The sequence below is a fragment of the Streptomyces zaehneri genome (assembly GCF_032248645.1).
GTDB classification, from domain to species: domain Bacteria; phylum Actinomycetota; class Actinomycetes; order Streptomycetales; family Streptomycetaceae; genus Streptomyces; species Streptomyces coriariae.
Window position 1 is genome coordinate 57,672 of the sequence record NZ_JASTTJ010000017.1, and the last position, 57,671, is coordinate 115,342.

General features: G+C 71.7%; 48 protein-coding genes and 1 tRNA gene. 36 read left to right on the top strand and 13 right to left on the bottom strand.

Translation table 11 applies throughout. From position 1 onward, the window contains the following. The first annotated feature begins 265 nt into the window (after positions 1–265). The 13 genes from QQM72_RS25795 (at position 266) to QQM72_RS25855 (ending at position 17,750) form a co-directional block, all read left to right on the top strand. Positions 266–1,090 (top strand): hypothetical protein, encoded by an 825-nt coding sequence (locus QQM72_RS25795; RefSeq protein WP_314223232.1) that lies wholly within the window; start codon positions 266–268, stop codon positions 1,088–1,090. A 1,138-nt stretch (positions 1,091–2,228) separates the two neighbouring features. Then, positions 2,229–4,307 (top strand): bifunctional polysaccharide deacetylase/glycosyltransferase family 2 protein, encoded by a 2,079-nt coding sequence (locus QQM72_RS25800; RefSeq protein WP_314223346.1) that lies wholly within the window; start codon positions 2,229–2,231, stop codon positions 4,305–4,307. After that, complete coding sequence (locus QQM72_RS25805; RefSeq protein ID WP_314223233.1) at positions 4,307–5,641, top strand: acyltransferase family protein; 1,335 nt, start codon at positions 4,307–4,309, stop codon at positions 5,639–5,641. The genes QQM72_RS25800 and QQM72_RS25805 overlap by 1 nt, the downstream gene beginning before the upstream one ends. Beyond that, positions 5,599–5,763 (top strand): hypothetical protein, encoded by a 165-nt coding sequence (locus tag QQM72_RS25810; RefSeq protein WP_314223234.1) that lies wholly within the window; start codon positions 5,599–5,601, stop codon positions 5,761–5,763. The genes QQM72_RS25805 and QQM72_RS25810 overlap by 43 nt, the downstream gene beginning before the upstream one ends. A gap of 433 nt (positions 5,764–6,196) precedes the next feature. Next, entirely contained in the window at positions 6,197–7,471 is a 1,275-nt protein-coding gene (locus QQM72_RS25815) for a metallophosphoesterase (RefSeq protein WP_314223235.1), read from the top strand. A gap of 303 nt (positions 7,472–7,774) precedes the next feature. Further along, a complete protein-coding gene (locus tag QQM72_RS25820) occupies positions 7,775–9,169 on the top strand; it encodes a nitrate/nitrite transporter (RefSeq protein WP_314223236.1) in 1,395 nt (464 codons plus the stop codon). Positions 9,170–9,267: 98 nt separating this feature from the next. Then, positions 9,268–10,443: a uroporphyrinogen-III synthase gene (locus QQM72_RS25825; RefSeq protein ID WP_314223237.1), complete on the top strand. Its 1,176-nt coding sequence runs from the start codon at positions 9,268–9,270 to the stop codon at positions 10,441–10,443. Positions 10,444–10,636: 193 nt separating this feature from the next. Continuing rightward, on the top strand, positions 10,637–11,212 hold the full coding sequence (locus tag QQM72_RS25830) for a CGNR zinc finger domain-containing protein (protein WP_314223238.1): 576 nt from the start codon (positions 10,637–10,639) through the stop codon (positions 11,210–11,212). A gap of 335 nt (positions 11,213–11,547) precedes the next feature. Then, a complete protein-coding gene (locus QQM72_RS25835) occupies positions 11,548–12,069 on the top strand; it encodes a sigma-70 family RNA polymerase sigma factor (RefSeq protein WP_010039908.1) in 522 nt (173 codons plus the stop codon). Between the two features lie 50 nt (positions 12,070–12,119). Continuing rightward, positions 12,120–12,902 carry an anti-sigma factor family protein gene (locus QQM72_RS25840; RefSeq protein WP_314223239.1) on the top strand — a complete coding sequence of 261 codons (783 nt, stop codon included), beginning with the start codon at positions 12,120–12,122 and terminating at the stop codon, positions 12,900–12,902. A gap of 64 nt (positions 12,903–12,966) precedes the next feature. Further along, complete coding sequence (locus QQM72_RS25845) at positions 12,967–15,345, top strand: HelD family protein (RefSeq protein WP_314223240.1); 2,379 nt, start codon at positions 12,967–12,969, stop codon at positions 15,343–15,345. 386 nt (positions 15,346–15,731) lie between these two features. Then, positions 15,732–17,150 (top strand): NAD-dependent malic enzyme, encoded by a 1,419-nt coding sequence (locus QQM72_RS25850; protein ID WP_314223241.1) that lies wholly within the window; start codon positions 15,732–15,734, stop codon positions 17,148–17,150. Positions 17,151–17,468: 318 nt separating this feature from the next. After that, entirely contained in the window at positions 17,469–17,750 is a 282-nt protein-coding gene (locus tag QQM72_RS25855) for an HU family DNA-binding protein (protein WP_004000874.1), read from the top strand. Positions 17,751–18,096: 346 nt separating this feature from the next. Here QQM72_RS25855 and murA read toward each other — a convergent pair whose 3' ends face one another. Continuing rightward, positions 18,097–19,443: a UDP-N-acetylglucosamine 1-carboxyvinyltransferase gene (gene murA / locus QQM72_RS25860; protein ID WP_020132410.1), complete on the bottom strand. Its 1,347-nt coding sequence runs from the start codon at positions 19,441–19,443 to the stop codon at positions 18,097–18,099. 278 nt (positions 19,444–19,721) lie between these two features. On the opposite strand from murA, the gene QQM72_RS25865 reads away from it, so the two are divergent. The 11 genes from QQM72_RS25865 to QQM72_RS25915 all read left to right on the top strand — a co-directional run bounded on the left by QQM72_RS25865 (position 19,722) and on the right by QQM72_RS25915 (position 32,663). Next, positions 19,722–20,294: a YqgE/AlgH family protein gene (locus tag QQM72_RS25865; RefSeq protein ID WP_314223347.1), complete on the top strand. Its 573-nt coding sequence runs from the start codon at positions 19,722–19,724 to the stop codon at positions 20,292–20,294. Positions 20,295–20,335: 41 nt separating this feature from the next. Continuing rightward, positions 20,336–20,635 (top strand): DUF3039 domain-containing protein, encoded by a 300-nt coding sequence (locus QQM72_RS25870; protein ID WP_078616040.1) that lies wholly within the window; start codon positions 20,336–20,338, stop codon positions 20,633–20,635. A 497-nt stretch (positions 20,636–21,132) separates the two neighbouring features. Continuing rightward, positions 21,133–22,428 carry an extracellular solute-binding protein gene (locus QQM72_RS25875; RefSeq protein ID WP_314223242.1) on the top strand — a complete coding sequence of 432 codons (1,296 nt, stop codon included), beginning with the start codon at positions 21,133–21,135 and terminating at the stop codon, positions 22,426–22,428. Between the two features lie 4 nt (positions 22,429–22,432). After that, complete coding sequence (locus tag QQM72_RS25880) at positions 22,433–23,380, top strand: carbohydrate ABC transporter permease (RefSeq protein WP_314223243.1); 948 nt, start codon at positions 22,433–22,435, stop codon at positions 23,378–23,380. Positions 23,381–23,403: 23 nt separating this feature from the next. Then, positions 23,404–24,249, top strand: coding sequence for a carbohydrate ABC transporter permease (locus tag QQM72_RS25885; RefSeq protein WP_314223244.1), 846 nt, complete (start codon positions 23,404–23,406; stop codon positions 24,247–24,249). Position 24,250: 1 nt separating this feature from the next. Beyond that, on the top strand, positions 24,251–25,891 hold the full coding sequence (locus QQM72_RS25890; RefSeq protein ID WP_314223245.1) for a beta-N-acetylhexosaminidase: 1,641 nt from the start codon (positions 24,251–24,253) through the stop codon (positions 25,889–25,891). Between the two features lie 237 nt (positions 25,892–26,128). Further along, positions 26,129–27,022, top strand: coding sequence for an FAD binding domain-containing protein (locus tag QQM72_RS25895; protein ID WP_020132417.1), 894 nt, complete (start codon positions 26,129–26,131; stop codon positions 27,020–27,022). Then, entirely contained in the window at positions 27,019–28,824 is a 1,806-nt protein-coding gene (locus QQM72_RS25900) for a 2Fe-2S iron-sulfur cluster-binding protein (RefSeq protein WP_314223246.1), read from the top strand. The genes QQM72_RS25895 and QQM72_RS25900 overlap by 4 nt, the downstream gene beginning before the upstream one ends. After that, positions 28,821–31,130: a xanthine dehydrogenase family protein molybdopterin-binding subunit gene (locus tag QQM72_RS25905; protein ID WP_314223247.1), complete on the top strand. Its 2,310-nt coding sequence runs from the start codon at positions 28,821–28,823 to the stop codon at positions 31,128–31,130. The genes QQM72_RS25900 and QQM72_RS25905 overlap by 4 nt, the downstream gene beginning before the upstream one ends. Next, positions 31,127–31,255: a hypothetical protein gene (locus tag QQM72_RS25910; RefSeq protein ID WP_314223248.1), complete on the top strand. Its 129-nt coding sequence runs from the start codon at positions 31,127–31,129 to the stop codon at positions 31,253–31,255. The genes QQM72_RS25905 and QQM72_RS25910 overlap by 4 nt, the downstream gene beginning before the upstream one ends. A 187-nt stretch (positions 31,256–31,442) precedes the next feature. Beyond that, the gene (locus QQM72_RS25915) at positions 31,443–32,663 is read left to right on the top strand and encodes an SUKH-4 family immunity protein (protein WP_314223249.1); all 1,221 of its coding nucleotides are present in this window, start codon (positions 31,443–31,445) and stop codon (positions 32,661–32,663) included. Positions 32,664–32,698: 35 nt separating this feature from the next. Here QQM72_RS25915 and QQM72_RS25920 read toward each other — a convergent pair whose 3' ends face one another. Beyond that, positions 32,699–35,089: a lamin tail domain-containing protein gene (locus QQM72_RS25920; RefSeq protein ID WP_399078693.1), complete on the bottom strand. Its 2,391-nt coding sequence runs from the start codon at positions 35,087–35,089 to the stop codon at positions 32,699–32,701. Positions 35,090–35,588: 499 nt separating this feature from the next. On the opposite strand from QQM72_RS25920, the gene QQM72_RS25925 reads away from it, so the two are divergent. Continuing rightward, a complete protein-coding gene (locus QQM72_RS25925) occupies positions 35,589–35,969 on the top strand; it encodes a hypothetical protein (RefSeq protein WP_314223251.1) in 381 nt (126 codons plus the stop codon). Between the two features lie 130 nt (positions 35,970–36,099). Here QQM72_RS25925 and QQM72_RS25930 read toward each other — a convergent pair. Continuing rightward, a tRNA-Cys gene (locus QQM72_RS25930) sits at positions 36,100–36,171 on the bottom strand. 279 nt (positions 36,172–36,450) lie between these two features. On the opposite strand from QQM72_RS25930, the gene QQM72_RS25935 reads away from it, so the two are divergent. The 7 genes from QQM72_RS25935 (at position 36,451) to QQM72_RS25965 (ending at position 43,978) form a co-directional block, all read left to right on the top strand. Further along, positions 36,451–38,115: an MFS transporter gene (locus tag QQM72_RS25935; protein ID WP_314223252.1), complete on the top strand. Its 1,665-nt coding sequence runs from the start codon at positions 36,451–36,453 to the stop codon at positions 38,113–38,115. 42 nt (positions 38,116–38,157) lie between these two features. After that, a complete protein-coding gene (locus tag QQM72_RS25940) occupies positions 38,158–38,355 on the top strand; it encodes a hypothetical protein (RefSeq protein WP_314223253.1) in 198 nt (65 codons plus the stop codon). After that, positions 38,352–38,723 carry a type II toxin-antitoxin system death-on-curing family toxin gene (locus QQM72_RS25945; protein WP_314223254.1) on the top strand — a complete coding sequence of 124 codons (372 nt, stop codon included), beginning with the start codon at positions 38,352–38,354 and terminating at the stop codon, positions 38,721–38,723. The genes QQM72_RS25940 and QQM72_RS25945 overlap by 4 nt, the downstream gene beginning before the upstream one ends. 225 nt (positions 38,724–38,948) lie before the next feature. After that, a complete protein-coding gene (locus QQM72_RS25950; protein ID WP_314223255.1) occupies positions 38,949–40,751 on the top strand; it encodes a DEAD/DEAH box helicase in 1,803 nt (600 codons plus the stop codon). 390 nt (positions 40,752–41,141) lie between these two features. After that, positions 41,142–41,792, top strand: a complete 651-nt coding sequence (locus QQM72_RS25955; protein ID WP_314223256.1) for an IclR family transcriptional regulator — start codon at positions 41,142–41,144, stop codon at positions 41,790–41,792. A 112-nt stretch (positions 41,793–41,904) separates the two neighbouring features. After that, positions 41,905–43,110: an RNA-guided endonuclease InsQ/TnpB family protein gene (locus QQM72_RS25960; RefSeq protein WP_314223257.1), complete on the top strand. Its 1,206-nt coding sequence runs from the start codon at positions 41,905–41,907 to the stop codon at positions 43,108–43,110. Positions 43,111–43,186: 76 nt separating this feature from the next. Beyond that, a complete protein-coding gene (locus QQM72_RS25965) occupies positions 43,187–43,978 on the top strand; it encodes a S16 family serine protease (RefSeq protein ID WP_314223258.1) in 792 nt (263 codons plus the stop codon). Here QQM72_RS25965 and QQM72_RS25970 read toward each other — a convergent pair. The 7 genes from QQM72_RS25970 to QQM72_RS26000 form a co-directional block, all read right to left on the bottom strand. Next, the gene (locus QQM72_RS25970) at positions 43,975–44,163 is read right to left on the bottom strand and encodes a hypothetical protein (protein WP_314223348.1); all 189 of its coding nucleotides are present in this window, start codon (positions 44,161–44,163) and stop codon (positions 43,975–43,977) included. The genes QQM72_RS25965 and QQM72_RS25970 overlap by 4 nt on opposite strands. After that, on the bottom strand, positions 44,163–44,759 hold the full coding sequence (locus QQM72_RS25975) for an ArsR/SmtB family transcription factor (RefSeq protein ID WP_314223259.1): 597 nt from the start codon (positions 44,757–44,759) through the stop codon (positions 44,163–44,165). Before QQM72_RS25975 ends, QQM72_RS25970 begins: the two co-directional genes overlap by 1 nt. A 129-nt stretch (positions 44,760–44,888) precedes the next feature. Beyond that, entirely contained in the window at positions 44,889–45,770 is an 882-nt protein-coding gene (locus QQM72_RS25980; RefSeq protein WP_399078696.1) for a glycine betaine ABC transporter substrate-binding protein, read from the bottom strand. Between the two features lie 83 nt (positions 45,771–45,853). Next, positions 45,854–46,639, bottom strand: a complete 786-nt coding sequence (locus tag QQM72_RS25985) for an ABC transporter permease (protein WP_314223349.1) — start codon at positions 46,637–46,639, stop codon at positions 45,854–45,856. 62 nt (positions 46,640–46,701) lie between these two features. After that, positions 46,702–47,910 (bottom strand): betaine/proline/choline family ABC transporter ATP-binding protein, encoded by a 1,209-nt coding sequence (locus tag QQM72_RS25990; RefSeq protein WP_314223350.1) that lies wholly within the window; start codon positions 47,908–47,910, stop codon positions 46,702–46,704. A gap of 70 nt (positions 47,911–47,980) precedes the next feature. Then, the gene (locus QQM72_RS25995) at positions 47,981–48,628 is read right to left on the bottom strand and encodes an ABC transporter permease (RefSeq protein ID WP_314223261.1); all 648 of its coding nucleotides are present in this window, start codon (positions 48,626–48,628) and stop codon (positions 47,981–47,983) included. Between the two features lie 59 nt (positions 48,629–48,687). Continuing rightward, on the bottom strand, positions 48,688–49,170 hold the full coding sequence (locus QQM72_RS26000) for an Lrp/AsnC family transcriptional regulator (RefSeq protein ID WP_314223262.1): 483 nt from the start codon (positions 49,168–49,170) through the stop codon (positions 48,688–48,690). A gap of 126 nt (positions 49,171–49,296) precedes the next feature. Between QQM72_RS26000 and hppD the strand changes: the two genes are divergently transcribed. Then, positions 49,297–50,442 carry a 4-hydroxyphenylpyruvate dioxygenase gene (hppD, locus tag QQM72_RS26005; protein ID WP_314223263.1) on the top strand — a complete coding sequence of 382 codons (1,146 nt, stop codon included), beginning with the start codon at positions 49,297–49,299 and terminating at the stop codon, positions 50,440–50,442. A 176-nt stretch (positions 50,443–50,618) separates the two neighbouring features. Here hppD and QQM72_RS26010 read toward each other — a convergent pair whose 3' ends face one another. Next, entirely contained in the window at positions 50,619–52,106 is a 1,488-nt protein-coding gene (locus tag QQM72_RS26010; protein ID WP_314223264.1) for a tetratricopeptide repeat protein, read from the bottom strand. A 98-nt stretch (positions 52,107–52,204) separates the two neighbouring features. On the opposite strand from QQM72_RS26010, the gene QQM72_RS26015 reads away from it, so the two are divergent. Then, the gene (locus tag QQM72_RS26015; protein WP_314223265.1) at positions 52,205–53,575 is read left to right on the top strand and encodes an FAD-binding oxidoreductase; all 1,371 of its coding nucleotides are present in this window, start codon (positions 52,205–52,207) and stop codon (positions 53,573–53,575) included. Between the two features lie 105 nt (positions 53,576–53,680). Here the strand turns inward: QQM72_RS26015 and QQM72_RS26020 are convergent, their stop codons facing one another. Further along, positions 53,681–54,157: an SsgA family sporulation/cell division regulator gene (locus QQM72_RS26020; RefSeq protein WP_314223266.1), complete on the bottom strand. Its 477-nt coding sequence runs from the start codon at positions 54,155–54,157 to the stop codon at positions 53,681–53,683. Between the two features lie 273 nt (positions 54,158–54,430). Between QQM72_RS26020 and QQM72_RS26025 the strand changes: the two genes are divergently transcribed. Both QQM72_RS26025 and QQM72_RS26030 read left to right on the top strand, forming a co-directional pair. Further along, a complete protein-coding gene (locus tag QQM72_RS26025; RefSeq protein ID WP_314223267.1) occupies positions 54,431–56,191 on the top strand; it encodes an RDD family protein in 1,761 nt (586 codons plus the stop codon). Positions 56,192–56,419: 228 nt separating this feature from the next. Then, a complete protein-coding gene (locus tag QQM72_RS26030; protein ID WP_314223268.1) occupies positions 56,420–57,139 on the top strand; it encodes an RDD family protein in 720 nt (239 codons plus the stop codon). Between the two features lie 19 nt (positions 57,140–57,158). On the opposite strand, the gene QQM72_RS26035 is transcribed toward QQM72_RS26030, so the two are convergent. Next, positions 57,159–57,512 (bottom strand): hypothetical protein, encoded by a 354-nt coding sequence (locus tag QQM72_RS26035; RefSeq protein ID WP_314223269.1) that lies wholly within the window; start codon positions 57,510–57,512, stop codon positions 57,159–57,161. Positions 57,513–57,671 lie beyond the last annotated feature (159 nt).

The following is a 57,671-nucleotide window of genomic DNA, read 5'->3' on the forward strand; positions in this document are numbered from 1 at the left end:
CAATGGGGTAAATGGGGCGCTGGAGCTGGGTGGGGGCCCGGTTTCGTCGACATGTGCTCAGGGTCGTCGGCGCACCCGGAACGGTTCCGTGGGGGGAAGTACACACATGAAGAATTGGCGAGAAGACGCCCAACCGGAGTGGCCGGCGGCGACATCCCCGCCCCGGGACGCGCCGGTCGTGCGGCCGGGATCCCAGAGCCTGGCCGGGATCGGGGGGCAGCCCCTGACGTCCATGACGGGAGAAAGCACCAGATACCGGTCACTGATGGATGTACCGCGTGAAAACGCTCTCCTGTCGGCCTCGAGCACCTCGAACACCTCGAACGGGATTTCCGAAAACGAACGGTCGAGCGACCTCCGGGACCCCTGGGGAGAGGCGCCCGGCGGCGCGGACGGCGAGACGAGCGACCCGGCCGAGGTGACCGTCCAGCTCGACCCCCTGAAGAAGGGGCGGCCGGACGGTTCCGACGCCGCCTCCGACGTCCCCGTGTTCGTCGACGAGTCGGGCCGGCGCAGCCGTACGTTCCGCCGTATCGGCATCGTCGTGGGTACCGCCTGCGCGGCGTACGCCGTCGTCATCGTGGCCGCGCTGCTCTCGGGCAACGCGGGCGCGCCCTGGCTGCCGGTCCCCGTGCCGGGCCAGGCCGACGAGAAGCCGGCGGCCGGCAAGGTGGACGGCACGTCGGCGCCCGACAAGTCCGCGAGCCCGCGCCACGGGGTGCCCGGCGGCACGGTTCCGGGGGGCTCGGGCGCCACCGCGACCGCGTCCGGCGCGATGCCGGGCAAGCCGGGCGCGAGTGCCGCGCCGGGTGCGTCGGGAAGCGTGGCCCCGTCGGGCAGGGCGTCCACGGCGGCTCGGCCCTCGGCGAGCGGGACCACCCGCCCCAGCGCCACGGCCACCGCCTCCTCGGCGCCCGGCCCGAGCAGTCCGGTGGTCGCGCCGACGCAGCCGTCCGCGCAGCCGCCGGCGTCCTCACCCGCAGCCTCTCCTTCCGCGTCCTCCGAGCCGTCCCCGGCCGGCGGGGCCTCCACCACGGTCGCCGACGGCCCGCCGGAACCGGCCCCGGCGGCATCGACCCCGGCAGCCTGAACGGAACCCGTGCGAGTCGCCGGCCGACCGGCCTCACGGACACCACCGGCCTCACGGACGCCACCGGCCTCGGTGCGCGGTGAACCCGGCCGCCGGGCCCCGGCTTGGGAGCGGCGGCCGACGAACACCACATCGCCGCCGCCCGCCGTGGCGCTGCGCTCGGGGCACGTGGGCGGGGGACCGCGCTCGGGGCACGTGGGCGGGGGACCGCGCTCGGGGCACTTGCGCCGGGGTTGGAGCTTTGGCTATCCGGGCCGGGGCCGGGGTTTCGGCTACCTGGGCCGTGGGCCGGGGCTTCAGCCATCCGGGCTCGGGACCGGGGCTTCGGCCTTCAGGGGGCGGGGACTTGACTTCGGCCCCTGAAGGCCAGAGCCGGGCTTCGGTATTGGGGGGGGCGGCAGTTCTCGACCGTCGGGCCGGTGCTCCGGTCACGCGGGCGGAGGGTGGCCACCGCCGTTCCACCACGGCTCCGCCACCGCGCCGGGGGCGCGGCCTCCCGCCCCCGGGGACCGGCCTCCGGGACCGGCCCCCGGACCCCCGGTCCGCCCCGGGCCCGTATCGCCGGGACCGGCACAACTGGCATGGAAACAAACCGACTTGAAGGCCCCGGCGCAACGGCTCCGGGGCGACGGCTCCGGGGCGACGGCCCCGACGTGACAGTCCCGAACCTGACGGCCCCGACCCGGCAACCCCGAACCTGACGGCCCCGACGCGACGGGGCCCGGCACATGAAGTCCGCACTTGTCAGCGATGCCTTGACGCTCGCTCCTCGCCGCTTCAGTTCGCGGCGCGTACCTCGCCCGACCTCGTCTTCGGAGAACCACCTCTCATGGCACCACGTACCAGCCGCCGCTCGACCCGACGGTCAGCTGTCGGGCAGCCCGCGCACTCGTCCGGCGGCCACGCCGCGTCCGCTTCACCGCCGACGGGGGACGCGCCAGGAGGTGAGTCGGCCGGCGGGTCGCGCGGAGGTGTGCGGCGGTCCGCCGGCCGGCGGTCCGGCCCCAGGCAGGGCCGGGGCCGCGCCCCGGGCCGCGCGGCCGGCGGCTCCGCGCATGCCGCGCCGCCGTCACCCGAGCGCCGGCGGCTGGTGTCGCTCCGGCTGCGTCATCTGCTGCCGCTCGTCGTGCTCGTCGCGATGATGGCGATGCTGATGCTGCGTGGCTATGTGCACAGCGAGATCCTCGCCGACTACCGCATCCGCCCCGAGGCCGCCGCCGACAAGGTGCCGCAGCGGGTGCTCGACGGCGGCCCGGTCGTCGACACCCGCAACGGGCAGCAGAACAGCCTGGGCGTGCCGGACCACCGGATCGTGCTCACCTTCGACGACGGGCCCGACCCGAAGTGGACCCCCGAGGTCCTCGACGTCCTGAAGAAGCACCACGCGCACGCCGTCTTCTTCATCACCGGCACCATGGCCTCCCGCTACCCGGACCTGGTCCGGCGGATGGTGGACGAGGGCCACGAGATCGGGCTGCACACCTTCAACCACCCCGACCTCTCCTACCAGTCGAAGAAGCGCATCGACTGGGAGCTCACCCAGAACCAGCTGGCCCTGGCAGGCGCCGCGGGGATCCGGACCTCGCTCTTCCGGCCGCCCTACTCCTCCAGCACGGACGCCCTCGACAACGCCTCCTGGCCCGTCACGCAGTTCGTCGGCACCCGTGGCTACCTCACCGTCTTCACCACCGCCGACAGCGAGGACTGGCGCAGGCCCGGGGTCCGGGAGATCATCCGCAACTCCACGCCGCAGGGCGGCAAGGGCGCGATCGTCCTGATGCACGACTCCGGCGGCGACCGCCACCAGACGGTCCGGGCCCTCGACACCTACCTCCCCGAACTCCAGGGCAAGGGCTACACCTTCGAGAACCTCACCGAGGCCCTGGCGGCCCCGAGCGCGCACACCCCGGTCACCGGGCTCGACCTGTGGAAGGGCAAGGCCTGGGTCTTCCTGGTCGAGGCCTCGGACGACATCACCGCCGTCCTGGTCGTCGGCCTCGCCGTCATCGGCGTCCTGGTCTTCGCCCGCTTCGGGCTGATGCTCCTGCTCTCCGCGATCCACACCCGCCGTACCCGCCGCGAGGGCTTCGTCTGGGGACCCGACGCGCCCGTCACCGAGCCGGCGTCGGTGCTCGTCCCGGCCTACAACGAGGCCAAGTGCATCGAGAGCACGGTCCGTTCGCTGATGAGGAGCGAGCACCCGATCGAGATCGTCGTCATCGACGACGGTTCCAGCGACGGCACCGCCCGGATCGTCGAGGACCTGCACCTGCCCGGTGTCCGCGTCGTCCGCCAGCTCAACGCGGGCAAGCCCGCCGCCCTCAACCGGGGCATCGCCAACGCCCGGCACGACCTCATCGTGATGATGGACGGCGACACGGTCTTCGAGCCCTCCACGGTCCGTGAACTCGTCCAGCCCTTCGCCGATCCGAAGGTCGGCGCGGTCGCCGGCAACGCCAAGGTCGGCAACAAGGACACCCTGATCGGCGCCTGGCAGCACATCGAGTACGTGATGGGCTTCAACCTCGACCGCCGCATGTACGACGTCCTGCGCTGCATGCCCACCATTCCGGGGGCCGTCGGGGCGTTCCGGCGCAGCGCGCTCGACCGGGTCGGCGGCATGAGCGACGACACGCTCGCCGAGGACACCGACATCACCATGGCCATCCACCGGGACGGCTGGCACGTCGTCTACGCGGAGAAGGCGCGCGCCTGGACCGAGGCGCCCGAGTCCGTCCAGCAGCTGTGGTCGCAGCGGTACCGCTGGTGCTACGGCACCATGCAGGCGATCTGGAAGCACCGCCGCGCCCTCGTCGAGAGCGGCCCGTCGGGCCGCTTCGGCCGCGTCGGCCTCCCGCTCGTCTCCCTCTTCATGGTCGTCGCCCCGCTCCTCGCCCCGCTCATCGACCTCTTCCTCGTCTACGGCCTGCTCTTCGGCCCGACCGGCAAGACGATCGCGGCCTGGTTCGGCGTCCTCGCCGTCCAGGCGGGCTGCGCGGCGTACGCCTTCGTCCTGGACCGTGAGCGCCTCACCCCCCTCATCTCCCTCCCGCTCCAGCAACTCCTCTACCGCCAGCTGATGTACATCGTCCTGCTCCAGTCCTGGATCACCGCCCTCACCGGCGGCCGGCTGCGCTGGCAGAAACTCCGCCGCAAGGGCCAGGTGGCGGCGCCGCCCGGCGCGGCGGCGGCGACCGCGGACGGAGGAGCGGCCTGATGAGCACCCACCCGACGGACACCACGGCCGAGTTGCCCGAACTGCCCCACGCGTCGGCCCGGACCAGCGTGCCGGAGCAGCAGGGTTGCGAGCCGCAAGGTTCCGAGCAGCAGGGTTCAGGGCAGCAGGGTTCAGGGCAGCAGGACGCCGAGAACAAGGGCGTCGAGAAGACGGACGCCGGGAAGAAGGGTGCCGCTAAGAAGGGCGGTGGCCGGGACCGCTACTTCGACCTGCTCCGGGCCATCGCCCTGTTCCGGGTCGTCTTCTACCACCTGATGGGCTGGGCCTGGCTGCCCGTCGTCTTCCCCTCCATGGGCGTGATGTTCGCGCTCGCCGGCAATCTCATGGCCCGCTCGCTGGCCCGCCGCCCCGCGCTGGGAGTCGTACGAGGCCGGCTGCGCAGGCTGCTGCCCCCGCTGTGGCTGCTGGGCGCGGTCGGTGTGACGGGCATGCTGGTGGCGGGCTGGGGGCCGGACGAGGAAGGGCACCCCGGCTGGTGGTGGCTCCACCTCGCCTACTGGATCCTGCCGCTCAGCGACCCGCCGTACGGCGAGGGCCTGCCCGGTGTGCACGGGCTGATCAGCAGCGGCTGGGCCGGCGACCTGGGCGTACCCCTCTGGTACATCCGTGCGTACCTCTGGTTCGTGCTGCTCTCCCCGTTCCTGCTGCGTGCCCTGCGCCGGCTGCCCTGGCCGACGATCCTCGCGCCCCTCGCGCTGTCCGCCACCCTGGAGTTCGGCGCGCTGTCGGTGCCGGGCTGGCGGCTGGAGGCACAGCTCAGCGACTTCGGCGCGTTCGGCGCGTGCTGGCTGCTGGGCATGGCGCACCAGGAGGGCGTGCTGCGTCGCCTGCCGCGTTACGTGGTGCCGTCCCTGGCGCCCGCGGTGGCGGGAATCGGCCTCTGGTACGCCCTGACCCACGACCTCAGGGAAGGCCACGACCTGGACGACATGCCCTTCGCCCAGTCCCTGTGGTCCTTCGCCGCGGTGCTGCTGCTCCTGCACCTGAGCCCCTCCTGGTCCGAGTGGCCGGCCGGGCTGCGCCGCTGGGACCGGCTGATCACCCTGCTCAACTCCCGTGCCGTGACGATCTACCTGTGGCACAACGTCTGCATCGGGGTCGTGGAGGCCCTGTGGGACCGGCTGTGGGGCATCTCCTGGCTGGAGACGGACGCCCCCTGGGTCCTGGAGAGCCCGTGGCCGCAACTGCCGGCCATCTGGCTGCTCACCGCGGCCTGTGTGATCTGCTTCGGCTGGGTGGAGGATCTGGCGGCCCGCCGCAGGCCACGCCTGTGGCCGGACGGCCGGGCCGGCACCGGAACGCACCGGTCCTGACCGGCGCCTTCGACCTCGAACCGGGACCGGTCCTGGACGCACTGGTCCTGACCGGCGCCTTCGACCCCGAACCGGGACCGGTCCTGGACGCACCGGTCCTGACCGGCGCCCTCGACCCCTAACCGGCCCTGGTGTGCGCATCCGTCCGCCGCTGGACGTCGCCTTACGCCGTTCGCCCGGTTCGGGGTGCGTTCCTCGGACGCCCTGGTGAGTATGGCCCGGTATGCCCGTCTGTCGGACGGGCCGGAGCCCAGGGTTTCGGGATGGAGGAACGTGAGCAGGATGCGCCGGACCATCGTTGTGGCCGTGACGGGAGTGCTGACCGCGGCGCTCTCGGTCGGGACGGCCCTCGCGGGGACCGTGTCCGACGGCGGAGGGCCGAGGCCGCCGGGGGCGAGTCCTCCGCCAGGGCCCCCGCCCTACGGCGAAAGCCCGAAGCCGCCGGGGCAGACGCCTCCGCCGGGGCCGACCCCTCCTCCGCCGGGGAGCGGCAACCCCAACGGTGAGGCATGGGCGTGGACCCAGCTGACCAGTCGGGGTGCCCAGATCCGCTATGTGACCACCGACACCTCCGGTACGTGCCCCTCCGTGCAGTACACCACGGGCACCGTGCGTGCCGCCTACCGGATGCGGCTGCTGAGCCGTCCCTCGCCGCCGCAGTTCCCCACCACGGTGTGCGAGTTGGTCGTGCCCCTCGGGGCCTACAACGCGGTGCTCGTGCGGACGACGATCGCCGCGGCCGTGCTGCACCCCGCGAACCGTGAGCTTCCGCTGCCGAACTGGACCGCGAGCACCCGTCCCGGCACCATCGGCGTCATCGGCGACTCGGGGTGCCGCGTCACGGCGGCGGGTCCCAACCAGGACTGCGCCGACCACCAGACGGGCTGGCCGTTCCAGGAGATCGCGAACAGGGTGGCCACGGTGACGCAGCCGGACCTCGTGATCCACGTCGGCGACTACCTCTACCGTGACGACCCGGCCCAGGCCAACGACACGGCGGCGAATCCGGGCTGCACGACCTCGGCGGACCGATTCACCTGGGCCTGTGTGGTCGCCGACTTCTTCAGACCGGCGGAGAGGCTGCTGACCGTGGCGCCGGTCGTGTTGGCGCGGGGCAACCACGAGGACTGCCGCACCCCACCCGCGACGGGCGGCGCGGGGGCCGCGTGGTTCCGCTACCTCGCCGACGAACTCAGAGCCGACGGATCGTGCGACCAGTACCCCGATCCGGTGGAGATCAGGGCAGGCGTCCTGCACCTTCTCAACGTGGACTCCTCGTTCGCCGACCCGGCCGACAGCGGAAGCCTCACGCAGCAGGCGACCTACACCCGGCATTTCGAAGCCGTGAACCAGGCCGCGGCGCAGCAGACCGGCCACGACTACTTCGTCGTCACCCACAAGCCCGTGTGGATGGTGAGATCGGTCGGCCCACCGCTGGAAACGTTCACCCCGGTCCTCCAAGCGGCCGTCGCCGGTACGACCCTGGGGCGGCTGGCGGACAACATCCGCATGGTCGTCTCGGGCCATGCGCACCTCTACCAGATGATCGATTTCAACACCACGCGGCCACCACAGGTGACGGTGGGCTTGTCCGGGGGAGCCCCCCTGGAGCAGGGGCCGAACGACGCCGGCGTCATCGGGAAGACGGTCGGGACGCCGCCGCAGTCCGTGAACCACTCCCTCACCCAAGGAGGGGTCTTCGGGTACGGGGTCCTGAGCCGCAACGCCGGGACCTGGGACCTCACCGCGCACGACCCGACCGGTGCGGTCCGCGGTCAGACCTGCACGCTGAGCGCGAGCACCGCCAACAAGGAGTTCGTCTGCCACTGAAGGGTGGCGTCGGCCTCGGCGGATGTGCCCCCGCCCCCGGTTCGAGGACCGGGGGCGGGGGCACTTCGCGTACGCGGACCTGCCTCAGCGCCCCTCCTGGCCTCCCGGCGCCACGGGCAGGGCCGGCGTCTCCGGCGCCGAGCCCTCCCCGAAACCTCTCACCGGCCCTCCACGCAACGTGAGAGCAACGTTCCTTTCCGGTCACCCACAGCCACAGCGCGGAAACGCGCCCTCCCTACCTTCGGGACTCATCACCGCTCATCCCCCCGAACCACCCCAGCCCCGGAGCACCGTGGAGGCGTCATGACAGCCCCGAGCACAGCCCCCGCATCCCCGCCCCCCACGAAGAAGGGGAGCCGCTGGATCGAGGAGTGGGACCCGGAGAACGAGGCCTTCTGGAACGCGAAGGGTGAGAAGATCGCCCGCCGCAACCTCGTCTTCTCCGTCCTCTCCGAGCACATCGGGTTCTCGATCTGGACGATGTGGTCCGTGCTGGTGCTCTTCATGGGCCCGGAGTACGGCCTCACCCCGGCCGACAAGTTCCTGCTGACGTCGATGGTGACGCTGGTCGGGGCGGTCGTGCGGGTGCCCTACACCTTCGCCGTCGCGGTCTTCGGCGGCCGGAACTGGACGATCATCTCGGCCGGGCTGCTGCTGATCCCCACGATCGCCGCGTTCACGGTGATGGACCCCGGGACCTCGTTCAACACGTTCCTGCTGGTCGGCCTGCTCGCGGGCATCGGCGGCGGCAACTTCGCCTCCTCCATGACCAACATCAACGCCTTCTTCCCGCTCCGTAAGAAGGGGTGGGCGCTCGGGCTCAACGCGGGCGGCGGCAACATCGGCGTGCCGGTGATCCAGCTGATCGCCCTGGCCGTCATCGGCGCCGGCGGCGGGCCGCGCGTGCTGCTGGGGATCTACATCCCGCTCATCGTCATCGCCGCCACCCTCGCCGCGCTGTTCATGGACAACCTGGCCTCGGTGAAGAACGACACGGGCGCGGCGATCGACTCCGCGAAGGACGTGCACACCTGGATCATGTCCTTCCTCTACGTCGGCACCTTCGGGTCGTTCATCGGCTACAGCTTCGCCTTCGGGCAGGTCCTGACGAACCAGTTCGGCCGGACGCCTCTCCAGGCGGCCTACCTCACCTTCATCGGCCCGCTGCTCGGCTCCCTCATCCGTCCTGTCGGCGGCTGGCTCGCCGACCGCTACGGCGGTGCCCGCATCACCCTGTACAACTACGTCGGCATGGCCGCCGCCACCGGCGTCCTGGTCTTCGCCAGCATGCAGAAGTCGCTGCCGCTCTTCGTCTCCGTCTTCGTGGTGCTGTTCGTGCTCAGCGGCCTCGGCAACGGGTCGACGTACAAGATGATCCCCGGGATCTTCCAGGCGAAGGCCGTGGCCGAGGGGCTTCAGGGCGAGGAGGCTGCCGCCTACGGCCGGCGTCTGTCCGGTGCGTCCATGGGACTGATCGGCGCGGTCGGCGCGCTCGGCGGTGTCGCGATCAACCTGGCCTTCCGGCAGTCCTTCCTGTCCTACGGTTCCGGGACCGGCGCTTTCGTCGCCTTCCTCGCCTTCTACGCGGCGTGCTTCGGGGTCACCTGGGCCGTATACCTTCGCCGCCCGTCCGGCAGGATCACGGCAGGAAGCACCGCCTCCGAGGCGAAGCAGCAGCTCAGCTACGCCGAGGTGTGACGTAACACCGGCGACATGTGGCCGAACCGAGCCTGTCACGCACCGTTGACAGGCTCGTCGGCATGTAGGTCAAACGGGACTCGAGCGGGACGAGAGTTATGTACGAGCAACAGCAGCGATCCGATGCCGGCCCTCAGGGCGCCGTCGAACACGGGCCCCTCGCGGGCTTCACCGTGGGCGTGACGGCCGCGCGCCGGGCCGAGGAGCTCAGCGCGCTGCTCCAGCGGCGTGGGGCGGCGGTGCTGCACGCGCCCGCCCTGCGGATCGTGCCGCTCGCCGACGACGGTGAGCTGCTCGCCGCCACGAAGGAGCTCATCGACCAGGTGCCGGACGTCGTGGTCGCCACCACGGCCATCGGCTTCCGCGGCTGGATCGAGGCCGCCGACGGCTGGGGGCTCGGCGAGCAGTTGCTCGAAAAGCTGGGCGGCGTCGAGCTGCTGGCCCGCGGCCCCAAGGTCAAGGGCGCCGTGCGGGCCGCCGGGCTGACGGAGGACTGGTCGCCGTCCAGCGAGTCCATGGCCGAGGTGCTCGACCGGCTCCTGGAGGAGGGCGTCGACGGGCGCCGGGTCGCCGTCCAGCTGCACGGTGAGCCGCTGCCCGGGTTCGTGGAGTCGCTGCGGGTCGCGGGTGCGGAGGTCGTGGGGGTGCCCGTCTACCGGTGGATGCCGCCTGAGGACGTCTCGCCGCTCGACCGGCTCCTCGACGCGGCCGTCTCCCGCGGACTGGACGCGATCACCTTCACCTCCGCGCCCGCCGCCGCCTCCCTGCTGTCGCGTGCGGAGGAACGCGGCCTGCTGCCCGAGCTGCTCGCCGCCCTCGCCCACGATGTGCTGCCCGCCTGCGTGGGTCCGGTCACCGCCCTGCCGCTCCAGGGGCACGGCGTGGACACCGTCCAGCCGGAGCGGTTCCGGCTCGGGCCGCTCGTGCAACTGCTGTGCCAGGAGCTGCCGTCGCGGTCCCGTGCGCTGCCGATCGCCGGGCACCGGGTGGAGATCCGGGGCCACGCCGTGCTGGTGGACGGGTCTCTGAGGCCGGTGCCACCGGCGGGAATGTCCTTGCTGCGGGCGCTGTCCCGGCGGCCGGGGTGGGTCGTGCCGCGCTCCGATCTGCTGCGGGCGTTGCCCGGCGCCGGGCGGGACGAGCACGCCGTCGAGACGGCGATGGCCCGGCTGCGAACGGCCCTCGGGGCGCCGAAGTTGATCCAGACGGTGGTGAAGCGGGGGTACCGGCTGGCCCTGGACCCGGCCGCGGACGCGAAGTACGCCGACGAGTAGGCGGGCTGTATCGGCACCGGAGCCGGTCCGGCCAGGAGCCGCGTCACCGGGGGCCGCCGCCCCGGGGCCTCCGCTTCGGCCCCGAAAGGGCCTCGTCCTCAATCGCCGGACGGGCTGGTGATTGGCACCCGGCGCTGGCACTGTGAAGGGACGGATTCCCGAGCAGTGCCCCTCGGTTGGCGGTGACACGCGCATGGACGAGCTCCGGTTCGACGCCGGGCGGATCTGTCTCGACCTGCTCGCGACCGCGCATCCCCTGGAACGGCTCGACGCCGTCGTGCCGTTGTGCGCGTGGATCCGCGGCTCCGGACTCGTCCCGCCGGACACCCCGCTCACCCACGCCGACGCCTCCTGGCCGCCCGCCTTCCGTGAACTGCGTCGCAATACGGGACAGTTGGTGCACGGGTGGCTCGACCGGCACGACGCCGGTTCGTACGACCCCGCCCTGGCCCGCGTCAACGACGCCGCCCGGGCCGTTCCCCCGGCCCCGCGTGCCGTGCGCGGCGAAGACGGTGGGCTCGTGCGCGAGTTGGCCGGACCGCCGGCGTGTGTCGCGCTGCTGGCCGCCGTGGCCCGGGACGCGGTGGAGCTGCTCACCGATCCGGTGGCCCGGGCAGGGCTGCGGCAGTGCGCGGGGGACAACTGCCCGATCGTCTATGTCGACATGTCCCGGGGCCGCCGGCGCCGTTGGTGTTCCAGCGAGGTCTGCGGGAACCGGGAGCGGGTGGCGCGGCACCGTCGGCGGGCGGCGCTCGCCTCACGGCCGTAACTCCCGTGCCGGGTATGCGGCTTTCGTAGAGGTGCCCCCGACCGTCTGTCGAAGTGATTTCGATTACACGCCGTTTACCCGAGCCGCGCGCCGGGCAGTCGCCGCGATCTTGTCGATGTGGCGAAAATGTAAAGAAAAAGCGGTGGGAATGTGCCGCCATGTCCCCGCTCGTCATGACACCCCGAAGAAAAGTGTCTCCTCGGTTTGAACGCTCAACACCCCGCTTGCGTACCCGTCGTCGAGCGACCGACTGGGGGATCCCCCGGACACCGGAGGTGGGCGTGCGCAAGGATGCGGCCGTGGCCAATGAACGTGGATCGAGGGCCCGACATCGCATGTCCCAGCCCTCGGAACCTGACGAGGAGCTGATGCGTGCTCTGTATCGGGAGCATGCCGGACCCCTGCTTGCGTATGTCCTGCGCCTGGTTGCCGGAGACCGGCAGCGCGCCGAGGACGTCGTGCAGGAGACGCTCATCCGTGCCTGGAAGAACGCCGGTCAGCTCAATCGTGCGACCGGATCTGTACGCCCCTGGCTGGTGACGGTCGCACGCCGCATCGTCATCGACGGCCACCGCAGCCGGCAGGCCCGGCCGCAGGAGGTCGACCCGTCGCCGCTGGAGGTCATTCCTGCGGAGGACGAGATCGACAAGGCGCTGTGGCTGATGACGCTGTCCGACGCGCTCGACGACCTGACCCCGGCCCACCGGGAGGTGCTCGTCGAGACGTATTTCAAGGGGCGTACCGTCAATGAGGCGGCCGAGACGCTGGGGATACCCAGCGGCACCGTGCGCTCACGGGTCTTCTATGCCCTGCGGTCGATGAAGCTGGCTCTGGAGGAGCGGGGGGTGACGGCGTGATGAGCGTTTACGGGGGATTCGGAGCAGGTGGTTCGGGTATGTCTGGACCCATGCAGGGATCTACGGGATCTCCGAGCCCGAGCGAACACGAGACCGTCGGCGCCTACGCCCTCGGGATTCTCGACGACGCCGAAGCAACCGCTTTCGAGATGCATCTCGCCGGCTGCGAGTGGTGCGCCCAGCAGCTCGACGAGCTCGCCGGCATGGAACCCATGCTGGCCGCCCTCGCGGACCTGCCGGGCACCGGCACCCCGGCGATCGGCGAGTCCCTGTCCGCCCGCCCCAGCCCGCGACTCGCGGAACGGCTGGTCGACGAGGTGTCCGAGCGCCGCGCGGTCAAGCGCCGCCGCTCGTTCTTCCTGGTGGCGGCCGCGGCCGCGCTGATCATCGGCGGCCCGCTCACCGTGCTCGCGGCGACCGGCGGCGACAGCGGCACCAAGGGCACGGAGGCGAGCTCCACCAAGTCGGCCAACGCCGCCAAGGACACCTTCGCGACGCTCAGCGACCGGGTCTCCGCGACCGACTCCGCCTCCAAGGTCTCCGCGACCGTCGCCATGGGCGAGAAGGCCTGGGGCACGGAGATCGGCGTCGAGCTGAAGAACGTCACGGGCCCGGAGAAGTGCTCGCTCATCGCCGTCGGCAAGAACGGCGAGCGCGAGACGGTCTCCTCCTGGTCGGTCCCGGAGTGGGGCTACGGCATCGCGAACGCCAAGACCGAGCAGGCCAAGAACCCGCTCTACGTCGTGGGCGGCGCCGCTTTCAAGACCAACGAGATCGACCACTTCGAGGTCATGACCTTCGACGGCAAGAAGCTCGTCCAGATCGACGCGTAACTTCCTACACGGGGTCCCCTTCGCGTACGGTTGACGGCTGCCCAGCACGTCAGAAGGGGGCCCGGTGGCCGTTCAGGCACAGCAGGAAACCGCGGTCGGATCGGTTCGGCACACCGCGCCGGATTCGGTGCGGGACCGAGAGATCGGCATCGAACAGGAACACCTCGACCGGGTGTACCGGCGCCTCGAGGAGAAGATCCACGAGGCGGAGTTCCTGATGCACGACGCGGCCAAGCGAGGGCAGGTCGGCACGCCCGGCGCCCTCGCCGAGCGGGACGCCCAGGTGTTCCGCGCCGGCGTCCACCTCAACCGGCTCAACAACGAGTTCGAGGACTTCCTGTTCGGGCGGATCGACCTGCTCGCCGGGAAGGACGGCAGGAAGGGCCCCGACGGCGCCTACACCGCCGTCGAGCCCGCCGAGGGGGCCGTCCGCCCCGACAACACCGCCGACATCGCCGAAACGCTCCACATCGGCCGTATCGGAGTCCTCGACTCCGAATACGCCCCGCTGGTCATCGACTGGCGGGCACCGGCCGCGGCGCCGTTCTACCGGTCGACCCCGGTCGACCCGGGGCGCGTCGTACGGCGCCGGGTGATCCGCTCGAAGGGGCGTCGCGTCCTCGGCGTCGAGGACGACCTGATGCGTCCCGAGCTGAAGGCGGTCCTGGACGGCGGCGAACTGCCCGTCATCGGCGACGGCGCCCTCATGGCCGCCCTCGGACAGGCCCGCAGCCACACCATGCGCGACATCGTCGCCTCCATCCAGGCCGAGCAGGACCTGGTCATCCGCGCCCCCGCCGCCTCCGTCACCTACGTCGAGGGCGGGCCGGGCACCGGAAAGACCGCCGTCGCGCTGCACCGGGCCGCCTATCTGCTCTACCAGGACCGGCGCCGGTACGCGGGCGGCATCCTGATCGTCTCGCCCACGCCGCTGCTCGTGGCGTACACCGAGGGCGTGCTGCCCTCGCTCGGCGAGGAGGGCCAGGTCGCCATCCGCGCCATCGGCTCCCTCGTCGACGGCGCCGAGGCCACCCTGTACGACTCCCCGGCGGTGGCCCGGGCCAAGGGGTCGTACCGCATGCTCAAGGTGCTGCGGAAGGCGGCGCGCGGCGCGCTGGAGAGCGGCGGCCGGGCCCCGGCACAGCTTGCCTTCGGCGACCTCGACGAGGAGGCCGGTGCGGCCCCCGCGCCCACCGGGACACCCACCCGGCTGCGGGTCGTCGCCTTCGGCCGGCGTCTGGAGCTGGAGGCCGCCGACCTGGACCGCGTCCGGCAGAGCGCCCTCAGCGGCACCGCCCCGGTGAACCTCCTGCGCCCCCGCGCCCGCAAGCTGCTCCTGGACGCGCTGTGGGAGCGCTCCGGCGCGGCCGGCCGGCACAGCGACCCCGAACTCGCCGCCGAACTGCGCTCCTCCTTCGACGAGGACGTGAGCACCGAGGACGCGTTCATCGCCTTCCTCGACGCCTGGTGGCCCGAGCTGACGCCGGAGGCGGTGCTCACCGCCATGGCCGACGAACGCCGGCTCGGCCGCTGGGCCCGGCGCATCCTCAACCCCGGCGAGGTCCGCAAGGTCGCCCGCGCCCTCAAGCGGGACGGCCGCTCGGTGCACGACATCGCCATGCTCGACGAGCTCGAGGCGATCCTCGGCGCGCCGTTCCGCCCGAAGAAGCGGCGCGAGTACGACCCGCTGGACCAGCTCACCGGCCTGGAGGAGCTGATGCCGGTGCGCGAGGAGACGCAGCGCGAGCGCGCCGAGCGGCTCGCCCAGGAACGCACCGAGTACGCGCACGTGATCGTGGACGAGGCACAGGACCTCACCCCGATGCAGTGGCGCATGGTCGGCCGCCGCGGCCGGCACGCCACCTGGACGGTCGTCGGCGACCCGGCCCAGTCCTCCTGGTCCGACCCCGACGAGGCAGCCGAGGCCCGCGACGAGGCCCTCGGCACCCGCCCGCGCCGCCGCTTCCAGCTGACCGTGAACTACCGCAACCCGGCCGAGATCGCCGAGCTGGCCGCGAAGGTGCTGGCCCTGGCCATGCCCGGCGCCGAATCCCCGTCGGCGGTCAGGTCGACGGGGGTCGTGCCGCGCTTCGAGGCCGTCACCGACACCCTGGGCGCCACCGTCCGCGCGGAGGCGCGGCGTCTGCTGGAGCGGGTCGACGGCACCGTCGGCGTCGTGGTCGCCATGAACCGCCGCGAGGAGGCGAGACGCTGGCTCGCCGGGCTGGGCGACCGGGTGGTGGCCCTCGGCAGCCTCGAGGCCAAGGGCCTGGAGTACGACGCCACGGTCGTCGTCTCACCTGCGGAGATCGCGGACGAGAGCCCGGCCGGCCTGCGGGTGCTGTACGTGGCCCTCACCCGGGCGACGCAGCAGCTCACGGTCGTCTCCGGGGACCGCGACGAGCCGGACGCGAACGGCGTCCCGGACCTTCTGAGGGACTGAACAGCTGACCGTTTCCTGTGAACTCCCCGGACGGGAATGGTCTTCTGCCATCCGTTTGTTAGCCTGGTCGTGACACCGGCTCGATCCAAGCCCCCGGGCCCAACCTTCGTCGCTACGAGCGACCACTTGCCGCGAGGCGAGCATGGCGGGCCGGTGTCGTGAACGTGCGAGAGGCCCACATCACCCTGTGATGTGGGCCTCTCGCATTGCCTTCCCCTGGCCTCCTCATCGCCTCCTTCTGGCCCCCTCGCGGCCCCGTCCCGGCGCCTCCACCGACTTGATTGAGAACAAAACGATCGCAATCCGGGGCGGCTTTCATGTACTCGTCGGTAGGTGCGACGATCGGAAGGCAAACCCGCGACCCAGCAGTGCAGAGGAAGTCGGCCATGGCAACGGCGCCCAGCGTCTCCTACTCGATCACGGTCCGTCTGGAGGTGCCCGCGAGCGGAACGGCGGTCTCCCAGATCACCACGGCCGTGGAGTCCCACGGAGGCTCGGTGACCGGCCTCGACGTCACCGCGTCCGGCCACGAGAAGCTCCGCATCGACGTCACCATCGCCGCCACCTCCACCGCCCACGCCGACGAGATCGTCGTGCAGCTGCGCGGCATCGAGGGCGTCACCCTCGGCAAGGTCTCCGACCGTACGTTCCTGATGCACCTCGGCGGCAAGATCGAGATGCAGTCGAAGCACCCCATCCGCAACCGTGACGACCTCTCGATGATCTACACGCCCGGCGTGGCCCGCGTCTGCATGGCGATCGCCGAGAACCCCGAGGACGCCCGCCGCCTCACGATCAAGCGCAACTCCGTTGCGGTCGTGACGGACGGCTCTGCCGTGCTGGGCCTTGGCAACATCGGCCCGAAGGCCGCGCTGCCGGTCATGGAGGGCAAGGCGGCCCTCTTCAAGCGGTTCGCCGGCATCGACGCCTGGCCGCTGTGCCTGGACACCCAGGACACCGACGCGATCGTCGAGATCGTCAAGGCCATCGCCCCCGGCTTCGCGGGCATCAACCTCGAGGACATCTCCGCCCCCCGCTGCTTCGAGATCGAGGCCCGGCTGCGCGAGGCCCTCGACATCCCCGTCTTCCACGACGACCAGCACGGCACCGCGATCGTCGTCCTCGCCTCCCTCACGAACGCCCTGCGTGTCGTGAACAAGGGCATCGGCGACGTGCGGGTCGTCATGTCCGGCGCCGGCGCGGCCGGCACCGCCATCCTCAAGCTGCTGCTCGCGGCCGGCGTGAAGAACGCGGTCGTCGCCGACATCCACGGTGTCGTGCACGCGGACCGCGCGGACCTGGTCGACGCGGCCCCGGACTCGGCGCTGTGCTGGATCGCCGACAACACCAACCCCGAGGGCCTCACGGGCACCCTGAAGGAGGCCGTGCGCGGCGCGGACGTCTTCATCGGCGTCTCCGCCCCGAACGTCCTCGACGGCGACGACGTGGCCGCCATGGCCGACGACGCGATCGTGTTCGCGCTCGCGAATCCGGACCCTGAGGTCGACCCGGCGATCGCCCGCCAGACGGCCGCCGTCGTGGCCACCGGCCGCTCCGACTTCCCCAACCAGATCAACAACGTGCTGGTCTTCCCGGGCGTCTTCCGCGGCCTGCTGGACGCGCAGTCCCGCACCGTCAACACCGAGATGATGCTCGCGGCCGCGAAGGCCCTCGCGGAGGTCGTGAGCGACGACGAGCTCAACCCGAACTACATCATCCCGAGCGTCTTCAACGACAAGGTCGCCGGCGCGGTCGCGGGTGCGGTGCGCGAGGCCGCGAAGGCCGCGGGAGTGTCAGCCTCGTAGGTCGGGGCATGCGAGTGGGCGGGGGCCGTCAAGATCCCCGTGGCGGGGGCTGTGAGCATCGCCACGGTGGCCCCTGTGACGGCGCGTCGCGGAACCTCGCGCCGCGGACGGCCCTCTAGGGTTGCGCCCGACCCAACCGCCCTTCGTGTGACTCCCAAGGGTTGTCTCACGGCTCCGAGCGGGTGCCGGATTGGCTTTCGCGCCGCTGGTAGGGGCAGGATGCGTCTCTGGGCGCGTGCACAACGACTTCGCTGTGCCCAACATGCGGCTCCGCCGCGTGGCACGCCGCAACGGCAAGAAGAACACGGGAGTAACAACATGAACCGCAGTGAGCTGGTGGCCGCGCTGGCCGACCGCGCCGAGGTGACCCGCAAGGACGCCGACGCAGTGCTGGCCGCGTTCGCCGAGGTCGTCGGCGACATCGTCTCCAAGGGCGACGAGAAGGTCACGATCCCCGGCTTCCTGACCTTCGAGCGCACCCACCGTGCCGCTCGCACCGCCCGCAACCCGCAGACCGGTGACCCGATCCAGATCCCGGCCGGCTACAGCGTCAAGGTCTCCGCGGGCTCGAAGCTCAAGGAAGCGGCAAAGGGCAAGTGACCTTGCCGTCTACGCCTCACCGGAGGGTGTACGGCGCGTAGGCAACGTGATGGGGCGGCACCCGGTTTCCGGGTGCCGCCCCATCGTTGTGCGCTCACACATGGCCTCAGGCCCCGTCCGGGCCGGTTTTCCGCCGACCCGGACGATGCGTGTCAGCCCGGCGCCCTTCCCCGGGAGGGAGGTCGTCCCGGGCCGGGGTGAGGGGTGGGGTCAGCCGAGTGCTTTGCCCGGCAGCTCGACCTTCGCGCCCAGCTCCACGAGCTTCTCCATGCTGTGCCTGCCCGGGGGCGACCCCCGGACCCCCGGCCGGGTGGGAGGTCGTCCCGGGCCGGGGTGAGGGGTGGGGTCAGCCGAGTGCTTTGCCCGGCAGCTCGACCTTCGCGCCCAGCTCCACGAGCTTCTCCATGAAGTTCTCGTAGCCGCGGTTGATGAGGTCGATGCCGTGGACCCGGGAGGTGCCCTGGGCCGCGAGGGCGGCGATCAGGTACGAGAAGCCGCCGCGCAGGTCGGGGATGACCAGGTCGGCGCCCTGGAGCTTGGTGGGGCCGGACACGACCGCGGAGTGCAGGAAGTTGCGCTGCCCGAAGCGGCAGTCGGAGCCGCCGAGGCACTCGCGGTACAGCTGGATGTGGGCGCCCATCTGGTTGAGCGCGGAGGTGAAGCCCAGGCGGGACTCGTAGACCGTCTCGTGGACGATCGAGAGGCCCGTGGCCTGCGTCAGGGCGACGACCAGCGGCTGCTGCCAGTCCGTCTGGAAACCGGGGTGGACGTCCGTCTCCAGCGCGATGGACTTCAGCTGGCCGCCCGGGTGCCAGAAGCGGATGCCCTCGTCGTCGATCTCGAAGGCGCCGCCCACCTTGCGGTAGGTGTTCAGGAACGTCATCATCGAGCGCTGCTGGGCGCCGCGGACGTAGATGTTGCCTTCGGTCGCCAGCGCCGCGGAAGCCCAGGAGGCGGCCTCCAGACGGTCCGACAGGGCGGCGTGGTTGTAGCCGCCGAGCTTGTCGACACCGGTGATGCGGATCGTGCGGTCGGTGTCCATCGCGATGATGGCGCCCATCTTCTGGAGCACGCAGATGAGATCCTCGATCTCCGGCTCCACCGCCGCGTTCGCGAGCTCGGTGACGCCCTCCGCCAGGACGGCGGTCAGCAGCACCTGCTCGGTCGCGCCGACCGACGGGTACGGCAGCACGATCTTCGTGCCGCGCAGCCGCTGCGGGGCCTCCAGGTACTGGCCGTCCTCCCGCTTCTCGATCTTCGCGCCGAACTGCCGCAGCACGTCGAAGTGGAAGTCGATGGGCCGGCCGCCGATGTCGCAGCCGCCCAGGCCCGGGATGAACGCGTGGCCGAGGCGGTGCAGGAGCGGGCCGCAGAACAGGATCGGAATCCGGCTCGAACCCGCGTGGGCGTCGATGTCGGCGACGTTGGCGCTCTCCACGTAGGTCGGGTCGAGCACCAGCTCGCCCGGCTCCTCGCCCGGCCGGACCGTCACACCGTGCAGCTGGAGCAGGCCGCGGACGACCCGCACGTCACGGATGTCCGGAACGTTGCGCAGCCGACTCGGCTCACTGCCCAGCAGGGCGGCGACCATGGCCTTGGGTACGAGGTTCTTCGCACCGCGGACACGGATCTCGCCCTCGAGCGGGGTGCCGCCGTGGACAAGCAGTACGTCGTCAGAGCCGTTGACGGTCATGTATCTCGCGTTCCATGGATGGTGGATTGGGGCAAGGGCCGTTGGTGTCGGGGGCAGGGCCAGATGAGACAGAGTAATCGCCGTCGACCCCTGTCCCGTAAGCCCAGGGACCACCCAGGTACGTCATAGCTGTGTCACAACACGAACCGTTTCCCACCGGGCACATGGGGTCACCATTGCCCGTCCCGTGGGCCTGTGCGCCCGGACCGCGCCCGTGCGCGTCCCGTGTGCCCGCATTGCCGCCCCACTTCGCGGGAAGATGCGGGATCATGTCTGGCATGACCGAGGTGTCCTCGCTCACGGGGCGGCTGCTCGTGGCAACGCCCGCCCTGGCGGACCCGAACTTCGACCGCGCGGTGGTGCTCCTTCTCGACCACGACGAGGAGGGCTCCCTCGGTGTCGTCCTCAACCGGCCCACACCGGTGGGCGTGAGCGACATCCTGGAGGGCTGGGCGGATCTCACCGGTGAACCCGGCGTCGTCTTCCAGGGCGGCCCGGTGTCCCTCGACTCGGCCCTCGGGATCGCCGTCATCCCCGGTGGCGCGGCCGTCGACGGAGCCCCGCTCGGCTGGCGCCGGGTGCACGGCGCGATCGGCCTCGTCGACCTGGAGGCCCCGCCGGAGCTCCTGGCCTCGGCCCTCGGTTCCCTGCGGATCTTCGCCGGATACGCCGGCTGGGGCCCGGGCCAGCTGCAGGACGAGCTGGGCGAGGGCGCCTGGTACGTCGTGGAGTCCGAACCCGGCGACGTCTCCTCGCCGTCCCCCGAGAGACTCTGGCGCGAGGTGCTGCGCCGCCAGCGCAGCGAACTCGCGATGGTGGCGACGTATCCGGACGACGCTTCGCTCAACTGACGGGTGTGAGCTCGGTGCCCGGCTTCAGTACGCTTGGCGCCATGAGCACTCTTGAGCCTGAGACCCAGCCCCAGCGAGGCACTGGGACGGGGACCCTCGTAGAGCCGACGCCGCAGGTGTCGCACGGCGACGGGGACCACGAGCGCTACGCCCACTATGTCCAGAAGGACAAGATCATGGCGAGCGCCCTCGACGGGACGCCCGTCGTGGCGCTGTGCGGCAAGGTCTGGGTGCCCGGCCGCGACCCGAAGAAGTACCCGGTCTGCCCCATGTGCAAGGAGATCTTCGAGTCGATGGCCGGCGGCGGCGACGACAAGGGCAAGGGCGGCGACAAGAAGTAGCCGCAGGGACTTTCCGAGGCCCCCGGGGCGCGATGTGACGCGCCCCGGGGGCCTTCGTCGTGTCCTGCCCACCCTTCCGGCCCACCGGTCCCTTCCGGCCCTCCGTCCTCCTCCGGCCCACCGGTCCCTTCCGGCCCTCCGTCCTCCTCCGGCCCTCCGTCCTCCTCCGGCCCACCGGTCCCTCCGGTCCACCGTCCTCCTCCGGCCCTCCGTCCTCCTCCGGCCCACCGGTCCCTCCGGCCCTCCGTCCTCTTCCGGCCCACCGGTCCCTCCGGTCCACCGGTCCCTCCGACCCTTCCTGTGCGTCCTGCCGGTGTGTGGTGCTTTTTGTCATCCCGTGTCGCCTTGTGCCGCCTATGTCGTTGCACGGGGTGCGTCCGGTGGTCACGGAGTGGTTGAGACCTCTTGTCGGCGTGTTCATGCAGTCCCTAGCCTTCGGTGTGTTGTGCAGAGCGAAACAGTCATTGCATATGTTGCAACGCTCGGAGGATCGCGCCATGAAGTTCCCCACCCGGCTGGCCGCGCTCGCGGCCGCCGCCCTGGTCGTCGCCGCCTGCGCCCCCCAGACATCCGACAACTCCTCTTCGGACACCGACGACACGACGGGCACCCTGCGCGTCTGGCTGTTCCAGGAGGTCGGCAACAAGCCCAAGGAGCAGGTCGTCGACTCGGTCGTCGCCGCCTTCGAGAAGGCCCACAAGGGTGCGAGGGTCGACGTCGAGTACATCCCGGTCGACACCCGCGCCCAGCGCGTCAAGGCCGCCTTCAACGACCCGAAGTCCGCTCCCGACGTCATGGAGTACGGCAACACCGACACGGCCGGCCACGTCCACGACGGCGGACTCATGGACGTCACCGGGGACTTCGGTGACTGGAGCGAGGCCAAGGAGACCGACCCCACCGCCAGGCAGTCCGTCACCGTCGACGGCAAGCTCTACGGCGCCCCCTTCTACGTCGGCGTGCGCGCCCTGTACTACCGCACGGACGTCTTCGAGGAACTCGGTCTGCACGTCCCGAGGACCATGGCCGAGCTGGCGGCCACCGCCCGGAAGATCCGCGCCGCGAAGCCCGAGCTGTACGGCCTGGTGGTGGGCGGCGCCTACACCTACGGCGCGATGCCCTTCGTGTGGGCCAACGGCGGTGAACTCGCCACCGGCAAGAGTGGCTCGTACGCCTCCGGCATCGACAGCGCGGCCGCCCGGAAGGGCATCACCGCGTACACGTCCCTGTTCTCCGACGACAACTGTCCCGCCGCCAAATGCGCGGGCATGGGCGGCAACGACACCATCACCGCGTTCGCCGCGGGCAAGGCGGGCATGGCGATCGGCGGCGACTTCAGCCACACGGCCGTGGAGGCCGGCAAGGTGAAGGGCGAGTACGCCGTCGTACCGCTGCCGGGTGTGACGTCCGGCTCGATCGCCCCGGCCTTCGCTGGCGGCAACAACATCGGTGTGCTGAAGAGCACCTCGCACCGCACCCTCGCGGTCCGGCTGATGGAGGCCCTCGCCTCGAAGAGGACCCAGGCCTCGCTGTTCGACGCGATGGGCTTCCTGCCCACGTTCACGGACGTCCGGGACCAGGCCGCCGCGAAGGAACCCTTCGTGAAGCCCTTCGTGCGGACCCTGGCCGCCGGGGCCAGGTTCGTGCCGGCGTCGCCCGCGTGGTCGCAGATCGACTCGTCCCTGGTCCTGCCGACGATGTTCCAGGAGGTCGTCAGCGGCAGGAAGGACGTGGCCGCGGCCTCGACGGAGGCGGCGAAGAAGATGGACGCGGCGTTCGGCAGCGTGGGCTGAACCGGTGACCGCGACCGACACGGCGGCCGTGGAGAAGCGCACCGCGCCCTCCACGCCGCCGGTACGAAGGAGGCGGAGCCGGGCCGGCCTGACCCCCTGGCTCTACCTCGCGCCCGCTCTCGTCGTCCTTGCCGCGCTGCTCGCCTACCCCGTCTACCAGCTCGGCCTGATCTCGCTCTTCCGCTACACCCAGGCCCAGGTCAGCGGCGGGGAGCCGACCGCCTTCCGGGGCTTCGGCAACTACGCGGACGTCTTCTCCGACGACCGGTTCTGGCAGGTGCTCTCGTCGACGGTGGTCTTCGCGGCGGCCTGTGTGGTCTCCACCCTCGCCGTCGGCTGCGCGCTCGCCGTGCTCCTCACGCGCGTGCGTGCCGTGCCGCGGCTCGCGCTGATGCTGGCCGCGACGGGCGCCTGGGCGACCCCCGCGGTCACCGGCTCCACGGTCTGGCTGTTCCTGTTCGACCCCGACTTCGGCCCGGTGAACCGGCTGCTGGGACTCGGCGACCACTCGTGGACGTACGGCCGCCTCAGCGCCTTCTTCCTCGTCCTGCTCGAAGTGGTCTGGTGCTCCTTCCCGTTCGTGATGGTCACCGTCTACGCCGGGATCCGCTCCGTGCCGTCCGAGGTCCTGGAGGCGGCCGCCCTGGACGGCGCCTCGCAGTGGCGGATCTGGCGGTCCGTGCTGGCCCCGATGCTCCGGCCGATCCTCGTGGTCGTCACCATCCAGTCGGTCATCTGGGACTTCAAGGTCTTCACCCAGATCTACGTGATGACGAACGGGGGCGGCATCGCCGGGCAGAACCTCGTCCTGAACGTCTACGCCTACCAGCAGGCCTTCGCGTCCTCGCAGTACGGCCTCGGCTCGGCGATCGGCGTCGTGATGCTGCTGATCCTGCTCGCCGTCACGCTGGTGTACCTGCGGCTGCTGCGCAGGCAGGGGGAGGAACTGTGAGAGGAACTGCGCGGGGAGGAAGCGTGCGTGTCGTGCGGGGCCTGGTGGCCCGTCCGTGGCGGTTCGCCGCCGAGGCCTGCGCGCTGCTGGTCGCGGTGGTCGTCGCCTTCCCGCTCTACTGGATGGTGCTGGGCGCCTTCAAACCGGCCGGGGAGATCCGTTCGAGCGAGCCACGGCCGTGGACGCTCGAGCCCTCGCTGGATTCCTTCCGGCGCGTCTTCGGGCAGCAGGAATTCGGCCGCTACTTCCTCAACAGCCTTGTCGTGGCGGGCGCGGTGGTGATCGCCTCCGGGGTGGTCGCGTTTCTCGCCGCGACCGCCGTGACCCGATTCCGGTTCCGCTTCCGCACCACCCTGCTGATCATGTTCCTGGTGGCCCAGATGGTGCCCGTGGAGGCGCTGACGATCCCGTTGTTCTTCCTCATGCGGGACTTCGGCCAGTTGAACACCCTGGGGTCCCTGATCCTGCCTCACATCGCCTTCTCGCTGCCCTTCGCGATCTGGATGCTGAGAGGGTTCGTGAAAGCGGTTCCGGAGGCGCTGGAGGAGGCCGCGTACCTCGACGGGGCGAGCCGTACGCGTTTTCTGTGGCAGATCCTTTTCCCGCTCGTCCTGCCGGGTCTGGTGGCCACGAGCGTGTTTTCCTTCATCTCCGCCTGGAACGACTTCCTGTTCGCCAAGTCCTTCATCATCAGCGACACCTCGCAGTCGACCCTGCCGATGGCCCTGCTGGTCTTCTACAAGCCGGACGACCCCGACTGGGGCGGCGTGATGGCGGGTTCCACGGTCATGACGATTCCGGTCCTGGTGTTCTTCGTACTCGCACAGCGACGGCTGGTCTCCGGACTCGGCGGAGCGGTAAAGGACTGACATGACTTCACTGATTCCGGTGCCGCGCCGCGTCGTCGCCGGCTCCGGCGAGGTACGGCTGACGGCGCGCTCCCAGCTCTACGCCGGTACCGCGACAGAGGGCGTCGGCCGGTGGCTGCGTGCCGTCCTCTGGCAGGCGACCGGCCTGCCGCTCCGCGAGGGGCGGGAGACCGACGACACCGACGTCGATGGCATCGGGCTCCAACTGGACCCCGGGCTCGGCCCCGAGGAGTACCGCCTCGTCAGCGACAGCACGGGCGTCCTCGTCGAGGGCGGCAGCGCGGCCGGGGTCTTCCGGGGAGCCCAGACCCTGCGGCAGCTTCTCGGCCCCGACGCGTACCGCAGGGCCCCGCTCGGCCGCGACCGCGTCTGGGCCGTGCCGCACGTCACGATCGAGGACGCGCCCCGCTTCCGCTGGCGCGGCCTGATGCTCGACGTCGCCCGGCACTTCATGCCCAAGGACGGCGTCCTGCGCTACCTGGACCTGATGGCGGCGCACAAACTCAACGTCTTCCACTTCCATCTGACCGACGACCAGGGCTGGCGGATCGAGATCGAGCGGTATCCCCGGCTGACCGAGGTCGGTTCCTGGCGGGCGCGCACGAAATTCGGCCACCGGGCCTCACCGCTGTGGGACGAGAAGCCGCACGGTGGCTTCTACACACAGGACGACATCCGGGAGATCGTCGCCTACGCCGCCGAGCGGCATATCACCGTGGTCCCCGAAATCGACCTCCCCGGCCACTCGCAGGCGGCGATCGCCGCGTATCCGGAACTCGGCAACACCGATGTCGCCGCCGCATCCGTCGAAGGGGGCGCCGCCCTCCCCGTGTGGGACACCTGGGGGATCAGTCCCCACGTACTCGCCCCCACGGACAACACCCTGCGCTTCTACGAGGGGGTCTTCGAGGAACTGCTGGAGCTGTTCCCCTCGGAGTTCCTTCACGTCGGGGGCGACGAATGCCTCAGGGACCAGTGGCGGCGGTCGCCGGCCGCGCAGGCCCGTATCGGGGAACTCGGACTCGCCGACGAGGATCAGCTCCAGTCCTGGTTCATCCGGCACTTCGACACGTGGCTCTCCGCGCGCGGGCGTCGGCTGATCGGCTGGGACGAGATCCTTCAGGGCGGGCTCGCGGACGGGGCGGCCGTGTCGTCCTGGCGTGGCTACGCGGGCGGGATCGCCGCCGCGCGGGCCGGGCACGACGTCGTGATGTGTCCCGAGCAGCAGGTGTACCTGGACCACCGGCAGGACGACGGCGCGGACGAGCCCGTGCCCATCGGGTTCGTGCGCACCCTGGAGGACGTCTACCGGTTTGAACCCGTTCCCTCGGAGCTGACACCGCGGGAGGCGGAGCATGTGCTCGGCACGCAGGCCAACCTGTGGACCGAGGCGATGGAGGACTCCGCGCGCGTGGACTACCAGGCCTTCCCCCGGCTCGCCGCCTTCGCCGAGGTCGCCTGGAGCTCCCTGCCCGCCCCGCGGGAGCGGGACTTCGCCGACTTCGAGCGACGCATGGAGGCGCACTACGCGCGGCTCGACGCGCTGGGCGTCGGCTACCGCCCGCCGGCCGGCCCCAGGCCGTGGCAGCGGCGGCCGGGCGTCCTGGGGCGCCCGATCGACGGCCCGCCCCCGAACCGGTGATGCCGCCCGTCCCGGATAAAACCCTGCACAAACCCCGAAGGGTGGCAATTCACGCACACCGGTGATGCCGTACGAAAACGGACCATCTGTCCGGTGAGGTGGGCGAATGCCTCCTGGCGGACCCCCGCGTCCGCGTGTTGCGAAGATGTGCCAGAGTTGCCACGTCCGCCCTGTCAGCACGTACCGTACGGCAGCACAGGTGGGACCAGGTGGGGCAGCGGGAAGGGGCAGCCGGTTTTGACCACGCACGCACCGCAGGCGGGGCAGGCCGTCACGCTGCCCACGACGCTGGACGAGGCCGTGGCGGCGCTTGCCGCCATGCCTGCCGCCGTGCCCGTGGCCGGCGGCACCGACCTGATGGCCGCCGTCAACTCGGGGCAGCTCAGGCCCACCGGACTGGTCGGCCTCGGCCGCATCAGCGAGATCCGCGGCTGGCAGTACCAGGACGGCCACGCGCTGCTCGGCGCCGGACTCACCCACGCGCGCATGGGCCGCCCCGACTTCGCCGCCCTGATCCCGGCGCTCGCCGCCGCCGCGCGCGCCGCGGGCCCACCGCAGATCCGCAACGCGGGCACCCTCGGCGGAAACATCGCCTCGGCCGCTCCCACGGGCGACGCGCTGCCCGTGCTGGCCGCGCTGGAGGCGACCCTGATCATCGCGGGCCCGGGCGGAGCCCGCCGTGAGATGCCGGTGTCGCACCTGCTGGCCGGCATGGAGATGCTGCGCGGCGGCGAGCTCATCGGGTACGTGCGCGTGCCGCTGCTGCACGCCCCGCAGATCTTCCTGAAGGCGACCGGCCGCACCGGACCGGGCCGCGCGGTGGCCTCCGTGGCGCTGGTCCTCGACCCCGCCCGGCGTGGCGTCAGGTGCGCCGTCGGGGCCATAGCGCCGATGCCGCTGCGGCCGCTGGAGGCCGAGCAGTGGGTCGCGCGGCTCATCGACTGGGACAACAGCCGCACCATCGTCCCCGAGGCGCTGACCGCCTTCGGGGAGTACGTCGCCGCCGCCTGCATCCCCGACCCGGTGCCGGGCGTGGACGGCTCCGTACCGGAACTTCCGCCCGCCGTACTGCACCTGCGGCGCACCGTCGCCGCGCTGGCCCGACGAGCACTGGGGAGGGCGCTGTCGTGAGCGACGACCAGCACGGGCCCGGACACGGACAGGAAGACGGGCAGGGCCAGGGGGCGCCGCAGGGCGGCGGCCGCTGGGACCCGCTGCCCCAGGGGGACTACGACGACGGCGCGACCGCCTTCGTGAAGCTCCCCGAGGGCGGCATCGACGCCTTCCTGGCCGCCCGCGGCGACAGCCCGCTGGCCGCGCCGGGCCACGGGTACGTGCCGCCGCAGATAGCGGTGGCGCCTCCCGCGGACGGCACCGGGACCTGGGCCGCCCCGGCGGGCGGCTCCGACTGGCCGCCTCCGCAGGACACCCCGCAGACGGTGGGCGACGACCGGTTCACGTACCACCCCGGCGCGACCGGCCAGTGGGCCTTCGAGGACACCTCCGGGCCGTCGGGCGCACCGCCGTCCGCGCCCGGCCACGACGTGACGGGCCAGTGGTCGATCCCCGTCGCGGGCGGCGACCTGCCGGACGAGTCGGGCGAGTTCACCACCTCGTCGCTGGTCGAGCAGTGGGGCGGCACGCCCCCGGCCACCCTGCCCGGCGGCGCGTCCGCGCCCTGGGCGACGGAACCGGCAGGGCCGACGGGACCGACGGACCACGGCGTGCCGGACCAGGCGTGGGGGCAGCACCCCGACGAGGCCGGCACGGCCGGGCGGCCGGGCGCGGACCTGACGGACCTCTCCGCGTTCGGACACGCGCCGGAGCACGGCCCGGTGGCCGTGGACCCCGACCGGCACCACCCCGCCGCCGAGCACACCGGGCAGCACCCGCACCCGGCCGGGACGTTCGCCCCGGAGATCTCCGCCGAGGCGTACACGGTGGCCCCGGACGGGCCCCTGGAGGACGCCGGGCGAGACGCTCGGCGGGCCGCTGAGGCCGAGCGGACCCCCGACGCGGCCGAGGACGCCGAGCACGCTCACGAGGCCGCTCACGAGCCCGCTGAGGCCGTGCACGGCCCCGCGGAGCCGCCCGCCGAGCCGAGCGCCCCGCACGGAGCCGCTCACGGCCCGGCCGAGGAGCCCGAGGACCGGTCCACCGCCGCGGACACCGCGCACGATCCCGAGGCGGACGCGGCCCCCGGCAGCGCCGCCCCGCGGTCCACCGAGGCCGCCGGGCCGGCCGGGTCCGACGGGCCCGCGGACGAGACGGACGACGCCCCGGCGCCGTTCCACGAGGAACACCCCCTCGCCGGATACGTGCTGCGCGTCAACGGCTCAGACCGCCCCGTCACCGACGCCTGGATCGGCGAGTCGCTGCTCTACGTCCTGCGTGAGCGGCTCGGTCTCGCGGGCGCCAAGGACGGCTGCTCGCAGGGCGAGTGCGGGGCCTGCAACGTCCAGGTCGACGGACGGCTCGTCGCCTCCTGCCTGGTCCCGGCCGTCACCACCGCCGGCAGCGAGATCCGCACCGTCGAGGGCCTGGCCGTCGACGGCCGGCCCTCGGACGTGCAGCGGGCGCTCGCCAAGTGCGGTGCCGTGCAGTGCGGCTTCTGCGTGCCCGGCATGGCGATGACCGTGCACGACCTCCTGGAGGGCAACCCGGCCCCCACCGAACTGGAGGCCCGCCAGGCCCTGTGCGGCAACCTGTGCCGCTGCTCCGGCTACCGGGGCGTCCTGCGGGCCGTCCAGGACGTCGTCGCCGAACGCGAGGCGGCCGCCGCCGACGCCGAGGCGGACGGCGACGAGGCACGTATTCCGCACCAGGCGGGACCGGGCGCCGGAGGCGTCCACCCGTCGGCGTTCGAGAACCCTGCACAGCCCCACCCGCATGACCCGGCATACGGACAGGGTCAGGACGGAGGCCAGGCGTGAGCAACGAGACAGTCACCGCGACGACGCCCGTGGATCCCGCCCCGGCCTCCGAGCCCATCCCGCACGGCCTCGGCGCCTCCCTGCAGCCCGCCGACGCGCGCGCCAAGACGGAGGGCACCTTCCCGTACGCCGCCGACCTGTGGGCCGAGGGCCTGCTGTGGGCGGCCGTGCTGCGCTCGCCGCACCCGCACGCGCGCATCGTGTCCATCGACACGTCACACGCGCGTGAGATGCCCGGCGTCCGGGCCGTCGTCACCCACGAGGACGTCCCCGGGCGCGCCCTGCACGGCCGGGGCAAGGCCGACCGTCCGGTGTTCGCATCCGAGGTCGTACGCCACCACGGCGAGCCCATCGCGGCCGTCGCCGCCGACCACCCGGACACCGCGCGGATGGCCGCCGCGGCCGTCATCGTCGAGTACGAGGTGCTCGATCCGGTGATCGACCCCGAGCAGGCCTTCGAGGCGGAGGCGCTGCACCCCGACGGCAACCTGATCCGGCACATCCCGCTGCACCACGGCGACCCGTCCGCGGCCGGCGAGATCGTCGTCGAGGGCCAGTACCGCATCGGACGCGCCGACCCCGCCCCGATCGGCGCCGAGGCCGGCCTCGCCGTGCCCCGTCCCGACGGCGGCGTGGAGCTCTACCTCGCCTCCACCGACCCGCACACCGACCGGGACACCGCCGCCGCCTGCTACGGCCTCGAACCCGAACGCGTGAAGATCGTCGTCACCGGGGTGCCCGGCGCCACCGCCGACCGCGAGGACCAGGGCTTCCAGCTCCCGCTCGGCCTGCTCGCGCTGAAGACCGGCTGCCCGGTGAAACTCACGGCCACGCGCGAGGAGTCCTTCCTCGGCCACGCCCACAGACACCCGACGCTGCTGCGCTACCGCCACCACGCCGACGCCGACGGCCGGCTGGTGAAGGTCGAGGCGCAGATCCTGCTCGACGCGGGCGCGTACGCCGACACCTCCGCCGAGGCCCTGGCCGCCGCCGTCTCCTTCGCCTGCGGCCCCTACGTCGTCCCGAACGCCTTCATCGAGGGCTGGGCGGTCCGCACGAACAACCCGCCGTCGGGCCATGTGCGCGGCGAGGGCGCGATGCAGGTCTGCGCCGCCTACGAGGCGCAGATGGACAAACTGGCCAAGAAGCTCGGCGTCGACCCGGCGGAGCTGCGGCTGCGCAACGCCATGGCGACCGGGGACGTCCTGCCGACCGGCCAGACGGTGACCTGCCCGGCCCCGGTGGCCGAACTCCTCCAGGCCGTCCAGGAATTCCCCCTCCCGGCACTCCCCAAGGACACGCCCGAGGAGGACTGGCTGCTGCCCGGCGGCCCCGAGGGCGCGGGCGAACCGGGCGCGGTGCGCCGCGGCGTCGGCTACGGCCTCGGCATGGTGCACATGCTGGGCGCGGAGGGCGCCGACGAGGTCTCCACGGCGACCGTGAAGGTCCAGGACGGTGTCGCGACGGTCCTGTGCGCGGCGGTGGAGACGGGCCAGGGCTTCACGACGCTGGCCCGCCAGATCGTCCAGGAGACGCTCGGCGTCGACGAGGTGCACGTGGCCCCCGTCGACACCGACCAGCCGCCCGCGGGCCCCGGCTGCCGGGGGCGCCACACCTGGGTCTCGGGCGGTGCGGTGGAGCGCGCGGCGAAGATGGTCCGCACGCAGCTGCTCCAGCCCCTGGCGCACAAGTTCGGCATGTCCACGGAGCTGCTCCAGATCACGGACGGCAAGATCACCTCGTACGACGGCGTCCTGTCGACGACCGTCACGGAGGAGATGCAGGGCAAGGAGCTGTGGGCGACGGCCCAGTGCCGCCCGCACCCGACCGAGCCGCTGGACGCGGCCGGCCAGGGCGACGCCTTCGTCGGCCTCGCCTTCTGCGCGATCCGCGCGGTCGTGGACGTCGACATCGAACTCGGCTCGGTCCGGGTCGTCGAACTGGCCGTCGCCCAGGACGTCGGCCGGATCCTCAACCCGGCGCAGCTGACCGCGCGCATCGAGGCCGGTGTCACGCAGGGCGTCGGCATCGCGCTCACCGAGAACCTCCGCACGCCGAGGGGGTTGCTCCGCCACCCCGACCTCACCGGCTACGCGCTGCCCACCGCCCTGGACGCCCCGGACATCCGGATCGTCAAGCTGGTCGAGGAACGCGACGTGGTCGCCCCGTTCGGGGCGAAGGCCGCCAGCGCGGTCCCGGTCGTCACCTCGCCCGCCGCCATCGCCTCCGCCGTACGGGCCGCCACGGGCCGCCCGGTGAACCGGCTGCCGATAAGGCCCCAGGCGGCGGTGGTGACGGACCGGTGAGCGAGCCGGAGCCGGATTCCCGGCAGTACGAACCCCCGCCGAGCGTGGGCAAGCTGCTGGGCTGGATCGCGCTGTTCGTGGTGGCGGCGGTGGTCGTGGTGCTGGGCGGCGTGTACCTCACCTGAGGGGCGATCGGGTCGGGAGGGAACTCGCGGGGCTCCGCCGACGTCTGTCAGTGCGGGACCGGTGCCGGGTGGGCTGGGCGCTCGTCGGGGTGCAGGGCGCTGTCGCTGGTCAGAGCCGTTGTCAGTGGTGCCGCATAGGCTGCGGAGCAGTGGGACGGCGCACGCAACTTTCCGCACGGGGGACCCGATGGGCACGACCAGGACCACCACCGCCACGACAATGATCATCTTCACCGAGGACGAGTTGTACCCGTACGTCACGCACGCGCCGACGCGGCGCTGGCTCACCGGCCCCGGCCTGCCCGCGACTCCGGGCGACGCCGGCCTGCTGACGTTCGAGGCGCTGCGCACGGACGGCCTGCGCACGGTCGGGGACTCCACGGGCGACCCCGACGGCCGCCTGGCGGCGGAGCTGCGCGACCGGCTGGTGATCGGCGGACTCCTGGGCGCCGACGGCCGGGAGACGGAGTCCGTCCTGCTCGACGGGATGACGGGCGAGATCTCCACGACGTACTTCCTGCACGACCGCCCCGACCTGATGGACCTCCGCCCGCTCGCGCCCTCCCTGGAGAAGCTGGTGCGCTTCGCGACGGCGGTGGACGAACTGGCGGCCCTGCGTGGCCAGTTCGCCTGCTATGCGAGCCGGCTCGGGCCGAAGGCGGTGGCGCAGGCGTCACGGCAGCTGCTGGCCGTCTTCGAGGAGGGCGCGAGGGACACGGGCGGCGCGTCCGGCCCCTTCTGGAAGCTGGCCGCGGTGATCCGCCCGCTGGCCCTGGTGGCGGGCCCGGGCACGGCGTCCGGACTGGCCCTCGATCTGCCGGTCCGGCTGCTGGACGAGGAGTTCGGCTCCGGCGAGGTCGTCCGCTTCGAGGACGTCGACTGCCCGAGGGCGCTGACGCACTCCCCGACCCGCCGCTTCCTGCGCGAGGTGGGCCTGCCGGAGCAGGTCGTCTGGTTCTCGCTGGAGACGGACATGCCGCTCCAGACCCTCGCCGAGTACTACGCGGACGACCGCGGCGGTGTCCTCACCGAGGAGCTGCTGCCCGCGAACGCCGACCGGCTGATCCGCCTGGGCCATCTCCTCGAGGACACCAGCCTGGTCGTCGACGGCGCCACGGGCGCGGTGCTGAGCTGGAGCGAGCCGGACCTCGGCCTGCGCCCGCTCAACGCCGACATCTCGACGCTGGCGTTCACCCTCTGGCTGATCCGCCGTGAGCGGGCGCTGGACGCGGTGCACCGGCTGACCGAGACCTACGACCAGCTCGCCGAGACGATGTCCCGCACCCTGGCCGCGGTCGACCCCGTCGCCTGCGACCCGACCCCGGTGCCGGCCGTCCCCACGGACGACGGCCGGCGGTACTGGCCGGGCGTCTTCGAGGACGAGGCGGGCGGGGGCCTGTACGCGTAGCCCCGCGCCCGCACCGGCTCTCCTGCTCCGCGTGGTCAGCCCTTGCGGCACCGGCCGACGTCGATCCGTACGACCTGCGGGTCGTGGTCGCTGGCCTGGTCGGCGAACTCGGCGTTGATGTGCACCACGTCGTAGTCGTAGTGCGTGACGGCCGGGCTCGTGAGGATGTGGTCCAGGGTCTGCGAGTTGCCGTCGTAGACGTAGGTGTACCGCTCGGCGGCCGGCAGGGTGGTGATCAGCGGCTTGAGCACCTTGCCGTCGGTGAGCGTGGAGACGGTCCGGGAGAACTCGTAGTCGTTGAGGTCGCCGAGCACCACGGTCTTGGCGTTCCGGTCCGCCGCGAGCAGGGACTTGACGAAGGTGTTCACCTCGGCCGCCTGGGCCTGGCGCTGGGTCTCGGAGCTGCGTGACGGCGGCTGGTAGCGGCCGTGCAGGGGCTGGTCGCCGCCCTTGGAGGTGAAGTGGTTGGCGATCACGAAGACCGTCTCACCGTGGAAGACGAACTCGCCGACCAGCGGCTTGCGGCTGTTGTCCCAGGCGTCGGAGGCCGGGTCGATGCGCCCGGGGGAGGCGGTGAGCTTCGCGCCCTTCCTGGTCTTCACCACGCTCGTGGCCGTGACGGCGTCACCGCCGGCCCGGTCGGTGAAGGAGACCCGCTTGGGGTTGAAGAGGAAGACCTGACGGATGTTGCCGCCGGGCTCGCCGCCGTCCTGGTTGTCGGTGGGGGCGATGTAGCGCCACTGGTAGCGGGGGCCGCCGGCCGCGCGGATGGCGTCGGTGAACCGCTTCAGGGTGGCCTCGGAGGTGACGGTGCCGTCGTTGGTGGCGCCGTTGTCGTCCTGGATCTCCTCCAGGGCGACGACGTCCGGGGAGTTGAGGCTGACCGCCACACCGTGCGCGAGCCGGTCGATCTTCTCCTGGGCGTCCAGCGCGTCCAGGTTCTCCACGTTGTACGTGGCGACCGCGAGCTCGTCGCCCTTCTGCCGGCGGGTCACCTCCGGCTTCAGCCCGTTGTCGACCAGGGTGCCGAGCTGCGTGGCCTGGACGTTGTAGCCGCCGTAGGTCGAGTAGTCGAGCGGCCCGGTGGTGGTGCCGGACAGTTCGTCGCCGACGTCGGCGGACGGGAAGGAGGCGGTGGTGTCGAGCGACATGACCTCAAGACGGCCGGTGCCCGGCTGGTCGTAGGAGGAGTAGAGCGTCCCGCCGCGGGTCGTGGCGTTCTCCTCCGGCTTGACGGTCACCCACAGCTCGCCGTAAGCGTCGCTCGCGCCGACGACACGGGCGTCGGAGAACGCGACCCGCATCCCCTCCGCCGACTCGTAGAAGTCCTGCGCGTACACGCCCGGTTCGAGGGCGAGTGACTCGATGCTGCCGCCTCCGGCGGTGGGGATGTACGCGCCGGGAACGCTGGTGGCGTCCACCGTGACGGCGGCGGGCAGCGCGTTGCCGCCGGACAGCACGGTCGCGGTCGGAGCGGTGAGCTCGGTGACCGACTGGCTGGTGCTGCTCGGGTAGTACTCGCTGACCTTGCCGCTGACCAGCACGGAGTCGCCGACGGCGACGGTGGGCGTCGCGGACCCGGTGTACACGAACACGCCCTCGCTGGTGCGGGAGTCGGCGTCCGCGGCCGGATCCTGGATCCAGTACCCCTTGGATCCGGAGGTCCGCACCCCGGTGACGATGCCCGGCACCCGGCTGACGGTCTGCCCGGCGAGCGGGGAGAGCCGGGTGGTGCCCTGGATGTCGTGGACGCGGACGGTGCCGGGCGTGGTCGGATCGCCGCCGCCGTCCCCGCCGTCCCCGCCGCCGTTTCCGGAACCGGGCGTCTGTCCGGCGGAGTTGACGGGCGAGGGGGTTCCGGCCGAGAGGTCGGCGGCGTTGTCGTCGGTGTCGCCCAGGGCGGCGCCCCGCGCGACGGCGGCGGTGTTCGAGGCCCCGGTGGCCGGCCCGCCGCCCTCCCGTACGAGGGCGCTGCCGTAGCCGACCAGGTCGACGATCCGGCCGTCGGCGGCGCAGTCGGCGGCGGTCTTGCACGTCAGGGCGGTGGTGCCGGAGACGAGCGCGATGGTGCCGCTGGTGGCGCTCATGGCGACGGACCCGGTGGCGTCGGCGGTGGGCAGCGCGGTGCTCCCCCCGGTCCCGGCGGCCTCGGCGACGAGGAAGCGCCCGCCCGGGGCGACGGACCCGCTCAGCGCGGTGACCTGCCACAGCGAGGACGCCGACGGCGTACCCGGCAGGTACTGCACGCTGTACCCGGCCAGGTCATAGGCCGCCGAACCCGCGTTGCCCAGCTCGACGAAGTCCCGGGTCAGGGTCGCCCCCGAGTTGCCGCCACCGCCGTACACCTCGGAGATCACCGCGGTGGCGGACGGCGTCGCGTAGGCGGCGGGCAGCGAGGTGATGGCGAACGCGCTCGCCACACCCACGGATATGAGCGCGTAGGCGCCACGGCGGGGTCTGTTTCCTACGGGTCTGGACACGCTGGAGGTCTCCTCGTACGTCGTGTACGGCCGATGGCGGTGTGGGGGAGTCGGCTCAAGTTACGCGCGTAGAGAGGGGCTTGTTAAGGGGTCGTAGGTTAAATCCGGGGAACGGAAAGGTGAGTTGCGCCGACGGGTGCTGTGTGCGGGCGAGGCGGGAAGGACGGCCGCCCGACGCCGACGGATCCCACGGCAACTTCAGGACAGGCAGGGGACCTGCGTCTCTCCAGGCCCAGGCGGAGCACGCCGAGAGGCCCGGTTCACCACCCTTTGGGAAGTTGCTTGCGCTGTGGGGGGTTCACATGACCGAGGGACGGTTCAGACCCCGTGCCGCATGGCGAATGAGATGCGCGATCGTTTGCGAATGCCTGGAGTTGCACCTCAAGTCGGCAAGCGTAGCCTAGGAAACCTAGGGGAGTTGGTGTCAGACGCGGAGGGAAAGTTCATGAAAGTCAAACTTCGCGTGTTCGGGATCTTCGTAGCGACAACAGGAATCACGGGAGCCCTGTTTGCGGCCCCTGTAACGGCAATTGCAGATCCGAACAGTGGGCGTGTGACTGTGTCGGGTTTCGCCAACTGTCGAGAAGGGGCCCCGAAGTTTGCAATTAGTGTCCGCATTCAAGCGGCCAACGGTGAAGCGGCAGAGGGCACCGTAAATCGCGTCACTCAGTACTACTCAATGACCTTCAACCGAGTGCCGAAGAACGGTGAGAGGGCAAACGCCTACGTCTCCTGTCAGGCGGGGGCGACCTCTTGGGGCAAGACCTTCACCCTGGCACGGCCGAGCGGTCCGTTCACGATTCAATGGCTTCCCCTGATTAAGTAACGCCGGTAGAGGGGAGACCGGTTGCGCGTCCAGTGTCAGCCAACTGAGACGGAAACTGAGACGGACGACCGAGTGGGCGGCACCCCCGAAGGAGTGCCGCCCATTCGTTCTGCCTGGTCAGGCCAGTCAGAGGCCGTGGCGGGAATCGAACCCACGTACCTCGCTTTGCAGGCGAGTCCCTAAGCCACTCGGGCACACGGCCGTTCGCCGAGTTCTTCTTCCTTCACGGCCGTGGCGGGAATCGGACCCGTGTACACGGCCAGGTCGGGAGTGGGGTGTTCGCCCCGTTCCGAACTTGGTAGGTCGACCGTACGGGTGGAGTGAGGAGGGGCTCAAGGGCGACGTGGGTGCTGCAATGGGACTGCCACACGCCGTTCATGAAACGGGGGGTGCCCGGTGGTGGTCGTAGGACCATCGTCCCGGGCGCGGACCCGTCTTCCGACAGGGGTCAATGTCGGTTGTGGACCTTACGCTGGCCCTCATGGCTGCCCTCGAACCCCGCGACACCGGTGTCGCCGACGAAGTCCTGTCCTCCTCCGCCGCCGCCGCCGTGAAGCGTGTCGGCGAGCCCGGCGAGCTCGGTGGGAGCGGCGAGAGCGGCGAGCTCGGTGGGAGTGGCGAGCCCGGTGGGAGCGGTGGGAGTGGCGAGCCCGGTGGGAGCGGAGGGAGCGGCGAGAGCGGCGAGCTCGGTGGGAGTGGCGAGCTCGGTGGGAGCGGTGGGAGTGGCGAGCTCGGTGGGAGTGTTCTCGGGCGTTCCTACCGGGCCCTCACCCTCGGGATCGTCTCCGTCGTGCTGCTCATCGCCTTCGAGGCGACCGCCGTGGGGACCGCGATGCCGGTGGCGGCGCGGGAGCTCGACGGGGTGGCGTTGTACGCGTTCGCGTTCTCCGGGTACTTCACCACCAGCCTGTTCGGGATGGTGTTCGCCGGGCAGTGGTCGGACCGGCGCGGGCCGCTCGGGGCGCTGGGCGGGGGCATCGCGGCCTTCGCTGCCGGGCTGCTCCTCTCCGGGAGCGCCGGGAGCATGTGGGTGTTCATCCTGGGGCGGGCAGTGCAGGGGCTCGGCGGGGGGCTGGTGATCGTCGCCCTGTACGTCGTCGTCGGGCGGGCCTACCCGGAGCGGCTTCGGCCCGCGATCATGGCCGCGTTCGCCGCCTGCTGGGTCGTGCCGTCCGTGGTCGGGCCGCTGGCCGCCGGTGCGGTGACCGAGCAGCTGGGGTGGCGGTGGGTCTTCCTCGGGATACCCGCCCTCGTGGTTCTTCCGCTCGCGCTCGCGCTGCCCCAGATCCGGCGGCGGGCGGGCGGCCCCGTGGAGGGCATGGCCGCGGGCGCCTTCGACCGGCGGCGGATCCGGCTCGCCCTCGGGATCTCCCTCGGCGCCGGACTGCTCCAGTACGCCGCCCAGGACCTGCGGCCGGTCTCCCTCGTCCCCGGCGCCGCGGGCATCGCGCTGCTCGTGCCCGCCGTGCTCGGGCTGCTCCCGCGCGGCACCTGGCGGGCGGCCCGCGGGCTGCCGTCCGTCGTGCTGCTGCGCGGGGTGGCCGCTGGGTCCTTCATCGCCGCCGAGTCCTTCGTGCCGCTGATGCTCGTGACGGAGCGGGGGCTGAGCCCGACCCTGGCCGGGTTCTCCCTCGCGGCCGGCGGGGCGACCTGGGCGCTGGGGTCGTGGGTGCAGTCACGGCCGTGGGCGGAGCCGTACCGGGAGCGGCTGATGGCGTTCGGGATGGTGCTGGCGGCTGCCGCCATCGCCACCGCGCCCGGTGTCCTCGTCCATTCCGTGCCCGTCTGGACCGTGGCCGTCGCCTGGGGCTTCGGGTGCCTGGGGATGGGGCTGGTGATCGCCGCGTCCAGCGTGCTGCTGCTGAAGCTGTCCGCCCCCGAGGAGGCAGGGGCCAACTCCGCCGCCCTCCAGATCTCGGACGGGCTGTCCAACGTGCTGCTGCTGTCCGCGGGAGGTGCCGCCTTCGCGGCGCTCGGCGGCGGGAGCGTGGCGCATACGGCGTCGGCGTCGGCTACGGCGTCGGCCGCTGGCGCGGCGTCCGTCGGTTCGCACCCGGCCGCCTTCGCCGCCGTCTTCCTGCCGATGGCCGCCGTCGCGCTGTTCGGGGCCTGGGTGACGACGCGGCTGCGGGCGGAGTCGCGATAGAACCATGTGGTACCGGCTGGTACCGGTCGGTACCGTCGACGCATGGCCGGACTGAACCTGCGTTTCACGGACGAGGAACTCGACGCCCTGCGTGAGCGCGCCCAGGCGGAGGGACGCAGCATGCAGGCCTTCGCGCACGACGCGGTGCTCAAGGCCGTGCACGAGCACGCTCGGCTCTTCGAGGAGGCCGCCGAGCACGTGCTGAAGGCCAGCGCCGAGTTGAACCGGAGGCTCGCATGACGCACTACCTCACGCTGCCCGAGCTGCTGAACCTCACCCGGCGGCTCGAGGCGGACGAGGTGCGCGACTACGGCCTGCTGGACTCCGCCCTGGCCCGCCCCCGGTCGAGTGTGTTCGGACAGGACGCGTACCCGGACGTGTGGCGGAAGGCCGCGGCGCTGATGGAGTCGCTGGCCCGCAACCACGCTCTCGTCGACGGCAACAAGCGCATCGCCTGGTACGCGACCTGGGTCTATCTGCACCTGGCCGGACATCCGCTGGACGTGGACTTCGATGTGGACGAGGCCGAGCGGTTCGTGCTGGACGTGTGTCAGGGCGTCCTCGACGTGCCAGGGATCGCGGCCCGGTTGCCGCGCTTCGCGCGCTGAGCCGGCGCCGCCCGTCTTCTGTGACCTGGGTCCCACCCGCACACGACCCGGCCTTGTTCGCTCGTTGACGGCGTCGGCCCGCCGGTAGGGTGGCCCGGTTGTCATACACAGCCGAGAGCCGTGCCACCACCAGTCAGCCGTCCGTCAGCCGTCCCTCAGCCGCCCCACCGCCCCGTCCGACGCGCTTCGCGCGGCCCCTCTGATTCGACCCCGAACCCGGAGACCGTGACTACCACCGCCGCTTCCTCCACCTCCCACTCCCACCACCTGTCACCGGCCTTCCCGGGCCGGGCCCCCTGGGGCACCGCGAGCAAGCTGCGGGCCTGGCAGCAGGGGGCGATGGAGAAGTACCTCCAGGAGCAGCCGCGCGACTTCCTCGCCGTCGCCACACCCGGCGCCGGCAAGACGACCTTCGCGCTCACCCTCGCCTCCTGGCTGCTGCACCACCATGTCGTGCAGCAGGTGACCGTGGTCGCGCCGACCGAGCATCTGAAGAAGCAGTGGGCGGAGGCGGCCGCGCGGATAGGGATCCGGCTGGACCCCGAGTACAGCGCGGGCCCGCTCAGCAAGGACTACCACGGCGTCGCCGTGACGTACGCGGGCGTCGGCGTCCGCCCGATGCTGCACCGCAACCGGAGCGAACAGCGCAAGACGCTCGTCATCCTCGACGAGATCCACCACGCCGGTGACTCCAAGTCCTGGGGCGAGGCCTGTCTCGAGGCCTTCGAGCCCGCGACCCGTCGCCTCGCGCTCACCGGTACGCCGTTCCGCTCCGACACCAATCCCATCCCCTTCGTCACCTATGAAGAGGGCAACGACGGGATCCGGCGGTCGGCCGCCGACTACACCTACGGGTACGGCTCCGCGCTCGCCGACCACGTCGTGCGGCCCGTCATCTTCCTCTCCTACAGCGGCAACATGCGCTGGCGGACCAAGGCGGGGGACGAGATCGCGGCGCGGCTCGGCGAGCCGATGACCAAGGACGCGATCAGTCAGGCCTGGCGTACGGCGCTGGACCCGCGCGGCGAGTGGATGCCGAGCGTGCTGCGCGCCGCCGACCAGCGGCTCACCGAGGTCAGGAAGGCCATCCCGGACGCCGGCGCGCTCGTCATCGCCTCCGACCAGGAGTCGGCCCGCGCCTACGCCAAGCTGATCCGGGAGATCACCGGGACGAAGGCGACGCTCGTCCTGTCCGACGACACCGGCGCGTCCAGCCGCATCGACGACTTCAGTGGCGGCAACGACCGCTGGATGGTCGCGGTGCGGATGGTGTCGGAGGGCGTCGACGTGCCGCGGCTCGCCGTCGGGGTGTACGCGACGACCATCTCCACGCCCCTCTTCTTCGCCCAGGCCGTCGGACGCTTCGTGCGGTCCCGGCGGCGCGGCGAGACCGCCTCCGTCTTCCTCCCGACCGTGCCCGATCTGCTCACCTTCGCCAACGAGATGGAGGTCGAGCGCGACCACGCCCTCGACAAGCCCAAGAAGGAGGGCGAGGAGGATCCGTACGCCGAGTCCGAGCAGGAGATGGACGAGGCGAACAAGGAGCAGGACGAGGACACCGGCGAGCAGGAGCAGTTCGCCTTCGAGGCGCTGGAGTCCGAGGCCGTCTTCGACCGGGTGATGTACAACGGCGCCGAGTTCGGCATGCAGGCCCACCCGGGAAGCGAGGAGGAGCAGGACTACCTCGGCATCCCGGGGCTGCTGGAGCCCGACCAGGTGCAGATGCTGCTCCAGAAGCGGCAGGCCAAGCAGATCGCGCACAGCAGGAAGCGGCCGGACACCGAGGCCGATCTGCTGGAGCTGCCGGCCGAGCGGCGGCCGGTCGTCTCGCACAAGGAGCTGATGGAGCTGCGCAAGCAGCTCAACACGATGGTCGGGGCGTACGTCCACCAGAGCGGCAAGCCGCACGGTGTGATCCACACCGAGCTGCGGCGGGTCTGTGGCGGCCCGCCGAGCGCGGAGGCGACGGCCGGGCAGCTGCGGCAGCGCATCGCCAAGGTGCAGGAGTGGGCGACCCGGATGAAGTGAGGCCTCGTCCGGGCCGCTCGTCCGGGCCCCGGGCCCCGGTCCCTGACGGGCGGGGTGAGCCACGACGTCACGGGCCCCTGGTCCCTGACAGGGGGGCGCGAGCCGCGTCGTCACGCTCCGTACGTATCGGGATAAATGCAAGTAGTCCATACCGGCCACTGACCGGATTCTGGACGGAGCCTTCCGCTCAGCGAACCTGCTTCGCTACTGTCCCGTTACGCACACGCCCCGTGGCAGCGCCGCCGCGGAGCGCAGCCGTGAAGCGACTGGGCCCGGACATGCCGGGCCCATCTGTCGATCGGCGGCCTCTGACGCGCGTCACTGACGGGACTCGGTGACGCATACGCCGCGACGGAGGTTGCCGACCTCACCACTTAAGGAGTGGGCGTCGTGACCGCGGAGACCTCCCAGACGCTCGACCGAGGACTGAAGGTCCTCAAGCTGCTGGCCGACACCGACCACGGGCTGACCGTCACCGAACTTTCCAACAAACTGGGCGTCAACCGGACCGTTGTGTACCGGTTGCTCGCGACACTGGAGCAGCACGCACTCGTACGGCGTGACCTGGGCGGACGAGCCAGGGTCGGCCTCGGGGTGCTGAGGCTCGGCCGCCAGGTGCATCCGCTGGTCCGGGAGGCCGCGCTGCCCGCGCTGCGTTCGCTGGCCGAGGACATAGGCGCGACCGCGCATCTGACCCTGGTGGACGGGAGCGAGGCGCTCGCCGTCGCCGTCGTCGAGCCGACCTGGACGGACTACCACGTGGCGTACCGGGCCGGGTTCCGGCATCCGCTGGACCGCGGTGCCGCCGGCCGGGCGATCCTCTTCGCGCGGCAGAACCCGGCGCGGCCGGCCGACGAACCCGGCTACACGTTGACGCACGGGGAGCTGGAGGCCGGCGCGAGCGGGGCCGCGGCTCCGTTGCTGGGCGTGACCGGCGTCGAGGGCAGCGTGGGCGTGGTGATGCTGGCCGACGCGGTGCCCGAGCGGGTGGGGCCCCGGGTCGTGGACGCGGCGCGGGAGGTGGCGGAGGCACTGCGCTGACTCGGCGAGGGCCTCGGGGAGTGAATGGGAGAACGAGAGAGGGGCCAACGCCAGACGGGTGAGGAGCGACGGGTGAGGCGAACCGGCGCGGTCGGCTGGGCGGCATTCAGTCGTGGGCCGGAACACGTCGTCACCAAGCAGACCGGAGGATGCCCCCACATCGTCGACCGCGCTCGTCGCCCTTGAGGCCGAGTGGGACCGGTGTCGGTGGATCTGGAACGAGTCCGTCGCCAAGTCCAAGGCCGCCCACCTGCACAACAATGCGACGGGCGAGAAGCAGACCTGCGGGCCGGCCCAGCTCGACAAAATACCGACCGCCGCCCGCAGGGTGACGCCGTGGCTGCACGAAGGTTCCAGCGTTCCACAACAGCAGATCATCCGGGATTTCGGCAAGTCGAAGGCTAAGGCGCAGAAGGACATCCGGGACAGGCTGCCGATGCACCGGCGTGCGGGGATGCCGCGCTGGAAGAAGAAGCGTGATGCCGCTCCGACCTTGAACTACACCCGGCGCGGCTTCCGCCTCAAAGACGGCCGCCTGTATCTGGCCGGGGGTATCGCCTTGACGGTGGTCTGGTCGCGGGAGCTGCCTGCCGAGCCGACGAGCGTGCGCGTCTACCGCGACAGTACCGGCCACTGGTACGCAAGCTTCGATGTCCCTGTCGAGACCGAGCCGCTGCCGGAAACCGGCCGTGTGATCGGTATCGACTGGGGTGTCCGCGAGACTGCGACCACCACCAGCGACGCCCACGACCTGCCGCATGCCCAGCACGGGAAGAAGGCCCGGGGGAAGCTGACCCGGTACGACCGGATGATGGCCCGCCGTAAGCCGAAGAAGGGCCAGGTCGCATCGAAGGGCTACCGCGAGGCGAAGAAGTGGCGCGCGAAAATCTACGCGAAGATCACCCGCCAGCGTCAGGACACCGGCCGCAAGTGGGCCAAGAACGTCGTGCGCGACCATGACCAGATCGCCGTGGAGGACTTCAAGCCCAAGTTCCTGGCGAAGTCGACGATGGCCCGCAAGGCGGCTGACGCCGCGATCGGGGCGACGAAGGCGGCCCTGACCGAGATGGCCAGGAAGCACGGGCGGATCGTGCACATGGTGCATCCCGCCCACACCACGATGGACTGCGGACACTGCGGAGCGAGAGCCAAGCACGCACTTCCGCTGTCAGAACGAACGTATACGTGCACCGCGTGTGGAGCTGTGTCCCCAAGGGACAAGAACTCCGCGCGCGTGATGCTCGTCAGGGCCGGTCTGTGCCCTGCTGACGCTGAGGGCATAAGACCTCCCGGGCCGCAGGCCCGCAAGGCAGCCTGAGTCAGAAATCCCCGCTCAGCCCCGAAGGAGAGACTCCTTTCTTCGGGGAGGGGAGCAGTCAAGTTAGATTGACCTCGTGCTCTCACGCCTCTCGCGCCCCAAGGCCCTCACCGTCTGCGCTCTGCCGCTCGTGGCGCTGCTCGCGACGGCCGCGTTCGCGCCGCTGCCGTTCTCGGTGGCGCAGCCGGGCATGACGGCGAACGTCCTCGGCGAGAACAAGGGCACCCCGGTCATCACGATCACCGGCGCGCCCGTCCGGAGCACGAGCGGGCAGCTGCGGATGACGACGATCGAGGCGACCAACCCCGACACCGAGGTCAGGCTCTCCGACGTCGTCGACGGCTGGTTCCGTGCCGACCAGGCGATCATGCCGCGCGACTCCGTCTACCCCAGCGGGGAGAGCACCAAGGAGATCGAGCAGCACAACACCGAGCAGATGCGGCAGTCCCAGGACGCCGCGACCGAGGCCGCGCTGAAGTACCTCGACCGTACCGACGACGGCATCAAGGTCACGCTGAGGCTGTCCGACGTGGGCGGCCCCAGCGCCGGGCTGCTGTTCTCGCTCGGCATCGTCGACAAGCTCGACGGCGACGGCAGCGGCGGCGACCTCACCGGCGGTCGCACGATCGCCGGTACCGGGACCATCGAGGCCGACGGCACGGTCGGCGCGGTCGGCGGCGTGGCCCTGAAGACGCAGGCCGCCCGGCGCGACGGGGCCACCGTCTTCCTGGTGCCGAAGGCGGAGTGCGCCGACGCCAAGGCCGAACTGCCCAAGGGCCTCCGCCTGATCCCGGTCACCACCCTGAAGAGCACGGTGACCGCACTGACGGCCCTACAGAACGGCAAGAGCTCGGTACCGAGCTGTTAGGCGACCGCAGGCGACGGCTTGGCCGTGGTGGCGAGTCGCAGACCGATTTCCACGAGGGTCCAGCCGAGGCGGGTGCGAAGTTCGCCCGGGCGCCTGGTTTCGGCGGCGAGGCGGTGGGCGTCCGCTCTGGCGCGCAGGTCGGCGGCACGGACCCGGTGCAGGGCGAGGTGGGTCTCGGGGTCGATCACTGGGACCTCTCTCGATCCGTGGTGATGGGGAAGACATGCGTGTGGAGGCGGATCTGCTCGGCTTCCGGGTCGTTCTCGCCGGCTTCGAGCGCTTCGTAGCTCCTGAGCAGCTCGTGCATGTCACGCACTAGTTCGCGGGCCCGTTCCGGGGTCAGGCGCAGCTGCCAGTCGCTGAGGTCCATCGCGTGGTCCGACCACTTCGGGAGCCATGCGTCACGTGTGGCCACCCACGTCGCCAACTCGCGGGCGTGCTTGTTCGCGATCTCGTGCAGGAACGTGTCGGCCGCCCCGCGCACCTCCGGATCCGGGCTCTGGAACAGCTTCTCGTCCATGGCGATGCCTTGAACCGCCGCCTTCCACCACCGTTCCCGCCCCTTGCCCCGTTCGGGATCGTCCGCGACGAAGCCGTGGGCGGCGAGCTGGCGCAGGTGGTAGCTGGTGGCGCCGCTGGACTCGCCCAGCCGTTCCGCGAGTTGCGACGCGGTGGCCGGGCCGTGCCGCCGCAACGCGTTGAGGAGCTCCATGCGCAGGGGATGCGCGAGTCCGCGCAGCGAACGGGCATCGAGCTTGCGTACCTCGGGCTGTTCCGGCATGCGCACAAAGGTAGCGTTGCAAAGAGTCCTTTGCAACGACTCCTTTGTAAGTCCCTCTCGGCGGTCCTCTCGGCGGCCCCCCTGACGTCTCCTTCATCAAGTCACCCCGCAAGTCACCCCGTAGCTCGGCTACTTGACGAAGCCCTCGTCCTTCATCCAGTCCAGGGCCACCTGGTGGGGATCCTCCCCGTCGACGTCCACCTTGGCGTTCAGGTCCTGGGCCACCGTGTTGTCCAGCTTCTTCGTCACCGGGTCGATGACCTTCGCGATCGCCGGCCACTTCTTCAGCGTCTTGGAGTTGATCACGGGGGCCGCGTTGTAGTTGGGGAAGAACTTCTTGTCGTCGGCCATCACCACCAGGTTCATGGACTTGATGCGCCCGTCGGTGGTGAAGACCTCCCCGTAGGTGCAACTCCCCTTCTGGACCTGGGTGTAGATGATCCCGGTGTCCATCTGCGTGATCCGCGACGCCGACACGGACATCCCGTACGCCTTCTCCATGCCGGGCAGCCCGTCCGCGCGGTTGGCGAACTCGCTCTCCACGCAGAGCGTCACCGCCTTGGGGTCGGACTTCGACAGGGCGGCCACCTGCGAGAGCGTCCTGGTGCCGTACTTCTTGAAGTTGGCCTGGTTCATGGCCAGCGCGTAGGTGTTGTTCAGCCGCGACGGAGGCAGCCAGGTCACGCCGTTCCTCAGGTCGGCGTCGTGCACGGCCTGCCACTGCGCCTGCGGATCGGGGATGGGCTCGCTGTTGCCCTGGTAGGTGATCCAGGCGGTGCCCGTGTACTCGTACATGGCGTCGGCGTCGCCGTTCCTGACCGCCTCGCGCGAGCCGATGGAGCCCTGGATGCCGGTGCGGTCCAGGACGTCCGCGCCGGCCGCCTGGAAGGCGATGCCCAGCATCGCGCCGAGGATGAGGTTCTCGGTGAACGACTTGGACGTCACGGTGAGATCGGCGCCCTTGAGCGGCTCGCCCTGCCCGATCGACCCGGGCGATACGTCGTCGACCATGGGGGAGCCGCTGGTGAGCCCGCACCCGGCCGGCCCGCAGGCCAGTGCCGCCAGCACCCCGGCGATCACCGGGCGGGAGCGCTTCACGAGTCCACCTCCAGCCCCCGCGGCCGCAGCAGCACTTCCGCCAGTGAGGCCAGCCAGTCGACGAGCAGTGCCAGCGAGACGGTGAGGATCGAACCCAGCACCAGCACCGGCATGCGCTGGTTGGTGATGCCGGTGGTGATCAGCACGCCCAGGCCGCCGCCCCCGCCGAAGGTCGCCAGGGTCGCCGTGCCGACGTTGAGGACGAGGGCCGTCCGCACGCCGGCCAGGATCAGCGGGACGGCCAGCGGCAGCTCGACCTTGCGGAGCACGCCCAGTGCGGACATCCCGATGCCGCGGGCCGCCTCCAGCAGCGTCGGGTCGTTCGACTTCAGGCCCGCGACGGTGTTCGCGAGCACCGGCAGGATCGCGTAGGCGATGATGCCGATCAGGGCGGCCTTCGTGCCCGTGCCCAGCCAGATCACCAGCAGGGCGAGCAGGCCGATGGCGGGCGTCGCCTGCCCCATGTTGGCGACGGCCATCGCGAACGGTGTCGCTCGGCGCAGCGAACCCCGGGTCAGCAGGATGCCGAGCGGGATCGCGATGATCAGCACGAAGAAGGTGGAGATCACCGTGAGCCGCACCTGCTGCCACAGCGCCTTCGACACCTGCCCGTTCGACAGCGCGTTCTCCGAGATCGGGTCCAGGTCCGCCTGCTGGAACCACAGCCAGGTCGCGAGCAGCAGGGCGACGAGGAAGGCGGGCAGGAAGGTCAGCTTCTGCCAGGTGAGCCGACGGCGGGGCGGCGCGGGCGGCGGGGTCCTGGTCTCCCGCGGCCCGTCCACGGCCTCGCCCTGCGGCCCGGGAGCCCCGTCCGGGCCGGCGTTCTCGCTCAGGTCGGGCGTGCTCACGCTTTCGCCTCCCCGCCCGGGCCCTCCTGTTCCGCGTGCGTCTGCGCGGCCCGGGCCTCCTCCAGCTCGTGTTGGGCCTCCAGCGCCTCCAGCCGGTCGGCCTCCAGCAGCTCGTGCACGGAGTTCAGCAGCGTCTCCATGTCGACGACCCCCGTGTACTCGCCCCGCCGTCCGGTGACCGCGACCCGCCCGGTGTTGTCGGTCAGCACCGCCTCCAGCGCGTCCCGCAGGGTGGCGTCCTTCGTCACCGTGTCGCTGACCAGGGTTCCGGCCCGCGCCAGCGAGCCCCTGGCCCGCATCAGGTCCCCGCGGCGCAGCCACTTGTAGGGGCGTCCGCGCTGGTCGAGGAGGAGGATCTCGTTCGTGCCGCTGGAGCGGAGCTTGTCGAAGATGGTCTGGAGCGGGTCGTCGACGGTCACCGTCGGGTAGTCGGTGATCTCCACGTCCCGTACCCGGCTCAGGTTGAGCCGCTTCAGTGCCGCCCCCGCCCCCACGAACCCGGACACGAAGTCGTCCGCCGGGTTGGTGAGGATCGCCTCCGGGGTGTCGAACTGGGCGATGTGCGAGCGTTCGCGCAGCACCGCGATCCGGTCGCCCAGCTTGATCGCCTCGTCGAAGTCGTGGGTGACGAACACGATCGTCTTGTGCAGCTCTTGCTGGAGCCGGATCAGCTCGTCCTGGAGATGGTCGCGGGTGATCGGGTCGACCGCGCCGAACGGCTCGTCCATCAGCAGGACGGGCGGATCCGCCGCCAACGCCCGCGCCACACCGACCCGTTGCTGCTGCCCGCCGGACAGCTGGCGCGGGTAGCGGCCGTGGAACTCGCCGGGGTCGAGCCCGACCAGGTCGAGCATCTCCTCCACCCGGTCCCGGATCCGGGCCTTCGGCCAGCCGATCATCCTCGGCACGAGCGCGATGTTCTGCGCGACCGTCATGTGCGGGAAGAGCCCGGACGACTGGATCGCGTACCCGACCTTGCGGCGCAGCTTCACCGGGTCGATGTCGGTGACGTCCTCGCCGTTGATCCGGATCCGGCCGCCGCTCGGCTCGATCAGCCGGTTGATCATCTTCAGCGTGGTCGACTTCCCGCAGCCCGACGGGCCGACGAAGACGACGGTCTCGCCCGCCTTGATCTCCATGGTGACGTTGTCGACGGCCGGGTTGGGGTTGCCCGGATAGCGCTTGGTGAGGTTCACCAGCTCGATCGTCGCCCCGTGGGCGCCGTCCCCGGACTCGGCCCCGGACTCGGCCTCGGACTCGGCCTCGGACGCGGTCTCAGACACGGATCCCCCTGGGAATCGTCAGCCGTCCGATGAGGACGTACGCGGCGTCGAACAGCAGGGCCAGGACGATGATCCCGAGCGTGCCCGCCAGGACCTGGTTGAGCGCGTTCCTGCTGCCGAGGGAGGCGATGCCGCGGAAGATCTCGTTGCCCAGGCCTGGCCCGGAGGCGTACGCGGCGATCGCGGCGATGCCCATCAGCATCTGTGTCGACACCCGGATCCCGGTCAGGATCGGCGGCCAGGCCAGCGGCAGCTCCACCCGCAGCAGCCGCATCGCCGAGGACATCCCGATGCCCCTGGCCGCGTCCACGAGCGTGGGATCGACGCCGCGCAGCCCCACGATCGCGTTGCGCACCACCGGCAGCAGTCCGTACAGGGTCAGCGCGATCACCGTCGGCGGTACGCCGAGCCCCACGAGCGGGATCAGCAGACCGATCATCGCGAGCGACGGGACGGTCAGGATCGCCGAGGTGCCGACGGTGGCCAGGTTGCCCGCCCAGCCGCTGCGGTAGGTGACGACCCCGATCACGACGCCGATCACGGTCGCCATGAGCATGCACTGGAAGACCAGGCTGGCCTGCTGGTAGGCGTCGGTCAGCAGCTGCTGGTGACGGTTGCCCAGGTACTCCCAGAAGCTCACACGTCCTCACCGCCCCATGTCGACCGGACCCGGACCAGCTCCGGGTCAGGCCCGCCGGGTCAGGGCCTGTCCCGGTCGTCCTCGGCCGCCTGCTCCACCAGCGGGATGATCCGCAGCGGAACGGGGTTCTCCATCACGATCGCGGTGGAGGCCCGGACGATGCCATCAAAACCGACGACCAGGTCGATCACCCGCTGGAGATCGGCGTTGGAGCGGGCCACCAGCCGGCACAGCATGTCCCCGCTGCCGGTCGTGGTGTGCAGCTCCAGCACTTCCGGCACGGTCCCCAAGTGGGCCCGCACGTCGGCTCCTTGCCCCTGCCGGATCTGGAGCGTGGCGAACGCCGTGACCGGGTAGCCGAGCGCCGCCGGATCGACCTCGGGGCCGAATCCCCGGATGACTCCATTCGACTGAAGCCGGTCGAGCCGCGCCTGCACCGTCCCCCGGGCCACTCCCAGCCGCCGGGACATCTCCAGCACCCCCATGCGCGGTTCCCGGGCCAGCAGCACGATGATCCGGCCGTCCAGTCGGTCGATCGCCATACCCGCCCGCCTCCGCGATGGTCACCCTGTACAGAAAGCCGGTCGAAACCGTCGTACCGCTGCACACATTGCCCAGCGATGAAGCGAACTATTGCGCACCTTGCTGCCCGGCGCGAGGCTTCGGCCATGACGCAGACCACACACCACACTCCCGACACCGCCCGGCAGGCCGACCCCTTCCCGGTCAAGGGAATGGACGCGGTCGTCTTCGCCGTGGGCAACGCCAAACAGGCGGCGCACTACTACTCCACCGCCTTCGGCATGACGCTGGTCGCCTACTGCGGACCGGAGACCGGCAGCCGCGAGACCGCCTCGTACGTGCTCACCAACGGCTCGGCCCGCTTCGTCCTGACCTCCGTCATCAAGGCCGCCACCAGCCACGGCCACTTCCTCGAGCGGCACGTGGCCGAGCACGGCGACGGCGTCGTCGACCTGGCCATCGAGGTCCCCGACGCGCGGGCCGCGTACGCCTACGCGATCGAGCACGGCGCCCGCTCGGTCGCCGAGCCGTACGAGCTGAAGGACGAGCACGGCACCGTCGTCCTCGCCGCGATCGCCACCTACGGCGAGACCCGCCACACCCTCGTCGACCGCTCCGGCTACGACGGTCCCTACCTCCCCGGCTTCGCCGCCGCCGAGCCGATCGTCGAACCGCCCGCCCACCGCACCTTCCAGGCGATCGACCACTGCGTCGGCAACGTCGAACTCGGCCGGATGAACGAGTGGGTCGGCTTCTACAACAAGGTCATGGGCTTCACGAACATGAAGGAGTTCGTGGGCGACGACATCGCCACCGAGTACAGCGCCCTGATGTCGAAGGTCGTCGCGGACGGCACGCTCAAGGTCAAGTTCCCGATCAACGAGCCCGCCATCGCCAAGAAGAAGTCCCAGATCGACGAGTACCTGGAGTTCTACGGCGGTGCCGGCGTCCAGCACATCGCGCTCAACACAGGCGACATCGTGCAGACGGTACGGACGATGCGGGCGGCCGGGGTCCGGTTCCTCGACACCCCCGACTCCTACTACGACACCCTCGGCGAGTGGGTCGGCGACACCCGCGTCCCCGTCGAGACCCTGCGCGAGCTGAAGATCCTCGCCGACCGCGACGAGGACGGCTATCTGCTCCAGATCTTCACCAAGCCGGTCCAGGACAAGCCGACCGTCTTCTTCGAGATCATCGAACGGCACGGCTCGATGGGCTTCGGCAAGGGCAACTTCAAGGCCCTGTTCGAGGCGATCGAGCGCGAGCAGGAGAAGCGCGGCAACCTGTAGCGGCGCTGACCACGCGTAACGGGTCTGATCACGGGTGCCGGCGCTGATCACCCCCGACGCCCCGGCCACCCGCGACGCGTCGACCACCCGCGACGCGCCGGCCACCCGCGACGCGCCGGCCACCCGCGACGCGCCGACCGGGAGGGCGGCGGTGCCGGCGGGCGGCGGTGCGAGCCCTACTCGGGCAGCTCGGCCGGGGCCGGCTCGGCGCCCAGCCGGGCCAGCGCCGTCCGGGCCACCGGACCGAGCAGCGGCGAGAAGTACGGGTTGATCCGCAAGGCCTCCTGGAGGTGCCGCCGGGCCGGCCCCGCCAGCTCCAGCGCCCGCTCGATCATGCCCCGGTGGTACATGTACGGCGCGCTGTGCACGGCGCCCCCGTGCACCCGGTCGGTGGCGATCACGGCGAACCTCAGCGCCTCCTTGTCGTCCCCGGCCCGGTGCAGCGCCCAGCCCAGCGCGTCGGCGACCGCGATCCCCGGCTGTTGTCGCCACTCGGCCCGCAGCCGCCGTACCGCCGAGGCCGGATCCCCGTGGTCGGCCTCGAACCGGCCGAGCACCAGTTCCCCGTCCACCCCGCCCGTCGCGTCCTGTCGCACCCGGGTCCGCAGCAGGTCGTACTGCACGCGCGCCGCCTGCGTGAGCCCCAGCGACTCGTACAGCTCGCCCAGCTCCAGCGCGTAAGCCGGCGACGGCTGCCTGGCGAGCGCCACCTGGTACGCGTTCAACGCCTCCGACGTCCGCCCCAGAGCCGCCAGCGCCCGCCCCTGCCCGGCCTGCGCGGCCCGCTGGTCGGGGTCGATCCTGACCGCCTCCTGGAAGTGCCGCAGGGCGTCCGCCCGCTCGCCGCGCTCCCAGGCCAGCTGCCCGGCCCGCTCCAGCCAGGCCGCCTGCTCGGCGGGGGAGGAGGCACCGGCCGCCGCGTCGGCCAGCGCGGCCTGCGCGTCCTCACGCCGGCCCCGGTCCCAGTAGACGCCCGCCGCCCGCGCCCGCACGGCAGGACCGGAGTGCAAGGCCGTCAACGAGTCGAGGGCCTTGCGGGCCTTCTTGTAGTCGCCGAGCCCGGTGTACGCGTCGATGAGCTGCGGGTACGTCGTCCAGCGCTTCGGCGCCAGCTTGCGCGCCGCCTCGCCGAAGGACAGGGCCGCCCGGAAGTCACGCCGCGCGTTCGCCAGCGCCGCCAGACCGTCCAGGGCCTCGGCGTTGGCCTTCGGGCGTACCTTCAGCGAGGTCCGCAACGCCTGCTCGGCCTTCGGGTACAGGGCGGCGGCGTCGGCGGTGCGCCGGCCCTGCTCGATGTAGGCCGTGCCGAGCACCGCCCAGGAGCGCGCGTCCCGCGGATGCGCCCGCACCCGGCTCTCGCGCTCGTCGATCAGCACCGCCAGATCCGGCAGCGCGGCCGGCACCCCCGCACGGACCGCCGTGCCCGCCTGCGCCCCCGGAGCCGGCGCGGACGCCCGCCGCGCCGCGGGCTCCCCACCGGGCAGGTACAGCAGCACCCCGCCGCCCAGCGCGAGACACCCCACGAGGGAGCCGACGAGAAGCCGCCGACGCAGCCGCGAAACCGTGCCGGTGGCCGCGGGAGCCGCGTCGCCCGCGGCGGCCTCTTCGGGGGCGGTGCGCTCTTCGGCGGCGCGCTCCGCGTTCTCCATGGCGCTGTTCTCCATGGCGCTCACTGTGCGTCAGTACGACGACCGTATGACGTCAGCCGAAGGGCCGGGCGGACGGGGTTCACACCGATGGCCCCGGGTGCGAACCTGTGATCATGAGCCGTCACCTCGTCGACCGTCTGCTCGTCGGCCTGCCCCCCGAGGCCGTCCTCACCGACCCGGACATCACGGGCTCCTACGCCAACGACATGGCCAGTTTCTGCCCGGCCGGCATCCCCGCCGCCGTGGTGCTGCCGCGCACCGTCGAAGAGGTCCAGCACGTCATGCGCACGGCGACCGAGCTGCGCGTCCCGGTCGTCCCGCAGGGCGCCCGCACCGGACTGTCCGGGGCCGCCAACGCCTCCGAGGGCTGCGTCGTGCTCTCCCTGACGAAGCTGGACCGGATCATCGAGATCAACCCGGTCGACCGGATCGCCGTCGTCGAACCGGGCGTCGTCAACGCGGCGCTCTCCCGCGCGGTGAACGAACACGGTCTCTACTACCCGCCCGACCCCTCCAGCTGGGAGACGTGCACGATCGGCGGCAACATCGGCACCGCGTCGGGCGGACTGTGCTGCGTCAAGTACGGGGTGACGGCCGAGTACGTCCTCGGCCTGGACGTCGTGCTCGCCGACGGCCGCCTGATGACCACCGGCCGCCGCACGGCGAAGGGCGTCGCCGGATACGACCTCACCCGCCTGTTCGTGGGCTCGGAGGGCTCGCTGGGCATCGTCGTCCGGGCGGTCCTCGCCCTCAGGCCGCAGCCACCGCGGCAACTGGTGCTGGCGGCCGAGTTCGCCTCCGGTGCCGCCGCCTGCGACGCGGTCTGCCGGATCATGGCCGGCGGACACGTCCCGTCCCTCCTCGAACTCATGGACCGTACGACGGTCCGAGCCGTCAACGAGCTGGCCCACATGGGGCTCCCGGAGACCACCGAGGCCCTGCTGCTGGCCGCCTTCGACACCCCCGACCCGGCCGCCGACCTCGCCGCCGTCGGCGCGCTGTGCGAGGCGGCAGGCGCCACCCAGGTGGTCCCCGCCGACGACTTCGCCGAGTCCGAACTCCTGCTCCAGGCACGGCGGTCGTCGCTCGTCGCCCTGGAGGCCGTCAAGGGCACGACGATGATCGACGACGTGTGCGTGCCCCGGTCCAGGCTCGGCGAGATGCTCGAGGGCGTCGAGCGCATCGCGCGGAAGCACCGGCTGACCATCGGGGTCGTCGCCCACGCGGGCGACGGCAACACCCACCCCACGGTCTGCTTCGACGCGGCGGACCCCGACGAGGTCCGGCGCGCCCGCGAGTCCTTCGACGAGATCATGGGCCTCGGCCTGGAACTCGGCGGCACCATCACCGGCGAGCACGGCGTGGGCGTGCTGAAGAAGGAGTGGCTGGCGCGCGAGATCGGCCCGGTGGGCGTGGAGATGCAGCGGGCGGTCAAGGCGGCCTTCGACCCGCTGGGCATCCTCAACCCCGGCAAACTGTTCTGACACCGCCGCGACGGCGACGGCGACCGGCACCGGCACCGGGACCGGGACCGGGACCGCGACCGCGACCGCCACCGGGACCGCGACCGCGACCCGGGGTGCCGCGTCTCACTCCCCGTCCACGGACTCGTCCGACGGCCACGGGTCGCACAGCCACAGGTCGTCCGCGGGAGTCGGGGCGAGCAGCTCGGCCAGACCGTCGTCGATGCCGTGCCGACCGGCCTCGGTCCCCGGCGGCACCACCCGCAGCGTCCGCTCCAGCCAGGCCGACACCTGCGCCGCGGGCGCCTCGAGCAGTGCGTCCCCGTCGGGCGAACTCAGCGCCATCAGCACGACGCCGCGCCCCTCCACCTTCGTCGGCCACACCCGCACGTCCCCGTGCCCGCACGGCCGGAACACGCCCTCCACGAGCAGTTCACGGGCGAACGTCCAGTCGACCGGGTGCTCGGAGTCGACGTGGAAGGCGACGTGGACGGCGAACGGGTCGTCGCTGCGGTAGGCCAGCCGGGCCGGGACCGGGATGCTGCGCTCCGGCGACAGGACCAGCTTGAGCTCCAGTTCGCGTTCCACCACGGTGTGATGCATGTCGGTTCCCCTCTCGAGACCGGACCTCGCGCGGACCCGCGGTGGGCCCGTACGAGTGGAGAGCGGCCCGGCCCGGAAGCATTACGCGGGTTCGGAGAACTTTTTCCGACGGGTTCCGGCCCCGTGCTGCGGCAGGCGTTCCGAACGTGTGAAGAGCGTGCACGGGGTTGCCCGGAAAGGGGCGGGTCCGACAGGACTGGCAGTGGGGCTTGCGTCGGTCTGATAGATGTGGAGCCCCCCATCCCACCCCCGAGCAGATACGGGACGACGGACATGAGCGCCCCAACCCCGGCACCCGGCGACGACAGGCCCCGCGAGGGGTACTACCCGGACCCGTCCATCCCTGGATACGTCCGGTACTGGAACGGTGCCTCCTGGGTACCGGGCACCAGTCGGCCGGCGCCCTCCGACGGCCGCCCGCTCACGCCCCCGTCCGGCTCTCCGCCGGCCTCCGTGGAGGAGACCGGCCCGCACTTCTTCGACGAGGACCCGGCACCGGCACCGGCGGACCCGTACGGCGGCCGTCCCGAGCCCGCCTCCGCGTGGGGCGCCGACCGCGCCCACCAGTCCGGCTTCGGCGGCGACCAGGACCGCCGGGTCTCCTGGGGCGCCCCGCAGGGAGCCGACCCCAGGGTGCCCTCGCCCGCCCCGGCGCAGCCCGAGGGCCTGTCCACGAGCACGGACGGCACGTCGACGATCCCGCCCGCGGAACCGGAGGAGGGTGCCGGCGCCGGGGACGTGGTCTCCGGGGGCACGTTCGTCTTCCGCCGGCCGACGGCGGGCGGCGGCCCCGCGGCCCCCGCGTCCGGTACCTCCGGCCCCCCGGGACTCGTCCCCGACGAGGGCACGGTCACCTTCCGCGCGCCGGCCCCGCGCACGGGCCACAGGGACGGCGCGCAGCCGGCGGGCAACGCGCCCGCGTTCCCCGCCGCCGCCCAGGGCCCCGGCCCCGCGTCGGCCCCCGGCACCCCCGCGCCCTCCGGGTTCGGCGACCCCGCCTCGGCCGCCCCCGCCGCCTTCGGCGCGCAGGGTCCGGTCGGGGCGCCGGCCGGACCCGGCGCCGCCCCCGCCAAGCCCGGTTTCGGAGCCGGCAAGGCGGCCGCCGAGCGTGCGGCGGCGGGTCAGACCCCGGGCGGCCCGGCCCCGCAGGGCCCGGCACACGTCGCGGCCGCCGCACCGGCCCCCGCCCCCGCCCCTGTTCCCGCCCCCGCCCCCGCGCCCGTTCCGGCTCCGGCTCCGGCTCCGGCTCCGCAGGGTCCATCGGGTTCCCCGGCCGCGCAGCCCGGTGCTCAGCCGGCCGCGCAGCCCGGCGCCCAGGCGCCCGCGCCCGCCCCCGTCCCCCAGCAGGGCGCTCCGAGCGTGCCCCGGCAAGCCGGCGGCCCTCAGCCGCAGCCCCCGCAGGGCGCCGTGCCGATGGCCGCCGGTCCCGGCGGCGGACAGTCCTCCTGGGCGCAGCAGGTGCACCAGCTCGCGGGAGCCGAGGACGGACCCGTCGTGCCCTGGAAGCCGCCGGTCGACGACATCTTCCAGGCGGCCGCCCGGCGGGCGTCCGAGGCCCGTCCCGCGGGCCTCGGCAAGCGGCTGGCCGCCCGGTTCGTGGACACGCTCGTCGTCGCGGCCGTCACGGCAGCCGCCGCCGTGCCGCTGGGAGTGAGGGCCCTCGACCACGTGACCGCGAAGGTCGAGGCCGCCAAGCTCACCGGAGAGACCGTCACCGTCTGGCTGCTCGACGGCACGACGTCCGTGTACCTCGGGATCGTCCTCGCCGTGCTGCTGGTCTTCGGGATCGTGTACGAGGCCGTGCCGACCGCGAAGTGGGGCCGCACGCTGGGCAAGAAGCTGTTCGGTCTCCAGGTGCGGGACATCGAGGGCGGCGAACCCCCGTCCTTCCGGGCGGCGCTGGGCCGCTGGCTCGTCTACAGCGTGCCCGGTCTGCTCGTCGTCGGTGTGGTGGGCGTCGTGTGGGGTCTGTTCGACAAGCCGTGGCGGCAGTGCTGGCACGACAAGGCGGCGCACACGTTCGTCGCCGGCTGACCCCCACATCTGTACCGGCACGGCCCCGGACCCTCGCAGCCCGTACGCCCGCAGCCTCCTACGTCCGTACCCCGGTGCGCCCGCAGCCTCCTACGCCCGCACCCCGGTGCGCCCGCAGCCCCTTACGCCCGCAGCCCCTTACGCCCGCACCTTCGTACCCGGCACCCCGTCCCCCGGACGGCCGCTCGCCGGATGCGGAGTCCGCGGGTTCGCGGTCGACTCGGGGGCATGACCACCGAACCGCCCCCCGGCTCCGGCGGCGGCGAGCCGCCGGAGGACGACCCGTTCAGGAAGCGGCCCCCGCAACAGGAGCCCCCGCAGCCCCCGTACGGTCAGGGGCAGCCCCCGTCCGGTGCGGGACAGGGCTCGCCGTACGACGCATCGCGCGATCCGTACGGCGGCGGGTCGGGTCAGCCCCCGCCGTTCGGTGGCGGCCCGTACGGCGGTGGTCCGCAGGGCGGCGACCCCTACGGCGGCTACCCGGCCGATCCGCTCTCCGGGATGCCCCCGCTCGCCGACAGCGGCAAGCGCACGCTGGCCCGGATCATCGACATGATCCTCGTCTTCATCGTGGTGTCCCTGCTGGCCTGGGCCTTCGGGGTCGCGCAGTACACGGTGGACGCGGACGACATCGAGTTCGGCAAGACCTTCGGGCGGGAACTCCTCGCCGCCATCCTGTACGTCGCGTACGACACGATCCTGACCGCCAAGTCGGGCCAGACGCTGGGCAAGAAGTGGCTCGGCATGCGGGTGGCCAACCTCGACAACGGCTCCACGCCCTCCGCGCAGACCTCGCTGATCCGCGCCCTGGTGCTGTGGGTGCCGTTCGCGTTCTGCTGCGCCTGTGTGTGGACTGCGGTCTGCGGCGGCTGGAGCTACTTCGACAAGCCCTACAAGCAGGGTCTGCACGACAAGGCGGCCAAGACGGTGGTGGTCAGCACGCGGTGAGCCGGCCTGCGCGCGTGCTTCAGGGGGCCGTGGGCTCCCGGACGGGCTCGGATGCGGAGGCGACCGAAGCCCGGACCGACGCGTGCACGGGGGAGCGCACGGGAACGGTGACGGGCCGGCCCGCGGGCACGCTCGCCGTGGAGCGGGCCGCGGATCGGATCACGGATCGGTTCGCGGAGCGGGCCACGGGGGCCCTGGACGGCTTCGGCACCGGCACCGTCATGGCGACGAGCACGCCGAGCGCGACCGCGGCGACGACGACGACCGCGATGCCGGGGCCCGAACTCGTCTGTGACAGCAGCAGCATGGCGAGCGTCGAGCAGATGACGGTGCAGGAACCGTACGTGAGCTGTGCGACAGTCGGACGAGGCATGGCAATCGGTGTCCTCGGAAGCGGGGGCGGTCTCGACTCTATTCGGCTGCATGCCCGAGCGGAACGAACGGTAAGCGTGACCTAACCCACGGTGCCGGTGCACAGGGGGCGCACGGAGTCATGACGTCCATCAAGTGGACTGTCCCGCGCGCCTGTCGA

Bases quoted from the DNA above. Each gene is read 5' to 3' on its own strand.
- QQM72_RS25795 (WP_314223232.1), top strand. From the start codon at position 266: ATGGATGTACCGCGTGAAAACGCTCTCCTGTCGGCCTCGAGCACCTCG.
- QQM72_RS25800 (WP_314223346.1), top strand. From the start codon at position 2,229: ATGATGGCGATGCTGATGCTGCGTGGCTATGTGCACAGCGAGATCCTC.
- QQM72_RS25805 (WP_314223233.1), top strand. From the start codon at position 4,307: ATGAGCACCCACCCGACGGACACCACGGCCGAGTTGCCCGAACTGCCC.
- QQM72_RS25820 (WP_314223236.1), top strand. From the start codon at position 7,775: ATGACAGCCCCGAGCACAGCCCCCGCATCCCCGCCCCCCACGAAGAAG.
- QQM72_RS25825 (WP_314223237.1), top strand. From the start codon at position 9,268: ATGTACGAGCAACAGCAGCGATCCGATGCCGGCCCTCAGGGCGCCGTC.
- QQM72_RS25830 (WP_314223238.1), top strand. From the start codon at position 10,637: ATGGACGAGCTCCGGTTCGACGCCGGGCGGATCTGTCTCGACCTGCTC.
- QQM72_RS25835 (WP_010039908.1), top strand. From the start codon at position 11,548: ATGTCCCAGCCCTCGGAACCTGACGAGGAGCTGATGCGTGCTCTGTAT.
- QQM72_RS25840 (WP_314223239.1), top strand. From the start codon at position 12,120: ATGCAGGGATCTACGGGATCTCCGAGCCCGAGCGAACACGAGACCGTC.
- QQM72_RS25850 (WP_314223241.1), top strand. From the start codon at position 15,732: ATGGCAACGGCGCCCAGCGTCTCCTACTCGATCACGGTCCGTCTGGAG.
- QQM72_RS25855 (WP_004000874.1), top strand. From the start codon at position 17,469: ATGAACCGCAGTGAGCTGGTGGCCGCGCTGGCCGACCGCGCCGAGGTG.
- murA (WP_020132410.1), bottom strand. From the start codon at position 19,443: ATGACCGTCAACGGCTCTGACGACGTACTGCTTGTCCACGGCGGCACC.
- QQM72_RS25865 (WP_314223347.1), top strand. From the start codon at position 19,722: ATGACCGAGGTGTCCTCGCTCACGGGGCGGCTGCTCGTGGCAACGCCC.
- QQM72_RS25870 (WP_078616040.1), top strand. From the start codon at position 20,336: ATGAGCACTCTTGAGCCTGAGACCCAGCCCCAGCGAGGCACTGGGACG.
- QQM72_RS25875 (WP_314223242.1), top strand. From the start codon at position 21,133: ATGAAGTTCCCCACCCGGCTGGCCGCGCTCGCGGCCGCCGCCCTGGTC.
- QQM72_RS25890 (WP_314223245.1), top strand. From the start codon at position 24,251: ATGACTTCACTGATTCCGGTGCCGCGCCGCGTCGTCGCCGGCTCCGGC.
- QQM72_RS25915 (WP_314223249.1), top strand. From the start codon at position 31,443: ATGGGCACGACCAGGACCACCACCGCCACGACAATGATCATCTTCACC.
- QQM72_RS25925 (WP_314223251.1), top strand. From the start codon at position 35,589: ATGAAAGTCAAACTTCGCGTGTTCGGGATCTTCGTAGCGACAACAGGA.
- QQM72_RS25935 (WP_314223252.1), top strand. From the start codon at position 36,451: ATGGCTGCCCTCGAACCCCGCGACACCGGTGTCGCCGACGAAGTCCTG.
- QQM72_RS25940 (WP_314223253.1), top strand. From the start codon at position 38,158: ATGGCCGGACTGAACCTGCGTTTCACGGACGAGGAACTCGACGCCCTG.
- QQM72_RS25945 (WP_314223254.1), top strand. From the start codon at position 38,352: ATGACGCACTACCTCACGCTGCCCGAGCTGCTGAACCTCACCCGGCGG.
- QQM72_RS25975 (WP_314223259.1), bottom strand. From the start codon at position 44,759: ATGCCGGAACAGCCCGAGGTACGCAAGCTCGATGCCCGTTCGCTGCGC.
- QQM72_RS25980 (WP_399078696.1), bottom strand. From the start codon at position 45,770: ATGGTCGACGACGTATCGCCCGGGTCGATCGGGCAGGGCGAGCCGCTC.
- QQM72_RS26000 (WP_314223262.1), bottom strand. From the start codon at position 49,170: ATGGCGATCGACCGACTGGACGGCCGGATCATCGTGCTGCTGGCCCGG.
- hppD (WP_314223263.1), top strand. From the start codon at position 49,297: ATGACGCAGACCACACACCACACTCCCGACACCGCCCGGCAGGCCGAC.
- QQM72_RS26010 (WP_314223264.1), bottom strand. From the start codon at position 52,106: ATGGAGAACAGCGCCATGGAGAACGCGGAGCGCGCCGCCGAAGAGCGC.
- QQM72_RS26015 (WP_314223265.1), top strand. From the start codon at position 52,205: ATGAGCCGTCACCTCGTCGACCGTCTGCTCGTCGGCCTGCCCCCCGAG.
- QQM72_RS26020 (WP_314223266.1), bottom strand. From the start codon at position 54,157: ATGCATCACACCGTGGTGGAACGCGAACTGGAGCTCAAGCTGGTCCTG.
- QQM72_RS26025 (WP_314223267.1), top strand. From the start codon at position 54,431: ATGAGCGCCCCAACCCCGGCACCCGGCGACGACAGGCCCCGCGAGGGG.
- QQM72_RS26030 (WP_314223268.1), top strand. From the start codon at position 56,420: ATGACCACCGAACCGCCCCCCGGCTCCGGCGGCGGCGAGCCGCCGGAG.
- QQM72_RS26035 (WP_314223269.1), bottom strand. From the start codon at position 57,512: ATGCCTCGTCCGACTGTCGCACAGCTCACGTACGGTTCCTGCACCGTC.